Consider the following 57,671-nt stretch of genomic DNA (forward strand, 5'->3'; position numbering starts at 1 on the left):
ATGGCGTTTCCGGATCGCCGATCCCGCCGCAATCCAATACTAGCAGGTTCGCGCTTCTAGCAAGGTCGGCCGCCGCGCTGCAGGACATATCCGCCTTCATTAAGGCACCGATGCTGAAAGAGACGGTACGGCGTTGATGGCACAACGTCTCTTCGGCCACCCGCTCGATCAATTCATGGGTTTGGTTCCATGCCTCCGGGTCGGACGTATGGGGAACGAGAATTTCGATCCGATGCTCCATTCCCTGCCGGTGGCAAGCCAGCGCGGCTCTGAATAATGCTTCCAGCTGGATGTCCCTTAAATCGGAGAGGGCTTCCTTTTCTCTCGGATGTCCCTTCATAATATCGAGCCCGGAAATCAACGCGACGCATAAAACCCTCTCATCCAAGTGATGCAGCACCGTTTCCATATGGCCTTTCCACCGGTACAGCAGACGTTCCCTCCAGGCGATGCTCGGGTGCGGCCGCCCGCTGAGACCGGCATATTGCATGATCCATTCTTCGTAAATCTCCTTCAAATGGCCGCGCGCAAGCCAATCATCCTCCCGCAGCAGCGTCAAACCGGCGGTCCCGGACAACGCTTCGGCCTGTTCCGGCGGATACGTCCAATCTTCGGCAAAAATGCCCATGCCGCGCGCATCGTCGCACCATCCGAGCAAAAGCTCCGGTGCCCCCAGATCGCCCTGATCTCCTGAAAAAGGCTCGGCTTCGCGCAAAAGGCTCCCGATCGAATACGGGTCGGCGGCGCGGATCGCCTCCTCTTTCGTCATGGACTCGATTCGGACCAATTCTACAAGCGACGCAATCTCCGGCAAGGAGCATGCCCGCGCCTGCCCTTCATCCTGCAGGGACATGCCGTCATTTTGCCTGTCAACAGGATAAATCGCTTCCATAAAAGAAGACATCGAGCAGGAGCCGTTTTGGCAGCAGTTATTCTGACACCGACCATTCCTCATGTTTGGCAGTCCACCCTCTTTTCCCGGATAAATGAGCCCGTTTGCAGTGAGCCCTACCTTACACCATATTAGCGGGGAGCGCGAAATATACGGCATTTGGGCAGGCGTTCTGTCGTTTTTTCACTTGACATCAGGAGTCAATGTTAAGTATGCTTTACGTAAAATATACTTTACATTCAGATGGGCGGGAATCGATTGAAAACGCGAATTCGGGAAAATAGGACAACACGGAACATGACACAGGAGGAACTCGCCGCCCGCCTGAACGTATCCAGGCAAACGGTCATTTCGTTAGAGAACAACAAGTATAAGCCTTCTCTGGTGCTGGCTCATAAGCTGGCTCAAATTTTCGGATGCAGGATGGAGGATTTATTCATTTTCGAAGGAGATGAAAATATTGACTGATCAGCTTCAAAACGCGATGATCGGATGCGCCGGACTTCTGGCGGGGGTGGCAGCATCTCTGATTCTGCAGCTGATATATCGGCGGCATGGAATGAGAAAGCGATTGTTTGACGAACGTCAACAATGGATTACGAATCAAGCCAAAGCGGCGGGCTGGAACGTCACCACCTTCTTACTGATTGTCGCCTGGGCGCTGATTATCGTTTTTGACGGCATTTCAACAACCTTTTTTTTGATGACCGGCGTCTTTGTCCTGCATAATGTCGTGTATATTTTTTCCAGCGTGTACCATGCCAACCGCAACGGATGACAGGGTTCCGACACCAACCGGCCGAAAATGGCCCAACAAAAAAACCGCTCGAAAAATCGAGCGGTTGTCTCCTTTTGAACCTCTATATTATGATTGCTGACTGGCGGCGATAGCCTGCTCCAGATCGTATAAAATATCGTCGATCGCTTCGGTGCCGATGGACAGGCGCAGCATTTCCGGATTGACACCGGCCGCAATCTGCTCCTCTTCGGACAACTGCTGATGCGTCGTGCTTGCCGGATGGATGATCAGCGACTTGGAATCGCCCACGTTGGCGAGGTGGGAGAACAGTTTGACGTTTTCGATCACTTTGCGTCCGGCCTCTTTGCCGCCTTTGATGCCAAACGTCAAAATCGCGCCTTGGCCTTTCGGCAGGTATTTTTTCGCGAGTTCGTACGAAGGATGGCTTGGAAGACCAGCGTAGCTTACCCACTCCACCGCGTCGTGGTTTTCCAGGAACTGCGCCACCTTCAGGGCATTTTGGCTGTGGCGCTCCATGCGCAAATGCAGCGTTTCAAGCCCTTGCAGCAGCATCCAGGAGTTGAACGGCGAAATCGTCGCGCCCATGTCGCGAAGCAGCTGCACGCGCGCTTTGATGATGTATGCCAGCGGTCCGACGGCTTGCGTATAAACGACGCCGTGGTAGCTTGGATCCGGTTCGGTCAGGCCCGGGAATTTGCCGCTTTGCGCCCAGTCGAATTTACCGCCGTCGACGATGACGCCGCCGATGGACGTGCCGTGGCCGCCGATGAATTTCGTTGCCGAGTGGACGACCACATCCGCGCCGTGTTCGATCGGACGAAGCAAATACGGGCTTGGGAAGGTATTGTCGATAATGAGCGGAATGCCGTTTTCATGGGCGATTTGGGCCACGGCTTCGATGTCCAGCACATCCCCTTTCGGATTGCCGATCGACTCTGCGTACAGCGCTTTGGTCTTATCCGTGATCGCGGCGCGGAAGTTTTCCGGATTGCTTGCGTCGACGAAATGCACCTTGATGCCGAGCTTCGCCAGCGTGGTCGAAAACAGGTTGTACGTCCCGCCGTACAGCGTGGAGGAAGATACGATTTCGTCTCCCGCTCCTGCGATGTTCAATACGGAAAAGGTAATGGCCGCCTGTCCCGAAGAGGTCGCAAGCGCCCCCACTCCGCCTTCCAGCGCAGCCACCCGCTGCTCGAACACGTCGGTCGTCGGGTTCATCAGACGCGTGTAAATGTTTCCGAATTCCTTGAGCGCGAACAGATTGGCCGCATGCTCGCTGTCGCGGAATCCGTAGGACGTCGTTTGGTACAGGGGCACGGCCCGGGAAAGCGTCGTTGGATCGATCTCTTGCCCTGCATGTACGGCTAAGGTTTCAAAAGATAATGGACGTTCGTTAGACATGGTAAAATCCTCCCTTTTCTCGCATCAATCAATCGCCATTAGCGTCAATTTTTTGTTATATTTTCTCATACTCCCCAGCGTTTGAAAAGGTAAAAAATGATAATTCCTATTAAATTAATGAGAATTATTTCATTTACGGCCCAAAACGGCCAAAAGACCGGGATTTTCGCGATCGGTTTCATGGGCTGCATGCAAATCAGAACCACCCGTCAAACGGGTGGTTTGCTCTTGGGGTATAACCCCTTGTTGCCAAACTGCGCCTAAAGACGCTAGCCTGACAATAAAATTGTTCAGGCTCAGTGTAATTTGTCACTTTCACTTACCAGTTAAACTGGTTTACTTCTTCTTGCTACTGTTTTTGCTGAATGGGTCTTCATACTCTTTCACACTCAGTTTATCAATTGCTTGGTCGTGTGCTTCTTGCTCACGGATATATTTTGCCACGGTTGCTTCATTCAAGCCCACTGTGCTGACGTAGTATCCCTCCGCCCAAAATTTTCGATTGCCATATTTATACTTCAAGCTAGCATGCTTCTCGAATATCATGAGTGAGCTTTTTCCCTTCAGGTATCCCATAAATGATGATACTGAGATTTTTGGGGGAATTGCTACCAACATATGTACATGATCGGGCATCATGTGGCCTTCGATTATCTCCACTCCCTTGTATTTACATAACCGTTTGAATATTTCGATTAAGTCTTTCCTCACTTGATTATAAATCTCTTTCCGTCTATACTTCGGGGTGAACACAATGTGGTACTTGCACATCCACTTCGTGTGAGCTAAACTATAGCTCTTGTTTGCCATCTAAGACCATTCCTTTCATTATTGAGCCTGAACATCTCAATTTTATCGGAATGGTCTTGTTGGTCAAACCCTCGATCCCTCCACCCGCATAGCGGGTGGTTTTATGTTTCGCACGCTTCGCGAGCTCAACTGGCTAAAGCCACTAAAAAAAACAGCCGCTTAGGCGGCTGTTCTAAAAAAGAACCCTGAGAATATTAGAGAGAGTTGCCGATATCGAATCATGCCATATGAAGCTTTATGCATAATTCTATCGTTTGATTAGTAAGGGCTTATTTTAAATAAGCTTACCTTTCAAAAGTGCAAAAAAAATAATAGCGCTTTTGCCCTGCCTTTGTCAAGTCCCGCCCCGCGAATATCGGCAAAAAAGCAATATTTCCCTGCGAGCGCAACAAATCGGACCGATTCCCGTATTACTGATATATTGACGTCCGGTCATGAAAAGGCTACCATGATGACAACTATACAAGCCGGTCCGAAAACATATAAAACCATTATTCCGTTATATGCAGGAGGGTGATGAGCTTGCATTCTTCATCTAAAGAATTGGCAGACCGATATTGTGAACTTATGGACAGGTTACCTCGTCTCATCGATTACACGGGGATTGTCCGGCAGATGAAGTTGAGCACCACCGAAGCGTTTATTCTGCAATATCTGCACAATAACGGCAGCCAGCGCGGTACGGATATCGTGAAAGTGACGGGCCTGACGACCAGCGCAATCACGCAGATTTGCGACAAGCTGGTGCATGAAGGGCTGATCGAACGGAACCGCTCCGAAACTGACCGGCGCTATGTCAACATTACGATAACGGAAAAAGGAATGCAGGTGCTGAAGCAGCTTACGGACTTAAGCGCCGAGCGAATCGTTGAAACGGTGGAACGCTTTACGAACGAAGAGACCCACGAACTGCTTGTCGCGATCCGCCAGCTGGGCGAACTGATCGAATACCAGCGGGGAGACGCCATGAAAGCTGCCAGGGGAAACGAATAAGGCGTTCCAACGGACAGCCGGGTGCACGCAAACAGATGTAAAAAAGAAACACCATTGGATCGATGAGGGCAAGCTGCCCCGGCCAATGGTGTTTTTGGGTTTTACAGGATCCGGCTGCCGAATAAGGAGCCGATCAGTTCCACGGCCAGCTTCGAGGTCTGGTTGTTGCGATCCAGCAGCGGATTCACCTCCACGAAGTCGGCCGAAGTGACCGCCCCCGACTCGCTGAGCAGCTCGAGCAGCAAATGAGCCTCGCGGTAGCTGAGTCCGCCGCGGACGGGCGTCCCCGTTCCCGGCGCTTCGATCGGGTCGACGCTGTCGATGTCGAAGCTGAGATGCACGCCGTCGGTCCCCTGGCCCGCAATCCGGAGCGCTTCCCGAACCACCTGCTCGATGCCGAGCCGGTCGATTTCATGCATCGTGAAACAGGTCAGGCCGCAGGAACGGATAAGCGCCTTCTCGTCCCGGTCCAAATCGCGCGCGCCGATGATGACGCAATGCTCCGCTTTTAAGGAGGCGGCGCCTTCGGCGATTTGATTCAGCTTCAAATGCGTAAGCCCCATTCCTGCCGCAAGCGAGATGCCGTGCATGTTCCCCGACGGGCTCGTCGATTCAGTATTCAGATCGGAATGCGCATCGACCCAAATGACGCCCATGTTGCCGTAATGCCGGGTTAATCCCGCCAAAGAGCCGATGGCAATGCTGTGGTCGCCGCCCAGAACAAGCGGAATGCGGCCGTCTGCCACCGCTTCGGAGACCGCTTCGCCAAGCCGGGTGCATACGGCCAAAACCTCCTGAACATGTTTCATTTTGGTCCCGGCAGGCGAGCGGACGCCCTCCGGCAGGCGGATGGACCGATCCGCCTCGACATCGTAACCGAGACCCGCCAATTTTTTGGCGAGTCCGAATTTCATGATGCTGTCCGGGCCGTGTTCGCTGCCGGGCCGGCCTGCGCCGAGCCCGAACAGCACCCGGATGATGGAAATGGATTGCTCAGGCATATGGGTTCAAGCCCTCCCTTGATTGGCAAATACCTCTCCGATCCGGCTCAACGCGAAGTCGAGTTCTTCCTCGGCAATGACCAGAGGCGGCGCCAGCCGGATGGTCGTCTCATGCGTTTCCTTGCACAGCACGCCGATCCGGGCCAAAGCTTCGCAATACGGTCTGGCAGGCACCGACAGCTGCATGCCGATCAGCAGGCCTCGCCCGCGGACCGAAACGATATCGGGATGCGAGATCGATGTAAGCTTTTTCATAAACATGCGCCCAAGCGCCTCCGATCGCTCCGCCAGCTTTTCCTCCTCCAATACGTCCAGCGCCGCAAGCGCGACCGCGCACGCAAGCGGATTTCCCCCAAAGGTCGAACCGTGCGAGCCGGGCTCGAACACGTTCATGATCTCCCCGTCGGCCGCGACCGCGGAAACCGGCAGGATCCCCCCTCCAAGCGCTTTGCCCAGAATATAGATGTCGGGAACCACGTCCTCCCAATCGCAGGCAAAGGTTTTGCCCGTCCGGCCGAGTCCCGTCTGGATCTCGTCGGCGATAAAAAGGACGTTCCGTTCACGGCAAAGTTCATACGCCTCGGACAAAAAGCCTTCCGGAGGAAGGATGATCCCCCCCTCGCCCTGTATCGGCTCGACCAAAAACGCGGCCGTATCCGGCGTAATCGCGGCCCGGAGCGCTTCCAAATCGCCGTAAGGGATGCTTTTGAACCCCGGCGTGAAGGGGCCGAAATCGCGTTTGTACGCCGCTTCCGTCGAAAAGGAGGTGACGGTGATCGTCCGGCCGTGAAAATTGCCGTCGCAGACGATGATTTCCGCGCGGTTCTCCGGAACGCCCTTCACCCTGTACGCCCAACGCCTCGCCAGCTTGAGGGCGGTTTCCACCGCTTCCGCGCCGGTGTTCATCGCGAGGATTTTTTCTTTTCGGGTGACTTCCGCCAGCCTCCGCACGAATGCCGCCAGCGCGTCGCTATGAAACGCCCTTGAAGTCAGCGTGACTTTATCCGCCTGCTCCTTAAGCGCCTGTATGATTTTAGGGTGGCGGTGTCCATGGTTCAGCGCGGAATACGCGCTCAGCAGATCCAGATAACGGCGGCCGGCCGCGTCCTCTACCCATGCTCCTTCCGCCTTGGTTATCACGATCGGCAGCGGAAGATAGTTGCTTGCGCTGTGACAGTCCATCATTTGCAGTACCTGCTCCGTTGTTGCCATAGCTGCACATCCCATCATGTGATCTTTTCGCCCTGCTTACGTTCCTATCTTATTGGCGGAAAGCCGGTTTCATGATTCGTGAATTTCAGAACGCAAGCGTAAACGGCTTCGCCGTCTTTGGCGGGAGGAGTTTTACATATGGCGATGGAACAGGGTGGAACAAGGTGGAAAGATGATGGGGAACAGCAAAAAAAGCACCGCCTTCCCCCGCTTGCTTGCAGGTAGAAGACCGGTGCTTTTTCGGTCATGCCCGTCCGCCATAGGGCGGAACGTTATTTTTTGGATTCGAGCGTCTCCAAATATTCGGAAATCTCGGCCGGCGTTTTGGCGTATTTGCTGTGCAAATGGGCCAGCTTTTCGCCGTTTTTATATACGAGAAGGCTCGGAATGCCGCGCACTTCGTTTTGGCTCGTAATCTCCTCGAACTGCTCCACGTCCATGGCGTAAAACTCTTTGTCCGCGTGTTTCGCCATGATGTCAGGCAGGAATTTGTCAAGCGTCTTGCAATCCGGACACCAGGTCGCATCGTATTTGATGACGGTCAGTTTGTCGCGGTTGATCAATTCTTCGTATTGCTGCTGCGTTTGAATTCGTTCCATGTTCTGTAATCCCCTTTACCCAGCGTCTTTTGCGGCTTCATCCGAGAAGCTTCCGTTCGGGAGCTGTCCATGAGTTTCGTCACAGCCCGAACCGTTCTCTTATTTTAGCCTTTTATGGCCGGGTTTGCAAAAGGGCTACATCGCATGCATGTCGTGCCCGGGGGACGGCGTCTCCCATCCGGAGGGGCTGTGCCCGAGCCAGGCGGCGACGCATAACACGACGACCGGGATGACGATGTAGATCATCCAGAACGAGTAGCGCACAGGCGTTCCGGGAGCGGGACTTATGGCAGACGTATGGACCGGCTTGACGGCGGCCGCCGCGGGTTGTCCCTCGCGATGCTTGCGGTCCTGAATCAGGTAAATGACCAGAGCCGTGACGGCGATGTACATCGCATCCGTAATGAACAGCATGGCGTCCCACTGGCGCACCGGGATCATTTCCCCCAGCATCGCCCCGTGAACGCCGCCCATGATGCCCCCGCCGATGCCTTCCACGACGGCAAGCAGTCCGAGCGGCCTGCCGATCATGAACCCGATCGCAAAGCAAAAGACGATCGAAATTCCCGTCGACAGCACCAGATTCTGGGCAAACACCATGCCGAGAATGACGCCGATGGTCAAATTCGACATCAGTCCGGTCGTCATCGCGACGACGGTGCCGGTCATATTTCCGAGCAAATGGCGGTTCATCTGGACGTACATGATGCATAACACCGTATAAATGAAGACAATCAGCATACTCATGTTCAACAGCATACGCATGGCTCCTTTCGCCCTGATGCAGCAGCGGATGCCGCAGACAGCGCCCAGCATGGGCGCATGCTCCCATCCGCCGCTCCTTCCGCTCGTAAGAAGCTTATTCAGCCGCCTTTATCTTTATGCTGATAACCCGCGTTAGCGGCCAAAGGAACAGGCCCACTGAAACGGGCCTTCTGCGCAATGCCTTTTTCGTCCCCCCGGACACCTGGATGCCATGGTTTAAGGCTTCCGCCCGTGCATGCGCCAATACTGGCGCTTTCCTTCGTCGCGAACCGTCACGCCCAATTTCGAAAGCTCCCGGCGCAAGTCCTCCGCGTCCTCTTTTTCGTCTTTGCCGATCGCTTTCTCCCGCGCCGCAAAAAGCGCGTTCGCGCTTGGCGAAAGGTCGGGGCAACCGGGCACCCATCTCGCATATTCGCCTTCGAAAGGGTCTTGCTCCCGCCAATTGTAGCCATGCCGGGTAAACGCCTCGGCCAGCTTCTTCCGCTTCGTCTCCGGTTTTTCCCGGTACAGCACTTGGCCGTCCGTCCCCAGCAGAACAAGCTGCTTGTTGTCCACAAATACGGCGGCCACTTCCCCGTGCTTAAAAGACCGCTCCTTGCCGCGAATGCGCAGGTTGACCTCTTGATCGGATAGGCGAATCTGCAGCGTTTCCCTCATGGCCACGAGCGAGAGCCATCCTCCGACCAGGGCTCCGAGCGCAGCCGTGGCAAACGACACCCAGCCCCCTTGAAAGGAAGATACCAATTTGAGCGGGCCCTCGAAAGGAACCCACGGCAATTTTAACGCCCAATGGGCAAGCTTCGGAAGAAACCACCCGACTGCCGCACCCGCCACCGGGAAAAACGTCCAAATAACCGTTTTATCGGTCCGGGTCAGCCCTAATTCCGTAAATTCCATCACGTTATGCAATGACATTTCCCCCTTTTCGGAACACGCTGTTCACCGCTTCCTTCCATATGGTTTCATAGTCCAGTTGGATTCCCATCATCATGTAGCTCGTCATATTATCGATGGCAAGCGCCAGCAAATAGGCTTTGGCTTCCACGTTTTCCTGCGGAATCGCCCCGAGATCGGCCCCATGCTGCAGCAGCCCGCGAAAGCCGTCCAAAAACGCCTGCTGCATCCGGGCGACGCGATCGCCGTAAGGAGTGCCGCGGCCGGCCGTGAGCATGAACTCGTGGAGCAGCCGCATCGCTGCATGCAAATTGCCGTCATCCTCCGGAAACATACGAAGGCCTCCCTGGTAGAGCTTCTCCGCAAAATTCCGTTCGTTGAAATCGGACACGGAAAAATACGCCTCAAAACGGTAGTCGCTGAACATAAATTCGAACACTTTTTCGACCAGTTCTTCTTTCGATGCGAAGTGGTAGTAGATCGACGGTTTCGTCATGCCGACCTCGGCCGCGATCATGGCGAGGCTTGTTTTTTCGATGCCGTGCTTCGCAAACAGCAGGGTCGCCGCCTCGATCAGCTGCTGCGAGGTCACTTCCCTTTTTTTCATGATGAACCTCCTTTTTTTACCTACCGATAGGTAAAATTTTATCCGCGCCTAAAGATGGCGTCAATAGTCTGTTTTAAGAAAACAGCTATTGGCCAAAAGCGGCGAATGATGGCATGAATCCTCCGAGCGGCTCTTGGGCCTCACGAAAAAAGAGGAGCCCCGGACGCGCCGCAGCTCCTCTCCTTCATGAATCAAGGGTAAATCTTCTCCCCGTTTTCCAGCATGCGGATGAATTCCTCTACCTTTCTTGCGCGGGTTTCGGGTTTCTTCGCGTTATGGATGCGAAACGCAATCGCGTACTTGTTTTGGCTGTTTAACGTGTCGTAAAACGCCTTGGCCTGCGGATGTTCGGCAAAGGCGGCCTCCAGCTCCGCCGGCAGCCCGCCGCGGCTTTGCGGCTTGTAGGCCGAATCCCAGCGTCCGCTGGCTTTGGCCGCTTCGATCGCCTGAAGTCCGGCCGGCTTCATCCGGCCCTCCGCGATCAGTCGCTCCGCCTTCTCCCGGTTGATCTCGGACCAGAGGCTGTCCTTTCCTCTCGGCCCGAAGCGCTGAACCCAGCTGCGCTCATCGAGCGCCTCCTTGCGGCTGTCGATCCATCCGTAGCAGAGCGCGCTTTCCAACGCCTCGGCGTAGCTGACGGTGGCTAGCCCCGCGTTTTTTTTGGCGATTTGCAGCCTGACTCCGCGCGACTCAAGATGATTCGCATCAAGCCAAGCTTCCCATTCCTGCTGGTTTGCGCACAGCAGCAGCGGCCATTCCGCTTGTCCTCCGGATTGAGCCATCAGGATGCTCCTTTCTGCGTAGACGCGTTTTCACTTCTGAAATACGATGCTGTAAAAGGCTTCGGTCCATGGCCGCGTGCTTAATACCTGAAAACCGGTCTCCTTCAAGATGCGGGCCATATCGGCCGAGGAAACGCGATGGGCTTGCGGCGGCCCGCTCCCGGTATCGGCGACCTCCCACTCGATGCACAGCGCTTTGCCTCCGGGCTTCAGCACGCGCCGGATCTCGCTCAGCCCTTGCGCAAGCGGCTCCACTTCATGCAGCACCATCGAGCAGATGACGGCGTCGACCTGCTCGTCATCGAGCGGGATTTGTTCGGCTTCGCCCTGGATGATTTCGATGTTGCCGTCGAATTCGCTTTCCTCCAAGCGGCTCAGCAGATAGTCCAGCATCTCGGATTGCGCGTCCAGCGCATACACGGTGCCGCTCGTTTTTTCCGCCGCCGGGAACGTAAAGTAACCTGCGCCGGCGCCGACGTCCAAAATATCCTCGCCGCCTTTCAGTTCAAGCAGGGCAAGAAGCTCTTCGGGCGGCAGCTTTTTGCGCCGTTCGGGATTGTCCAGTCTTGCGATCAGCGTCGGGTCGAATCGTTTGTCATGCATGGGTCGTCCTCCTTGTCATGTTCGGGTGAGTCCATTCTAGCATTTCCCATCAATTGGATTCAATGAACGGAAATGCCATCCGCACGGTCGTTCCCCGCCCAGGCTCGGACTCCACCTGAATCTGCCCCTTGTGCGCAATCACGATCGCATGGGCGATGCTCATGCCCAGTCCGGCGCCGTCGGTCGTCTCATCCGTGCTCGTCCCCCGGTAATAGCGCTCGAACAGGTTGCGCTTCGTTTCCTCATCCATCCCTTTGCCGTTATCCTCCACCGTGATCCATGCCTGCCCGCCGTCCTTTCCGGTCCGGACCGTAATCTCCGTTCCCTCCGGGTTATGCTTGACGGCATTGGTGAGGATATTGTCCAGCATCCGCCGGAACCATTTCGGATTCGCCAGGATCGCCAAGGCGCCGTCCCATTCCTCGAAGGAAAACTTAGCGGTATCCACCGTGGCGTCATTAACGTAACGGAGCACCGAACGGCGGACGAATTCGTTGAGCTCGATCGGCTGCAGCGGAATTTGGATCGCTTTGTTTTTCAGCTGGAACGTCAGGGAAAAGTCCTGAAGCAGCTCCAGCATAAAATCCCCTTTTTCCCGGATCATGCGTCCCATCTCTTTCAGCTCGGCTTCATTCCAGGCGAACTGCCCGCTTTCGAGCAAATGGCCGTACCCTTGGATGGTCGACAGCGGCGTCCGCAGATCATGGGATATGCCGGTCATCCATTCTTCCCGCGTCTGCTCGAGCATTTTCCGTTCCCGCTGGGAAGCGTCGAGTTTGGTGGCCATGTCGTAAAACCCGGCGATCACCTCTTTGTAGAGCCTGTACCGCATGCGGATTTTGCCGTTTTTGCGGAATACCTTTTTGCGCTCCTTTTCGGTCAGCGCTTCGCTGTAGCGCCCTTGGCTCATGCGCTCGAACCAGCCCGCAAACAGCATCAGCGGCTGTCCGTAGCGGTAGCCGTGCCAAATGGAAATGCCGAACGTCAGCACAAGCACCGCCGCCCCGATCGCCACGAGCACAAGGATCACGTCATGGAAAAACGTCTGCTTCACGAATTCCTTCTCGGGCTTGCCTTGATGGAGCAGCCAGGTATAACCGGAGTTTTCGTCGAAATATACCGATAAATCCACCGGATATTTGCCCGGTTCCACCCGCATGGACACAAGCTCCAGCGCGCCGTATTTGCTTTTCTTCGCCTCGGCCTGTCCGACCGATTGCAGAATTTGCCCGGTAGGGCTCACGACCTGCAAATAATCCTTATCCCCCGTCAGCTCCGCCTTGACCTTGCTCTCCGCTTCCGGACGGATGCGCCCGCCGCTGCCGAACTGCCGGAACCACTGCTCCAAACTCTGCGCGCCTGCATCCTTCGAGCCCATCAGATACAGGACGGAATGCATCCCGTCAGCCTCGCTCTCGAGCAACGTCTCCACACGGTAAGGACCGAGACGCCGCGTTTCCTGGATGTGCAGCAGCTCCGCCGCTCCGTAGGAGGTTTTTAAATCCTCCCCAGCATTCACGTCATAAATCACGTTTCCCGATTCATTCACGACCTGCAGCCAGTAGCCGCGTTCCTTCAGCAAACCTTGCCAGCGCTTATTCATGCTGACATGGTCATTTTCAATAAAGGTTTCGGTCGTGATGCCGTCGAGCGCGCTGGTCGAAAACGTCCGCTTCAAATCCTGGTTCACGAGGTAGCTGATCAAGGTCAAAAGCAAAACCGCCAAGGTGAGGAGAATCATCACCCACAGCAGCAAAACCTGGTACGTAAAATGCAGCGTCAAACGGGTCCGGATCCGCTTCATGCGTCCACCTTCATCAGCTTGTAGCCGAGGCCGCGGACCGTGACCAAAAGCTTGGGATCGCCGGGATCTTCCTCGATCCGCTCGCGGATTTTGCGGATATGTACCATGACGGTGTTGTCGTCCCCCAGCCCGTCAATGCCCCATACTTCCTCATACAGCTGCGATTTGGAAAAAACGATGCCGGGATGCTTGCATAAAAACAACAGCAGCTGATACGCCTGAGCCGGGCACGGCATTTCCTTGCCGCCGACGATCAGCGTTCCAGCATATTCGTCCAGAACGAACCGCCCGAAATCGTACCTGCCGCGGGATTCCTCCGGCACGGCTTTCGCGGGGGCGGCGGCCACCGTTCTGCGGAGCCTTGCCTTGACGCGGGCGGCGATTTCCAGCGGATTAAAAGGCTTGGTGACGTAATCGTCCCCGCCGGTGGCAAAACCGGTAAGCACGTCCAAATCCGAGGTCCGGGCCGTCAAATAAATGATATGCGCGTCGGACAGCCGCCGGATTTGCGGACACAGCTCGAACCCGGTCTGATCCGGCAGCATGACGTCCAGCAGGATAATATCGAAGGAATGGCGGGCAGCCAGCTCCAGTGCTTCCTGTCCGTTATAGGCCGCATAAATGTGGCGGAAGCCTTCTTTCCGCAGCACCATCTCGATGAGCTGAACGATCGATTTTTCATCGTCAACGAGCAAAATTTTGGCGTTATACATCGAAAAAACCACCTCAAACAGCATTGTATCAGACCGTTCTTAATTCCAGCTAAACAAAAAAAACGTAGGCTTTAGCCAGCGTTAAGGTTTCCTTTAGCTTCGCTTTAATGGGGGTTGGTATTGTGCTCGTGAGGTGATAACGTTGACGACACGCAAAAGGGTTCGTCTGATCGACGGCTTGCGGGGATTCAGCCTGCTGGGCATCCTGCTTGCCAACATGCTTATTTTTCAATACGGAATGTTCGGAAAAGACATCTTGCATCTATTCCACGTTCCGGCCGCCGACGCGGCCGCGCACAACATTCTCCTGGTGCTGGTCGAAGGCAGCTTTATGCCGATCTTCGCCTTCGTGTTCGGGTTCGGCATGATCAAGATGAAGGAAAGCTTAAACGCCAAAAACCGCAAGGCAGGCTGGCCGTTGGCGCGGCGTTTTGCGATGCTGATCGCCTTGGGCCTTCTCCACAGCACGTTTTTGTGGGACGGGGACATCCTGCTGTTTTACGGCGCGATCGGCCTGCTGCTGCTGGTCTTTATGAACCGAAAACCGAAGACGCTGATGGTGTGGAGCATCATATTCCTGACGGTGACGGGGCTGATCGGACTGGCGCCCGAAGATAAAGCCGACAAAGAAATGCAGGCGATGAACCATCGGATCGAAAATTACGTTCAATCGACGGTTACGCTGTACGCCGAAGGTTCCTATGCGGAAATCAAACATGACCGGAATACGGCCAATCCGCTCGGCAACGACCGCGCGTTTGCCCTGGTTATGGTCCTGTTTTCCCCGCTGATGACAGCGCCGATGTTCCTGATGGGGATGTATTCCGCCAAAAAAGGATGGTTTGCCGACCCTGACGAAAACAAAGGCATGTACCGGAGAGGGATGCTGATTTTTATACCGCTCGGACTCGCGATGAAATCTTTCCATCTATTATTCCCGGAAATGATCGGTTCGGGCACCGGGGAAATGCTAGGCGGGTTCGCGCTCTCGATCGGATATATCATGGGCTTTTCCTTATGGTACGCGAAGTCGGCCCCCTCCCCTTTAATGGAGCGGTTTGAAGCCGTCGGCAGGCTTTCCTTGACCAACTACCTGATGCAAACGGTCATCTGCACGACGCTGTTTTACGGCTACGGGCTCGGCTGGTTCGGCAAGGTCGGCGTCATCGCCGGCTGCGGGCTGGGGCTCATCATTTACGGCGTGCAGCTGTTCGCCAGCGGATGGTACCTGACACGGTTCAAATCCGGGCCGGTGGAGCGGGTGCTGAGAATGTGGACGTATTTTTCGTTGGACGGAAAAGCCAAGCGCAAAAAGGCCAAACCGATGGCCGTGGAAGCCTAAAAGCATGTACAGAGAGAGAAATGGCCGCTGCTTGAGACAAGGTATATCGAAGCGTGCACGGTATGACGGGCAATCGGCGCGGAACGTTCAGTCTTCGGACTCCCGGCGCTGCTCCTGGCATTCAAAGCATTCCAGCGTTTGGTCCTCCTGCACCGTTCCGTTCAAAAAGCCGTTCTCGCAATAAATCGCTTTGCCGCAGCCGCGGCAGTTGCCGATGAATTCCTGCATGGTTCATGCCTCCGCTCATTAGGGATTAGAAAAAGGTTAGAAATGGCGCTGCATGGCTCCATGTTACCATGGAACCCTATGCGGGGGCAGCAAAAAACGGGCGCTCTCCTTCCCAGGAGAACGCCCGTTTTTTCTTCATGCATACTGTTCATGCCAGCCTTGCTTTTCAGGCGTGGGTCAGCTTCTTCTGACGCGTCCGAAAAACAGCGAAACGATAAACAAAATGAGGAAAATGAAGAACAAAACCTTCGCGACGCCAACGGCCGCCGACACGATGCCGAAGAAACCGAAAATCCCGGCGACAATGGCTATGATCAAAAATAGAAATGCCCATCCTAACATATCAATCACCCTTTTCTATCAAAGTTTGGTGCGATACTTACTTGTAACCGCTCTGCGGCCGATTGAACCGGAAAAAGGATCATAATCATGTTCCGAATTTTGTCATATGCTTTTTGTAAACGCATTTACAAGCCCTGTCGTAAAACGGTTTTGACATCCGCCGCCACGGCTGCATCAAAGTCCGTAACGGCGTCGTGGCGAAGGTCAGATAAGCCGCCATCGGATGCGGGATCATGCTTCAAATAGGATTCATGAGGTAAAAAATTATTCACATGAAAAAATAAGCCTACTCCCGGATCATGCCAAGCGGAATAGGCTTATTTAAGGTTTGCAACCGGCAGGCGGCATGTCCGCCTTACATCGATTGCCCCGCATCCACCGTAATGATTTGCCCCGTCAGCGCTTCCTGCTCCAGCGCGGCGCAGATCATATGGGCGATGTCCTCGGGAGATGCGGTATCCCCCAGCAGCAGGCTGCCCGCCAGCTGCTCCATTTGCCGCTCGCGGCCTTCCCACCATCTCGTCAGCACGGCGCCGGGAGCGACGGCGTTCACGCGGATGTGCGGCGCAAGCGCCTTGGCGAGGGAACGGGTCAAACCGTGCACGGCCGCTTTGGAAACAGCATAGGGAAGCGACGACCCCGTCCCCGTAATGCCCGCGATGCTGCCGACGTTGACGATGGCCCCTTTCCCCTGCTTTTTCATGTAAGGAGCGGCTGCCCGCGCGCAGTAAAACATGCCCTTCACGTTGATCCCGAACAGTTCGTCCCACGCCTCATCGCTGACGCTTTCAAGATCGTCCATGGCAATATGGCGGGTCACGCTGGCGTTATTGACGAGCAGGTCGATGGTTCCCCAGCGCTGCGCAACGGTTTCTGCCATCGCCTTCACCTCCGGCTCGCGGGAGACATCCGCCCGAATGGCAAAAGCCTGCCCTCCCCGGCTCTGAATGAGGCGCACCGTCTCCTCCGCTTCTTGTGCCGACCGCGAATAATTGACGGCCACGGACGCCCCGCGTTCAGCCAACAAAAGGGAAACCGCCCTCCCGATGCCCGTGCCGCCGCCGGTAACCAAAGCTTTCTTACCTCGTAAGTCCATTTGCAACCCTCTCCTTTCATTTCATTGGTTTGCGCCTCTGAGCGCTTGGGGCTCCCACGCTTCCGCAATCGCGACCTCTATAACATCATGCTTCCGGAGCAAGCTGGGCCACTCCGTTGCCAAACGACCAGTTTTCCTGCGTGTTTTCCGTCACAATGATCATCACATCCTGCGGGCGAACCCCCGCATTCGTCTCCAGCAGCTCTGTCATGCGGGCATACAGCGCTTGTTTTTTGCGCAGCGGGCGCCCTTCCTTCATCGTGATTTGAACGAACATTTGCTGCTCCGATCTGGAGATGTTCATATATCCCGTATCGTATAACAATTCGCCCGGCGGGTGCGGGGTAATGACCTGAAAATAATCGTCCTCCGGCACGTCGATCGTTTCGACCATGGCCTGGTGGATCGAGCGGCTGATCACGGACAGTTCTTCCTTGGATTTCCCGTGATGCAAATCTATGCGTACAAACGGCATGCTCAAACGCCTCCTTGATGATGTATTGCCTGCAAAATCATTGTATCCGATCCCGTTCTATCTGTATAATTGAATTATATGAACTCATAATTCAAAAATATTGAATAAAAAATGGAGGAACCATGGACCTTAAAGCCGTCAAAACCTTTCATCGGATCGTAGCGCTTGGAGGCTTCAACCGTGCGGCGGAGGAACTCAATTATGCCCAGTCCACCGTGACGATGCAGATCCAAAAGCTTGAAGCCGAGCTCGGCGCGCGGCTGATCGAACGGGGCAAAACGTTTGAGCTGACCGAAGCGGGCCGCCTCTTTCTCGAACAAAGCGCGCCCATCGTTCGGGACATCGACCAGCTCCAGGACACGATAACGGGGCTCGCCCTCGGGGAAACCGGCAACGTACGGCTCGGCGTGGTCGAACCGATCGCCAGCTACCGGCTGCCGGACATTCTGGCCGGGTTTCTGCGGGACTACCCCAAAATTCGCGTGTCCGTGACGATCGCCAATTCTCAGACTTTATGCCGGCAGCTTCACCGCGGCGAATTGGATCTGGCCTTATGCTCCCCGCCGCCGTTCGGGACGGATCTGCATTTTGAGCCGGTGCTCACGGAGCGGTTCGTCGTCCTGCTCCCGGAAGATCATCCGCTGACGAACAAACGCGAGATCGCCATTTCCGATTTGCGGAAACACCGTCTGCTCATCACCTCGGCCGACTGCCCGTACCGCCGCAAGCTCGAAACGCTCATGCAGGAGTCGGGCGGGCATCCCCCGGATACGGTCGAGATCGGCAGCATGTCGGCCTTGAAATATTACGTCAAAAGCGGCATCGGATGCGCCCTCGTCCCCTGGTCCGTATTATGTCCCCAGCCTGACGGAACGGCGGTCCGGCCGCTGCAGGAAGACCGGATCGATCTGACCTGCGGCATCGTATGCAAGGCGGCCGAGTACCCGCCGCGCCTCGCTGCGGGCAAGCTGTACGGCTGGCTGAAAGAGGGGCTGGCACGGAGCGCGGCCTCCTCCGCCGTCGGCACGCAGCCGTAAATAACGTCGACCGATGCACTTGCACGGAAAAACCCGGGGCGCAAGCCCCGGGTTTTCGACATGTTCGTATAATTTGGCCCGATCTCTTCTTCCCCTAATTCAACCGCACTTCGACCGGATCGGAATTGATTCGGCTGCCGACCGCGCGGATCACGAACTCGTAGGTTTCCGATGCCTTGATGTTTCCGACCGAAAAGCTGTAGTCGGTTTTGCCCGCTTCGGCTTTCACGTACGCGTTCCAATACGGTTTGATTTTGCCGTTTTTCTCGTAAATGCGGAAACCTCGAACGGGCTCGCTGCTCGAAGACGGCGCTTTCCATGATAGGACGGCTTTGCCGCCGCTGTATTGCACCGCCGCGTTTTGTACCTTGGCCGGCTTCGTATCCGTCCGCTTGATGCCGTATTGATCGTACAGCTTCACGCCGTTGTCGCCCGGCTTTTCGTCTTTTTTGGCCGCGGTGTAAGCTTTCATTTTCAGCACGTCGCCGGAAACGGACACGTCCGTGAACATCTTTTTGTTCGGCTGGGCGTCGATCGCCGCGAAATAATCGTTATACCCCGGATATTTCGTATAGAACTTATCCCCGAGCGCGTTGGACATCAGGTACACCGTCCCTTTCGGGTTGACGGCATTGCCCTCTGCATCGTACGTGATTTGGCTGGTCGGGACCACCTTGTCATCAAGCATTTGGTACGATCTCATGTACATATGGTCATGCGCTTCGAACACCATGTCGATGCCCATTTCGTCAAAGGCGGGAACGAGCACCTTTTTATAAAACTGGACCCGGTCGTCCTCCCACTCCCCGGCATTGTCGCCCGCAGAATACGGCCCTTTGTGGAAGGCGACGAATTTCCATTTGGCGTTGCTTTTGGCGACGACGTATTTCATCCATTCGACCTGATCGGCAAACTGCGGATCCTGCTCCTTGATGTCTTTGCCGTTGCTTGCAAGCTCCCCGGCATATTGGGAGTTGAACACCAGGAACAGCGCGTCGCCGTACTCAAAGGAGTATACCGAACCGTCATGCGTATTTGCGACCACCTGCTTCGGCAGATTGAAGTGATGATAGAAGTTCGAGTTCGGCGTCGTCTCGTCGCCGTCGTAATCCTGCACCTCGTGGCCGCCAAGCACCGGAACGATCGGCACGTTCAGCAGCTGGTCCTGCGCAACCCCCAGCATCCACTGCCACTGCTCCTCGAGGTCGCCGTTATCGACCAAATCTCCCGCATTGATGAGGAATTTCGGGTTGCCGATCGTTTGCACGGCTTTCTTGAACGTATCCGCCCACGGCTCGAAATCCGTTTTGCTGGAAGCCTGCGAATCGGAACCGACGATGAAGTGGAACGGCTGGGCTCCCGCCGCGTCCGTCGTAAAGCTGCCCACCGCGCTCCAGCTGTCCGCCGCGCCGCTGCCGACGCGGTATTTGTACGCCGTTCCCGGCACCAGCCCGGCCGCCGTCGCTTTATGGCTGTAAAATTTCTTTTTCTTGTTCGCGGTCCGGTCCGCTTTGGTGAGATAGGTTTGAACTTCCTCGGTCGTCCCTTGGAACGTCAACGCCTCCTGTTCCGGGAAGCCGCCTCCCGCAGCCTTTGAAGCCTCGACGACCTGCACGACGGACGGCGTCGTCACATCGGTATACCAGGTAAAGGAACGGCTGGTTTTGGCGTCCCCGTTCAAAGTCATGTTGATCAGCTTCGGCACGACCGCCGTGCCTTGCGTATTTTGGATCGCAAAGCTCCACGACAGATCCTGGGACAACGGAACCTGGTCATCCCTGCCCCTTACCAATTCCTTCGGCACTTTGACCGTGTAGGTTTGACCGTAAGCAAAGGCCGGGTGTTTAATGTTCAACGTATTGCCGTTGACGACCTCAGCGGTTACGGACCCGAGCGGGTTATTGTTTTTGTCCGTGATGCTGACGCCAGAACCCGCGTTCAAGGAAATCGCCTTGTTGAACGTGACCGTTACCGGAGCGGATGGAAGCACGCTGCTTTCGCCCGGTTTCGGCGATTGGCTCAGGACGGTCGTCGGCGTTTCTCCCGGTCCGTTTCCTTGCGTTTTTCCCGTCACGCGAATGTCCTTGATCAGGCTGGAGCCCGTGCTGCCGATACCTTGGCTGCCTTTGGTGTTCGTATTCGAACTGACGACCCAGCGGATATACAGCAGGTCCCGGTCATTGGCGGCTGCCGGCAGGGCGGCCTCCTTCAGCTTGCAAGAATCATTGGCGCAGTTGAAGCTGGACAGCGACATTTTCAGCGCCGTACCGGGCACATCCGTCCAGTTCTGGTTGTCGCTGCTGATCTGCACCTTAAAATCGCGCGGGCCCGTCCCCGACGATGTTTGCTGCGAGGACACCGCGATTTGCTCGTAGCCTTTGGTGGAAAGGGTGGCGAGCCAGTATTTTTTGCCGCTGCCGTTATCCCACCCCTGATAACTGATCGAATGCTGGCCGGCGTCGTAATCCTCGAAATAACCGCCGACGTTGCGGAAGCTCGAAGAGCCCTGATTTACGCCGCCCGTTGCCTGGAACACGCCTCCGGTCCCGGAATTCGCAAACGTCCACTCGGCCAGCACGGCCTGCTCCTGCGGCGGAGTTGCACCCAACGTTTTCACGTTTACCGCAGCGCTCGGGCCCGATTCGTTCCCTGCCGCATCGAAGGCCGTCACGGTGTACTTGTATGCCGTGTTTGCCGCAAGCCCGGAATCGGTATAGGATACGCTGTTCGTGCTGCCTGCTTTGGTGCCGTCCCGATAAACGTTGTAGCCCGTGACGGCGACGTTGTCCGTCGACGCGGACCAGGTCAGTTTCACGCTGCCGGACGTCACTTCGCCGGCCGCCAAGCTTCCCGGAACGCTGGGAGCTTCCTGGTCGGAACCGGGAGCCGTTTCTTTCGGTTCTCCTGTCACCGAAATCGAGATCAACTGGCTCGAACCCCGGTCCCCGATGGTCGAGCCGCTCGTGCTGGTATCCGTGACGACGACCCAGCGGATATACAGCTGCGCCTGGTCATAGGCCGCCGGCGGCAGCGGGATCTCGTTCAATACGGAAGGCGTATCCGGACTCAGGACCAGATCGGGCACATTCGTTCCGCTTCCCGTTATATTCGTCCAGTTTTCCCGGTCCGTGCTGAACTGCACCCTGAAATCGCGCGGGCCGGTCGTCCCTCTCCCTTGCTGCACGGAAGAAATCGCAATATTGTGATAACCCTTGGTCGACAGGGAAGCAAGCCAATATTTCTCCTTCCCTGCTTCCGGATGCCAGCCTTGATAACGGATGGCTTTGAGATCATTGTCCCAATCGTAAAAAAGCCTTGGCGGGACAGGCTGAAGATTCGAGGCTTGCTGGTGCACCCCGCCCGTTGCCGGGAACACGCCCAAATCCGTCGGATTGGAGGCGAATTTCCATTCCGCCAGCGGAACCGGAGCCGCTTTGCCGTCGGCATGCGATGTTCCCTGTACCGGCAATGCCAGCACGAACACGGCTAACAGCAGTGATAAAACCTTTTGACACCTTTTCCACGAAAACGTACCCATGTGCATCCCCTTTCCCTATCTACCTCAAAAATTAAATCGCTTTAACTTTTGAACGTCATCCTAGCAGGAGACAGCCGGCCGGCCATTCCCTGATAAATATACGGTTAGGGCAATGCAATCAGAACTCCAAAATGGAATGCGGAGAAAGCGGCCGGTTATCCGCGCCATGTTTTTGCCTTCCGCCGCCGATCTGTACCGGTACAGATCCGAATTAATGGTATTGTAGCAGAGGGGCCGAGCGCTTAGAATAAAAAACGTCGATAATTCAGCACGTCCGGAGGAATAAGACGCCCGCTTTCCTGGCAGAGATTCTCCCGCCGCGCGTTATTACTCAGGGGGTTGCTTACATGAACATGACTCAACAACAAAAAGCCGTTTTGGCGGTGATCATCAACGCCGTCATCGTTGGTTTTTCGCCCATATTCGTCAAACATTCGCTTAATTTTGCCGATCCGCTCGACGGGCTGGCCCATCGCTTCACGATTTCGTTCGTTGCCGCCTCCTTGTTGGCTTTTCCTGGTTGGGCCCGATTGAAGGCGATGAAAAAAACGTTCCTTACCGTCGTTCCGCTGGCGCTGCTTAATCCGTCGCTGTTTTTCGCCCTGCAGGCTTTCGGCCTGCAGCATGCTTCGTCGGCGGTAGCCGGCATCGTGCAGGCGACGGTTCCGATATTCACGATGATCCTGGCCGCGATTTTCCTCAAGGAACGCACCGGATCGGCTGAGCGGCTCTGCACGCTGCTGTCGGTAGCCGGCGTCATTCTCGTTTTTGCGGTGCCCGGCGTCGGCTCTTCTTCCGCCAGCCTGCTCGGCGTCACGCTCATCCTGCTGTCGGCGTTGTCCCAGGCCGGATATACGACGCTGGGGCGCAAACTGACGCGGACGGTGCGCCCGAAAGACCTGACCTACATGATGATCCTTTTCGGTTTTGTCGTGTTTAACGCGATCGCCCTGATCAAACATGGCGCCGAAGGAACGGTCTCGTCCTATTTCGTGCCGCTAAAGGAAACCGGGTTTATCGTCGACATGGTTTATTTGGGCGTGTTGTCCTTCCTTGTCACGTCCTTTCTGTCCAACTACGCGCTGTCGGTTCTCGAAGCCTCCACCGTCAGCGTGTTTGCGGGCTTGTCGACCGTCGTCACCATCGCCGGCGGGGTGCTGCTGCTGAACGAGCAGCTCGGCTGGTACCACTGGGTAGGAGCGGCCATGATCGTCGCCGGGGTGACGGGCGTCAATCTGGCGAAAAAAAGAAAGCGCACGAATGGCAAAATGAAAGAGCATGCGGAGGCATGCTGAAAAAAAACACAGCAGGACTCAGGCGTTAATTCAAAATCTGGGTCCTGCTGTTTTATTGTCATACAATCCATCAACCGCTCCAATCGCTCCGCAGCGTAAACAGCTCCTTAAGCGCTTCGGTCGACAGTTCGGTGATCCAGCTTTCCGTGCTGGAGATGACGTTGTCGCTAAGCTGCTGCTTGCTTTCGAGCATTTCGTCGATGCGTTCCTCGAGCGTCCCGATGGAGATAAACTTGTGCACCTGCACGTCTTTCGTTTGCCCCATCCGGTAGGCGCGGTCGGTGGCCTGATTCTCCACGGCGGGATTCCACCAGCGGTCGAAGTGAAACACATGGTTGGCCGCGGTCAGGTTCAGACCGACGCCCCCTGCCTTGATGGACAATATGAACACGTTCGGCTGCGCTTCGGACGGCAGCGTGCGGGACTGGAATTGCTCGATCATCCGGTCGCGGGCGGTTTTCGAGGTGCCGCCGTGCAAATACAGCACCGGCTCCTGCAACTCTTGGCCCAGAACGCGCTGCAGCATCTCGCCCATGCCGATATATTGGGTGAAGATCAGGCAGCGTTCCCCGTCTTCGCGCAGTTCCTTCACCATTTCCAGCAGCCGTTCGAGTTTCGCCGAACGGCCGATCAGCGTTGGCGTATCGATTTCGTCGCCGTCCTCGTCGGCATTTTCCCAGGATTCCCCCGTCAGCAGCACCGGATGATCGCATATCTGTTTCAGTTGGGTAAGCGCCGAAAGAATCGCTCCTTTCCGGGCCATGCCTTCAAGCTTCTGCACCCGGTTCATCAGGTCGTTGACGGTCTGGTCGTACAGGGCCCCCTGCTCGGCGGTCAGATGAATATAGGTTTTCATCTCGTTTTTGTCCGGCAGGGCAAGCTGGATGGCCGGGTCCTTCTTTTTGCGCCGCAGCATAAACGGCTTGACCAGCTTCTGCAATTGGGCCGTCCGCTGCTCATCCCGCTCCTTTTCGATCGGCTGGATGAACCGGACGTTAAAAGCCTTCAGGCTGCCCAAATATCCCGGATTCATGAAATCGTAAAGCGACCAAAGCTCGGATAGGCGGTTTTCGATCGGCGTGCCCGTAAGCGCGATCCGATGCCGGGCAGGAAAACTGCGGACGGCGGCGGATTGTTTGGTCTGGGCGTTTTTGATGTTCTGGGCTTCGTCGAGGCAAAGCGACTCCCACGTCATTTCCTGAAGCAGCTCCTGATCGAGCGTCGCCGTCGCATAAGAGGTCAGAACGACGTCCGCCTGCCGGACGGCCTCGCGAAAGCCCCGCTCGTCGGCACGCCGGCTTCCATAATGCAGCATCACCTTCAAGGAAGGGGCAAACCGGCCGATTTCCTTTTGCCAATTCCCCAAAACCGACGTCGGACAGATCAGCAGCGACGGATTTCTGCCGCCCGGATCCGCGGCGGTCTCCTGCAAATGGAGCAAATACGTAATGAACTGCACCGTTTTTCCGAGACCCATGTCATCCGCAAGGCAAGCGCCCAGACCGAATTTCCGCAAAAACGCGAGCCAGGAATACCCGTCGTACTGATAGGAACGCAGCTCGGCTTTCAGCCCCTCGGGAATAGGGGGCTTCGGCCATCCGGACTGCTGCCCGAGCTGGCCGAACAGCCGCTCGAGATGGTCGTTCAGCTCGACCTCCAGCTCCACGCGGGACAAAGCTTCCTCTTCCGGTTCGCCTGTTTCCCCGTCGGTTTTCCGATTCTCGTCCCTTCTTTGCAGATGCAGCTGAAGCACGTCCTGCAAAGACATGCCTTGCCTGCGATCGATCCCCTGCATCATTTGGCCGATCTGCTTGACCAAGACAGGATCCAGCATGATCCATTCTCCCCGGAACCGGACGAGCCGTTCGTTGCGTTCGACCAGCTCCTGGAACTCGCCTTCCGTCAGCTGGGTTTCGCCGATCGCGATCCGCCAGTCGAATTGAATGATCGAACCCAGGCCAAACAACGAGCTGCCTCCTTGGGCAGCCTCTTCTCCTTCGCCCGAACGGACTTTGGCGCGGAGCTTCGGTTTGCGGCGGCTGGCGGCCTCCCACCAGGCGGGCAGCAGCACCTGCCATCCGGCTTCGAGGAGGCGGCGGCTGTCAACCGTCAAAAACCGCCAGGCCGCCGCATCGTTGAGCGGGCTCGCGAACAGATCGCCCTGCGCGCCTTGCGCCAATCCGGGCAGAACGGCCCGCAAGTTCTGCGCCCAACCTGCGGCACGGTCCCGGACATGGCCCGCCCATGCCGCCGGCCATTCGCCGGTTATGCCGCCGTCGGTACGAAGGCGAACCGGAACAAGCATGGACAGGTCCTGCTTGTCCTGCAGCACCAGCCGAAGGCGCCATGCGGGATGCTGCTCATCGGGCTCCAGCAATTGCAACAGCGGCCGAAACGGCGACGTATCGGCCTTCCACCCGATGGAGACGAGCCACGTTTCCTCGTCGAGCCCCTCCATCGCGCCGCTCCGCGCAAACAGCATCGGGTACTCCCGCCGCAAATCGGCGGCGGCGGTCTCCGTCCCGAAATGCTGCTGAAACGCCGCGGCCGAAAACGCAGCCCGCAGTCCCTCGGCAAATTCCCCGCTGCTGCGGCCGATGTCCTGGCGGGCCGAGGCGCTCAAATAAGCCTCGTCCCACGTCCACCCGAGCCTTCCCGCCAAAGCCGCGGCCAGGCTCGGGTGGAAGCGCCGCTCCCGCAGAAGCTTATAGAGCGGCGGTGCAAGCCGGAGCAAAAGCTCCGCTTGCTCATCCCATTCCCATGCGACATGCTCCAGCAGCTTCAATTCCCCGAAAAAAGGGATGACCTGCTCGGCGGGCAAAACCACTAGCTCCGCGTCCTTCACGTTGCGGAGTTCTAAATCCGTGCCATAGAAAGACGCTTCATGCCAGGCAAACAAACGCTGTTTCAATTGAAGCCCGGGCACGTACCGGCGGGCTGGGGTCGTCCCGAAAATCAGCGCATCCCCGTGCGCGCTCAAGCGAAGGTGTACCGTGATGGTTTCCGCGTACGTCAAATAAGAACTCATGATATCAGGTTTCCTTTCCGAAGCTCCTCCTGCAAGGCCCGCAGCCGCCCATGGCGGTCGACGAAGGCATCCAGGAACTGTTCCCACCGCTCTTCCCGCTTCATTTTTTTGTACAGCTTGCCGAGACGCTTGAGCAGCTTGACCGCGTCTTTGTAGCCCGACCGGTTTTTCAGCAAAATATAACGTTCGACCGCCTGATGGTAAAAAGGAAGCAGCAGTTCGGGCGCCTCCTTCTCCAGCGGTTGCAGGACGCTGACGCGGAGCTCCAGCGGTTCGGTTCCCGCGCTCAGCTGCATGTCCATCCACGGCTGCCACTTGCCGTAATCCAGCAGCGCTTCCTCGTACATCTCTTTGGATTGGGGAAGCATTCCGGCCAGCGTCTGCCACATTCGTTCCTCCGACTCCGGAGCATGCCGAACGGCCATGCCCCAATAACGCATATAATCGGAAGCCTGCTCTTTCCGGTGGCCGCTAAGCAGCGGTCCGATCACCACAAGCCAATCCGACAGCCGCGTCCATTCCCCTGCTTCGGCGATTTCTCCCAAAAACGAAAATAAAAATCCGTGCGGGACGATAAAAGCTTTGCTTGCGCCATGCAGCCACGTCCATGCTTGCCGGTCTTCTCCCATAAGAAAATACACCCGGCTGTGCGCCAGCATCCAGGAAAGACGGGACAAACCGTCTCCCAAATCCTCTTCGGCGATTTTCAGCTTTTCGAGCTCTTCCCGGTACATCCGGTCGTCCCCGAGATGCGGCCGAAGCCACTTCAGCCACAGCCGGTCGTAGGCCTCGAATAAATATTGATGGCTTCTGGCTTCCGTCAGCATCTGTCTGCGCAAATACGTCAGCGTTTTCGTCACCCGCGGCCAGAGCTCTGGTTCCGTCGCAAGCGGGATGCCCCATTCAAAAATCTCCCGCATCGCCTTCAGCAAATCATCCGCAGCCACCTGCACGTGGTATCCCAAGTGGCCGGCGGCCGGCAGCAATGAATGTGCGGGCTTCACCAGTTTGATGAGCATAAACAAATGCGCATGAAGATCGTACAGCTGCTCCATCCCGGGCGAAAGCGGCGGTTTCATCGACTCGATGGCGGCTATCGCGCTTCGGGCGTACCCGGCATTCGGGCTCCCGAATTCCAGCGGTGTAATGCATTGTTTGAACAAAACATGCCACTCGGCGATGCTGATTTCGGGAATTCGCAGCGCCCTTTCCTTGAGCGACGCGCTGCCTCGGCGCGTTCCCGTCCGCGCCGGAGCTTCGCCCTCTTCCGGCAGCGCCACGTAAGGCTTCTGCAGCCTCAGCGTAGCATGGGCATTGACGATCGCATGGACGGAACGCCCTTGCCGGCTTGCGTAATCCAGAAGCACGGCGATGATATGCTTGCACCCGCTCCCCTCCGGACAAGAACAGCGGCTGGCGGATAAAGCCTCCGTTTGGACAACAACCTCCAAAGGTTCGCCGCCCCCGACAACGGCTGCGATTCCCCCGGCCCCTTCGGGACGGGTCTCGCGGACAAAACCCTGCTTATAATATTGAAAGCCCCGTTTGATCGTAACCTCGCTGAACTGCTCGCCGACGTCCGCAATGAGCTTCTGCCATTCCATATCGTTGATCATATGATTCGTATCCATTTGGACTATCGTCTCCTAGCGGAGTTTTAATAGATGTGCATCTACTCTATCATATCCGATTCCGCCTTAAAACCGTAAGCCTTCGCATGCCGCTCCCATAAAAAAGAGAACCCTTTGCACGCCTTGTGGACGGCAGGGTTCTCATACGGAAATGCAAATTCAAAAGTGCCGCGGCCTTTCTTGCTTCGAAATTCCAAGCGCATCACGGATGGCTTGCGAATCTTCGAACGAGCCCAAACGTGCCGAGAGGCATGAATCAGGGCCCGGTCCTTATATTACCGCGAATGCTTCAAAAACCATTCATAAAGTTCGGGATTGTCGTAGGTTTTTGTCCATGAATCATGGTTGGCTTCCGGATACACGGTCAGTATCGGGCTGCCGCCGGCATTTTGAACCGCCTGGACCATGTTCTCCGATTCCGATAACAGCACCACGTCGTCTTTCGCCCCGTGGAAAGCCCAAATCGGCATGTCCGTCAGCCGGAACGCATCCATCCAGCTTCCGCCGCCGCAAATCGGAGCGGCCGCCGCAAAACGGTCTGGAAGATCCGCCGCCAGCAGCCAAGTGCCGTAACCGCCCATGCTTAACCCCGTTAAATATACGCGGGAGGCATCCGTGTTGTAAGCAGCCATCACTTCGTCCAGCGCGGCGATGACGGCATCCTTTTCCCGCGCCCAATCGGAATTTTCCGGGCATTGGGGGGAGATGGCGATAAACGGAAAGGACGGATCCTGTTCCGCAATGTGAGGAATGCCGTGGACTTTGACCTTCTCGATGTCGCTGCCGCGTTCTCCGGCGCCATGAAGAAACAGGATGACGGGCCACTTTCGGTCCGCGTTCGGATCATACTCTTGCGGTACATGCAGCAAATAGTTCAAGGTGACCTTCTTTGTGATTTCTTTTTCGATGTTGCAGGCTTGTTGGCTCACTTTGGTTCCCCGCTTTCAATGCCAAGATTCGGACCCCTTGTCGGGTCCGGGCAAACTCAAATCGGTCTCTTCCAAGATAATGATACGCCAATCACCGGCCGATCTCCTGCTTTTACCGTCTTATGGCGGAAACGTCAAATGTTACGCTCCGGCCGCAGCCGCCGCTGCACTCGAACAGCAAAAAGGAACCTCCCGAAAGAGGACCCTTTTCCCATCGTTATTTCAATTTAAATACGCGAACCTCTTTTTCCAGATCATCCGCCATGCCCTGCAGCATCGCGGCCGAACCTGCGATTTCCTGCATCGAGGCCATCTGCTCCTCTGACGAAGCGGCCACGCTTTGCGAATGACCCGAGGCGTTTTTCCCGATCCGGGCCAGCTCTTCAAGCGATGCGGCCACCTGCTCGCTGCCCGCGGACATTTCCTGGGCGGAAGCGGACACCTCGTGCACCTGCTCGGTGACGTTCTGCAGGGAAACGACGATCCCGCCAAACGCCTCTCCTGCTTTTTGCACCGACTGCGAGCCCTGCTCGACCTGACCGATGCTGGCATTCATGGCCGCGGAAGCCCGGCTGATATACGCGCTAATCTCGCTCAACATGCCGGAAATCTGCTCGGAAGACGATCCCGACAGCTCGGCGAGCTTCCGGACTTCCTGGGCGACGACCGCAAAGCCCTTGCCGTGTTCGCCGACTCTGGCTGCCTCGATCGAGGCGTTCAGCGCAAGCAGATTCGTCTGGCCGGCAATGTTCGAAATGATGGAGACGATCTCTTCGATTTCAAGGGAGCGCTGTTCCAATTCCTTCAGAATGGTCATCGTGTCCGCCACGGACGTTTTAATGCTTTGCATCTCGTCAACCGACTGCCGCACGACATGGTTGCCTGCCTCGGCATTTTGCGCGACCTCCTGGGCATGCTCGGACAGGCGCGAGGAGTATTCCGCAATGCGCTGAATGCCGACCGCCATCTCTTCCATCGCAATCTGGCTTTCGAGCGCGGACTGCATTTGCGTTTCGGAGCCTTGGGCAACCTCTTGAATCGCGCGGGTGATTTCCTCCGTCGCTTTGGAGGTCTGTTCGGCGCTTGCGGACAGCGCTTTGGACGACTGCGTGACCTTTTCGGACGTCTGCTGCACGTTTTCGATCAAATGGCGGATATTTCCGATCATCGTATTGAAATTGGCCGCCAGCACGCCGACCTCATCTTTGCTCTTAACGTTGGCCACGACGGTTAAGTCGCCTTCCGCCGCCTGAATGCTGAGCTTGGACAGCTGGGAGATCGGGCGCAGTATTGCCCTAACCATAAAGATCACGATTACGATGAACACAGCGGCAAGCGCCGTACCGATTACCGTCGTTTGGATCGTCCGGTCGCGCTCCATTTTCGCAATCACGTCATAATCGAAGTCGACGCCGAAGACGGCGACTCTCTTCCCGCTGGCATCTTTGATTTCGCTGATGATGCTGACCCATTCGCCCAACTCGTCGGTATAAACATCCGAAATCGCAAAGCCTTTTTTGTTCATTTCATCCAGGGTCTCTTTGAATTCCCCTTTGGCTTCATAGACGCTACCGGGCCGGACTCCCTTTTGATACATTTCGCTGTTGCCCAGAATAAGCGTCATTTTGCCGGTGTCTCCCGCTGCTTCCACGTCCGGCATATAAATGTAGCTGTTCGACACTTTTTCGTTGTTTTTCATGCTGTCCAGCTGCTTCTGCATCAGCAGGATGTGCTCGTCCTTCATCAACTCGTCGGAACCGAGAAGCGTTTTGGCTTTTTCAATGTACGGAATTTCCTCGGCGATCACGTTTTTCAACGTCCACTGAATATTGTTCAGGCCGGTCATTTGCTCGTCGCGGAGTCGAAAATTGTTTAATGTCGAAAGAATGCTTTCCATAAGAAAAAATAGTACCGACAGGACAATGATCGATTTGAACACGAGACTGCTTCTTCTTTTCATGTACACAACCCCACCTAATGTTTGAAGTTTCATTGCCGTCTTTCAGGGCGCGCCATTCTGTTCTCGATCGTCTCTACACAAAATTGCGTCGTCTGAGCAACCAGCACTGTGATGATTGTTATATCGTCATTTTGGTGGGCATATATGAAGGGCAATTTTTCCCAAATGGGCAAAAAGATCTAATTTTTTTTATTTATTTTCCTCTGCTGCGAAAACGGAAGGTCTTAACGCTGCCGTAATGCGGCAAAATCTCGTCCGTTTCGACAAAATTGCCAGAAGTGTACTTTCCCAGCGCCTTTCTCCAAAAATGCTGGGTATGAAGATTGCGTTCCCCCTCCGTCGTAAACAGCATCCATTGACCGGCAAAACGGTCGAACATGGCTGCCGCCGCCCGTTCTCCCACTCCCTGATTGCGAAACGGCCTCAGGATAAAAAATTCATTGAGCATGAATTCGCTGTCGTCCACCAGATAGGGAGGCGTGGCGACGAGCCCGAACCCGGCCGGCAAGCCGTCAACACGGATCAAAAACGGAAACAGGACGTGCTCCTTTTGCCACCAAATATCAAAAAGCGGCTGCTGCGACTGCAGCGTTCGATATTCATCGGTATCTTCAAAAACGCCGAACGCATTCGGCAGCTCCTGCCGGATTTCGGCCAAATCATGCATGTATAGCGGATATAGATTATAAATGATTCCTTTGTTTTCCGGAGCGCATAACTCCACGGTCACGTTCATCGCGGCCCCTCCTTTATGAAGCCCATTTTACGGGCGAAGGACGAAAAAAAATAGACCGAGAACACTGCAATTCGTTTTCGGCACAAAAAGACCCGCAGACAAGTCGGCGGGCCGTGACGTTACATTTTGGAATATACGATTTTTTTCACCGTGTCGTAGGCCAATCCGTATTCGGATGACAGCCGTTCAATGGATTCCCCTCCGGAGAACCGGGACTTCATTTCGGCGTTTCTCCTCCGCAAGGCTTCCCTGCTTCCGCTCCGTTCTCCCCACGCGGTGCGCGAATGTTTCAAGGTCGGGACGTACACCCAGCCGCCTTGGACATATTGCTGCAGTTCTTCCAGCAACCGTCGGGGAAAAACCGATTCGGCATTGATATATTTCACGTTGCCTCTGCTCCTTTTATATCCAAATTCGATATAAACAGCAAAGTCCCTATGACCTACGGCTTCTAGGCCTAATGCAAAAAAATGGGCGGTTTTGAACCGATGCCGCTCCGCTGCAAATCACCGCCGCCGTATCCTGCCATACGAACTTTGCGCGGAGCCTTCCCTGAAACTGTTCGCAAATGCCATGCTGTTTCCCTCCGGTTTCCCGATTTGATTTCAATATACTACATGATTCGAAAGGGAGCCAGTTTTTCAAACCGCCAAGCAGATGCCGCAGAACAGAAAAAACCGCCTCCATCGCTGGAAGCGGCCGTGAATACGGTGCATTCTTAACTCTTGTTCATCCGGGAGAAATCCGCTCAGAACCAAGGCTCTACCGGAATGAATCCGTCCGCGCTTCCGCTGCAGCGCGTGCATGTGCAGGGATTCATGTTCGGCCTCCCGCGGCCCTGTTCTTACTTCGTTTTTGTTGTATCCCCTTAGAAAGAAGCCGTTGGTCCGTTGTGCGCCGGAGGCGTGTTATTCAGATAATAAACGGTGCTGCTGGAGTAGCCCCAAACCATCCACAGGATCAAGTATACCGGCGCCAGGAAAATGGCGAACAGCACATAAGCCCCGTTTTTGCCGAAGGCGTTAAGCAGCTTGACCTGCCAGATGATCGCAAACACGACGTTCGCAATCGGCACCAGCAGGATCAAAACCCACCAAGCGCTTTGCTTGATCAGCTTCAATTGCAAGATGCTGTTTAAAATCGGAATGAACGCAAACCAGGCGATGTCGTCCCTTCCGGCCTTTTTCGCGAGCTGAAAGAATGCACCGCAAACGGCAAAATAAATTACCAAATAAATCAAGATCATAAAAGCTGCCATGTACTAAAAATACCCCCTAAATAAATATATAAAATTTCCAAGTTCAGGATTCTCCAAAATCCTTAGTTAAAAATGCACCTCTCCTAATTCGCGATTCTTTTTGAAAATCCTTCTAAAAAATCCTCAATTTCGACATAAAAATACTTCCCGGGACTGATGACTTTTTCTGCCTAACCTTTAATACCATATTTGAAAGCTCCGCTTTTATGCCCCAAAATTTGCGGAAACGTCAAAAAGACCCCCTGCGGTTTTGCCGCAGAGGGTCTTTTTCCTTATTTTTTTGAATCGCAAAACGATTATTTCGAAGCTGCGGCCGCAGCCTGCCGGTCGAACCACTTCACGAAATTGTTGATGACGGATTCGATGAAAATAACGGTCGCTTCGTCTTTGAGGTTTCCGTTATCGTCCATTTTCTCGTGCACGACGCCCACATACACTTCGTTGCCGGGGAGCAAAGGCGAGTTGACGCCCGGCGAAAACAAAATATCACGCAAATGCTGCTGCGCGCGAACCGTGCCGAGCAGCCCCATCGAAGCGCCCATGATGAAGGATGGTTTGCCGTTCAGAGCGCGGTCGCCGCGGGAAAGCCAGTCGATGACGTTTTTCAGCACGCCCGGGATGGAGTAGTTATATTCCGGAGTTACCCACAGAACCGCGTCGGCAGCGGCCACTTTTTGTCTCAGTTCTTGAACGGGAGCAGGCGGATCGTTTTCGATATCCTGGTCATAAAAAGGAATGTCGCGGAGGTTCAAAATTTCAACGTCCATTTGTTCCTTGAATGTGTTTTTTACATACTCTGCAAGCTTCCGGTTGTACGAGTCCTTGCGGATGCTGCCTACGAGCGCGATCACTTTCATGCTTCATTCCTCCAATTTGTGTGTGTTTAGTATGCTTCACAAGCCCGGGCCGCTATACCCGCCGCACGTTGTTGCGCACAATTCCGAGCAGCCGCCTGAGCTCCGAGGTTTCCTCTTCCGTCAACCCTTTGCTTAATATCTCCCGCGCCGCGATATGGATGGATTCGAGCGTTTGGCCAAGCTCCCTGCCTTGGTCCGTCAGGTAGACTTCAACCGATCTCCGGTCCTGGGAACCGCCGCTCCTGCGAATAAATCCTTTGTTTTCAAGACTGGCAATCATCCGGGCGATCCCGGATTTGTCCTTCCCAAGCTGTTCGGCGATTTGGTTCTGGGACAGCCCTTCCTCCTCCCGAAGAAGCGCAAGGACCAGATACTGTTCCGGCGCCAGCCGGTAAGGAGCCAGCTGTTTTTTTAAATATTGGGAGATTTCCAAATCCACGGTATGAATCAAAACCCCGATGTTGTCGAACACGTGGGAACCCACCGAATCACCTCATTAGTTGATATAGCAACAGTTGACTAATCAATTATCCTATGATTGGCCGGTCTTGTCAAATTCATCACGCAAAAATCCCCCTGCTACATTGTTCGCTCGCAAGGGGATTTTCATTCCGTTCTATTTGATCTGCCCGATCGGCAGGCTCACCTTGTAATTGCCGTATTCCAACTCCACCCGGACCATCAGGATGCCGTTGCCATCATGGCACCGGCGAAATCGGCAAACGGATGGGCCAGGTATCCGGATACGTGATTGGTTCTAATGATTTCTCCGAGAACGTTCGTCTAAGGTAAGGCCGTCTGCTAATGGTCCCGTTAACCGGACGTATGGTGAGCGATCGCCTGAATTATTGCGTCCCAATCGTCGGGGTGAAGCTCATGCCCGGCACCGGTAAGCGTCAGCAGCTTCGCATTCGGGATCGTTTCGGATAAATGTACCCCGTGGGCATACGGAATGATTGGATCGTCCGTGCCATGGATAATGAGCGCGGGCGCATCGATTTCCTGCGTTCTCTGCAGATACGTTTCCCCGCCGGTCACAAAAGCATGGTTCGACTTGCTTGCCGGGTTGACGGCACGTTTCACTTCCAATTCCGATAAAAACACTATTTTTTGTTCGTCGAGCACTCGGCCGGGACCGCTGAGCACCCTCCATCTTGCCAGGGAAAAAGCGGCGACCGCTTGCGCGTCGGACCAATCGACGTTTCCTTGCTCGGCGAAAAACCGCTCCACCTTCTCTTCCATCGGAGGCAGCCCCGGCGCGAAATTGGATGTCGCCAGCAGCGTCACGCTAAGCACCCGCTCCCGATGCCGCAGCGCAAGGATTTGCGTCAGCAGGCCGCCCATCGACATGCCGACGATGTGGGCTTTTTCGATGCCGTACGCATCCAGGACTCCCATCGCATCGTCTGCCAGATCCTCGAACGAATACCCGGGATTTCCCGGCTCATAGGTCACCGAGCGGCCCGTGTCCCGATTGTCGTAGCGGATGACGAACCTCCCTTGATCCGCCATGTTTCGGCAAAACGCATCCTCCCACCCAATCATCGATACGGTAGCTCCCATAATCAACAGCACGGCAGGGTCTTTCGGGTTTCCGAAGCTTTCCGTGCAAATATCGACGCCGCGCGTCTGTATCAACCGTTCCGTCATTTCATATTCCTCCGTTTCCGTATTTGAACGAAATAAAAAACACAGGCTTTCGCCTGTGTCGGTTCGCAGTCATCGGAAAACGGAATGAAACACGGGATCCGGGCACTTCCAAGGGCAAAAACAACATTGCCTGTTCATGCGCTAGAAGCACGCTCGGTATAAAGGACGTTAAACGCTCGGTTCCTCATTCCTTATACCCATAATAAACAGGATATTCGTTATAACCCATCCTTGCCCGTCGAAATAGAGCCGGTCGTCCAAGACCCGGCCTTTCGCATGTTGATCCTTTTCCGATGACTGCGCCAAAAAGCACAGACTTCAAGCATACACTTATTCGCTTAAAGTGAAACCGGAAAAAAAATCAACACACGTATCCCTCCGTCCGTTTGAATTGTCTCAAGCCTAACATAATCGCGGATGAAATACAATCATTTCCTGAAAATCCGTTTCCCTAGCTGCCGGTGCCGCTGATCAACACTTCGATATCGAGCTTGTTCAGCGCATCGATCCATTCCCGGGAGCAGCCGGGGTCCGTAACGATCATCGAAAATTGCTCGATCGGGGCAATTTGCGCAAAGGTCGTCACCCCGAATTTGGAGTGATCCGCCACCAAAATGGCTTCTTCGGTCCGCTGCATCATTTTGCGCGACAACAACGCTTCTTCCAAGTTATATTCGGTGATGCCGTCCGCCAGCGAAATGCCGCCGGCCGATATGAAAGCTTTATTCACTTTAAATTGATCCAGCAGCTGGTGGGCAATGGCCCCCGTCGACGCTTGGCAGCCCATGTTCACCTCGCCGCCGGCAAAAATGACTTTCCCTTGAAACCCGTCCAGCGCACAGGTCAATATCGTGACCGAGCTCGTAATGACGGTGACGTCGGCCCGGTCCTTCAGCTCCCGCATGATTTCGATCGTCGTCGTTCCGTTGTCGAGCAGGACGGTCTCCCCTTCTCCCACCAAAGAAGCCGCAAGCTTTCCGATCGCGCGTTTTTCGCTGCTGTGCATCTGGGATCTTTTAAGATACGTCGGCTCGATCCGTTCCGAACGGGTTTGAACCGCTCCCCCGTACACTTTCCGCAGCCGTCCTTCCTTTTCCAGCCGGTCCAGGTCGCGCCGGATCGTTTCGGTGGAAACGTTGAATATGCCGGCAAGCGCATGCACCTGAACTTTGCCTTTTGCGCCAAGCTCGGCAAGAATGGTTTCGCGCCGCTCCTCATAGGTTAGGGACATATCTGTTCCTCCTTACCTAAGCAATCCCAATTGCTTTTATGTGTTTTGTTGTTGTTTTCCTCAGTTTATTCGGTCCGCACGACCATTGTCAAACGACAAAGGCTCCTTGGTCCGGAAGGGCGAGGAAAAGTTCCTCGGTTCTTTCGGGCCACGCTTCTCCCTATTTTTATGGAAAATGCCGTACAATGAAAAAAAGAATTGACAACATTTTACGCCGGGCATACAATCAACACGAAAACAACAAATTTAAGCATGAAACAACAACAATACAATATGTATTTTTTACAAGGAGGAAACAAATCTATGAGCCGCCAATTATCCTTCCGGCCGGACGGAACCTTTACGATCGTTCAATTCACGGATCTTCATTGGAAAAACGGGGAACCCGAGGATCACCGGACCCGTGCCCTCATGGAGCTGACGTTGGACGCGGAAAAGCCGGATCTCGTCGTCTTTACCGGCGATGTCATCTATACCGGCCCCGTTTCTCCCGGATATACCGAATGCGAAAATCCGGAGCAGGCTTTCCGGGAAGCCGTCAGCGCCGTGGAAGAGCGGGGCATCCCGTGGGCCGTCGTTTTCGGCAATCATGACACTGAACAACGCATTACCCGGGAAGAGCTGATTCGGCTTGCCATGCAGCACAAGCATTCGGTCGCGGAGGCCGGTCCGAAAGAGATTGCCGGCGAAGGCAACTATACCGTCGAACTGCTGGATGCGCACGGAAAACCGGCGGCTAACCTTTATTTCCTCGATTCCGGCGATGTCTCCCCCCTGCCGCACGTTCCTTACTACAACTGGGTGAGACGGGACCAGATCAACTGGCTGGTACAGGAATCCCGGCGGCTGAATCCTGACGCAAAGGCAGGCAAAGTGCCCGCGCTCGCCTTCTTCCACATCCCGGTTCCGGAATACCAGGAAGTGTGGGACACGCAGACGTGTTACGGGCATAAATTCGAGCCGGTCTGCTGCGCTCCCGTCAATTCGGGATTGTTTACGGCTTTTCTTGAAATGGGCGACGTCATCGGAACGTTTTGCGGCCATGACCACGTCAACGATTATTACGGCACACTGCATGGCATTCGCCTTTGTTACGGACGGGCGAGCGGATACAACACCTACGGCAGGGAAGGTTTCCCGCGCGGCGCGCGCGTGATCCGCCTGACGGCCGGAGAATCGGATTTTGCCACGTGGCTCCGCCTGGACGACGGATCCGTCGTCGCCGAGCAGCCGGTTCATCATCCGGATCCGGAACAAATTAAAGCATAAGGGGTCTTATCATCCATGGTATTTTCGATTTTGCTCGTTCTCGCTTCCGGCATGGCCCATGCCGTGTGGAGCATGTTTACGAAACGGAGCCTGAACAAAGGCGTTTTCCTTTGGTCGATCATGATGATCCCCTCCGTCATTTTGCTCCCGGTTTTGGTCGCCGAGCTGTGGCGGAATCCGCTGACTTGGGGCGGTTACGGCCTGCTGCTGCTATCCGTTGCGCTGCAAGCCCTGTATTCCTGGCTGTTATCCAAAACCTACGAGCTCGGCGATTTGTCGCAAATCTATCCGATTATGCGGGGCACAAGCACGCTGCTGATTCCGATCATCGGCGTCCTTTTTCTCCATGAATCGCTTTCCGTGTACGGTTGGATCGGCATCGTCTGCATGCTCGGCGGCTTTTTCCTGCTCAGCGGACTCGGCGGCAAACGCGCCGAAGCCCAGCCGCACGGCTTAAAACCTTTTGCCCTCGCGCTTTGCGTCGGCTTGTGTACGACCAGCTACGTGTTCGTGGATAAATTAAACCTGGAGAACCTGTCCCCGCTGGCTTTATCCGAAGCGACCAATATCGGTTTCGTGCTCGGGCTGACGCCGCTTGTCCTGGCCTCCCGGCAGCTCCGGCAGGAATGGCGCAAGAACCGTTCCACGATTTTGCTCGGCGCTATTTTGAACCCCGGCTCGTACCTGCTTTTCCTGTTTGCGATGCAGCAGGCGCCGATGGCGCATATCAGTCCGCTGCGGGAAATCGGCACCGTCTTCGCGACCTTCCTCGGCATCCTCATTTTGAAGGAGCAGCAGGGACTAAAACGGATCGCCACGTCGATCGTCGTTTTTTGCGGCATTTTGCTGGTGGGCATGCTTGGGTGAACAAGAACAACCGCTTCCCTTGACGGGAGGCGGTTTATTCGTTTCATGGCCGAACATCGTTTACGCTATGGGCACATGGTACTATGGAACCGCCTTAAGGATACATAGTATGATAAGCTTATTGCTTGTCGCCTGATGTCATCTAACACGGTATTGGATATACCGGATGCAATTGGAAGGGCTGATCCGGGAACACCGATTCAAGCATGCCTTATGCTGAAGTTTAACGCAGGAATGGAGGAGAGAACACTGGACACTAAAGAAATGCTTCAACAAGAGCAAGACTTCGGGTTTGCGCGGGTGTATTCGGTTGAACTCATGTATAAGGAGCAGCCGAAGCTCGATCGGGATCTGCTTTATGCCAACATGGAACGGCATACCGGGAAATTGGACCGCCCGGAATCGGAAAAACAGGCGGGGCTGGCCGTATGGGAGGCCAATGAAACAGCCGAGAAGGAACACCTTCACTTTTTCCATTTGAACTACATGGTTCCCTATGCGGAAGGAGAAATGCCCGCCCAAACGAGCCTGATGGAGATCGAAAGCCGTCCGGCTGCCGATTACGCCGCGGCGATCCAGCAGGCCTGGCATTGGCATGAAGCGGAACCAACGGTGCAGGAATGCAAGCACTCGCTGCTGCTCGTCGACATGATGGCATCCGGCTTGGAGCCGAAATCCCGGCTTGAGCTGTTTACCGGAGCGCTGCGGGCGGTGCTCGAAACCGCTCCATGCGACGCGGTCTATTTCCGGGCAAGCGATAAGCTGGTCGAACCCCGCGCGTATCTGGCCTCCATTGAAGAGGGGGAAAGCTTGTACGGTGCGATGAACGTCCGTTTTTACAACGTGGAAGGTTCGGGAAGCGGGCGGCATGAAGCTTTGATGGATACCGTCGGGCTGGCGGCGCTCGGCATACCGGACGTGCAGTGCCATTTTTACGACCTGAACCCCGATGAAGTCGCCGGGATTTTGATGAACATCGGCTATTACCTGTTTAACCAGGGAGACGTCATCAGCGACGGGGAAACAATCGGGTTCACCGAGGACATGCGCTGGCGCTGCGAGCACCAATACGCGCTGGCCGCCCCGCACCGCGTCGTCATTGACCTGAATCCGGGCGAGCCGCATTACGCGGGAAGGCAAGGCGCGGCACCAACCGAATAAGGAAAAGCGCAGCAAACGATACACGAAAAACCAGTCCCCCATCCGTTCGGAATGGAGACTGGTTTTTGCTGTTCCTCTCGGCGAAGCATCCTGCTGCCGCCCTTTGCGTTTTTTGATGCGCAGCATTTTTTCGCACCTTGATTCGGGCATCGATCGGATTAATACTTCGTCGTCGGTTCCTTGACTTTATCGAAGACGATAATGCCGTCGTATTGCTCCTTCGGCACAAACCTCATCGCCATCGGTTCGATGATCTCGGACGTCATGCCGTCCTCCGCGGCATAGATGGGCTTGAACATCCAGGCATTGTTTTTGTTCGGCGTTTGGTGCTTGGATAAATCGGCGAAGGCGATCTTATACCCGCTTCCCATCATCAGCTGCTCCAAGCTTCCCTTCGGCATCGGCTTGATCTGGAAAATCTTCTGCGTCGTAATCGTGCTGGCCCTGCCGCTGTTCATGTACAGGCCGATGACGTATTCCTTGTCCTTCAGCTTTTTGTGAAGCAGCTCTCCCATGCTCGTAAAGCTGTTGATCCATTCCCCCTGCTCTTTGACGCTCATTTTCGACGTGTTTTTCGCAAGATGGTCGTTATGCGCCCACAAAATCACTTTTTTCCCGGGGTACATCACTTTCGTTAACCACTCGACGTTGTCCGCCATGATCCGGTCCCTGAATTCGTAGCTTTCTTTCGTGTCGTACAATCCCATTTCGATGAACTTGATGCGGTCTTCCAGCGTTTTGACGGCGACGTCGACGATTCGCGGATTTTTCGGATAGGCGGCCGCAAGCTGTGTTTTGTTCTCTTTGATGAACTGGATCAATGCCTTGTATTGGGGTTCGTACTGATCCTTTACCTTTTGGATTTCCTGCTTGGCTTTCGGGTTGTTGCCGTTATCGAGGTTATATTCGTTTATGACTTTATAATAATCGGTCATCGCCTGCAGCTCGAATTGGAAATAATCCCGGCCCCGCTGCGGGTCCACCTCGGCAATCCACTCCGCGATCCACTGCGTCAAATAGGCGGACGTGAACTGCATGTCGTAACCGGCAAGGTACAGCGGTTTTCCCTTGCTGCGCTGCTGTTTGATGTAATCGAACAACGCCACCGTTTCTTTGGAATGCCAGACCGGAAAAATCGAGCGCTCCATCATTTCTTTGGACGAAAGCGTCCCTGCGTTTTCATAGGTCATAAAAGAATCGCCAAGCCCCGACTCAAAGGCAATGACGTCAAAACCGAGCTCTTCGTGCAAATATTTGATCAGCCTCGTTTTCATGCTGCTGTATTCGGCGACCCGGTGAAAGTTCTCGCCCAGGCTGACGACGGTTTTATCCTTTAATATCGGCTTTAGAAAAGCCAAATCTTTATAGTCCTCCGAGGTCAGGGATTTGATCTCCCGAATGTTCGCCTTCGTTCCCGCACCATGGCCAGCTGCCGCGGACGCGCCAACCGGCGAAAGCGCCACGGCAACGGCCAGCCCCGCTGCGACCATGCCCGTCAATCGCTTGAATGTTTTCATTGTTTTCCTCCCTTACAATATTTTCGTTCGTTCACTCCATCATCGTAACGGGCGCTTCTAAAGAATTTATAAAGTCGGGTGGTGCGGGCGCTGTATTTTCAAACAAAAGTTACGGGAACGATCACATTGGCAAAACCTTATCGCGTCATCAATGGTATCGCAAATCAAAAAATTGCATGGCCTGCTTCCGATCAGCCTTTTATTCTTCATGGATGCTTCCGAATAATCGATTCATCCTCTTCCATAAACGGCCAAGTCAAATATTCGGCAGGCAGCTTGCTGACCTCGTCGAGGCGGGCCAATTCGTCCGGCGTCAACTCGATGTCGCTGGCCGCAAGATTGTCTTGAAGCTGATCCGGCCGCTTCGCGCCGACGATGACGCTGGTCACCGCAGGCTGATGGAGCACCCAGGCCAAAGCGATCCGGGCAACGGTGGATTCCCGCTCTTTCGCCATTTCCTCCAGCACGTCGATGATGCGATAGGATTTGTCCAGGTCAACCGGCGGAAACATCATTTTGGTATGCCGATCGTCTCCGCTCCCCTGGCGGCTGCGGGAGTATTTGCCCGACAGGAATCCGCCCGCGAGCGGACTCCAGACCAATAGCCCCATGTTCTGATCCTTCAGGACGGGAATGATTTCCCTTTCGATTTCCCGGCCGGCCAGCGAGTAGTACAATTGGCTGCTCTTGAATTCATGAAGGCCAAGCTGCCGGGAAATGCCGCGCGTTTTCATCGTTTCCCACCCCGTCATATTGGAAGCGCCGATGTAGCGCACTTTGCCGCTGCGCACCAAATCGTCCAAGGCCCGCAGCGTATCCTCCCAATCGGTCAACTGGTCCGGATTGTGGATTTGATACAGGTCGATATAATCGGTCCCGAGGCGTTTCAGGCTCTCCTCCACTTGGCGCATGATATGAAGGCGGGATAGGCCGATATCGTTCGGGCCGCTTCCCGTACGTCCCCTCACCTTGGTGGCGATAATCACGTCCTGGCGTTTTTTGCCGAGCGCTTTGCCGAGGATCTCTTCGGATCGCCCGCCGGCATAAATATTCGACGTATCAAAAAAATTGACGCCCGCTTCCAGCGCCTGCCCGACGAGCACGGAAGCCTCCTTTTCATCGAGCGAGCCGAAGACGCCCCATTGCTCCCCGCCGCCGAATGTCATGGCCCCCAGCCCGATCTCCGAAACCAAAACGCCCGTATTGCCAAGCAAGTTGTATTTCATCTTTATTCCCTCCAAAATTTGTTTTATATTGATGGAGACGGAGGCCAAAATCAAAAGACGCAAAAAATAAGCGATTCATACAAAAAAAATTTCCCGATGGATAAAGGGGTGAACATATGACCCATCGCATAGAAACCAAAAGCCCGGCCGGCACGGCAGAATCAATCACGCCGGAACTGCTGTGGGAACAATATCACGGCCCGATTTCCGGCTACGTCAAGCAAAAAACGAATCGACATCCGGATGCTGAAGATATTGTGCAAACGGTGTTTATGAAAGCCTATCGCCATTTGCCGCAGCTTCAGGACGAAACCAAACTCCGGGCTTGGCTGTTCCAAATTGCGCGCAACGCGATCGCGGACCATTTCCGCAAGGAAAAGCCGACCGACGAATTGCCTGACCATATGCCCGGTCCAGAGTTGGCAGCGCCCGAGGATTATTCGGAAGAAGCCATTGCCGGCATGAAGGGCGTATTATGTTATTTGCCCGATAAATACCGGGAAGCCGTGGAGTTATCCGAACTGAAGGGAATGTCCCAAAAGGAGCTCAGCGAGCGCCTCGGCCTTTCTTATTCGGGCGCCAAATCCAGAGTCCAACGCGGCAGGGACATGGTCCGGGAATTGATGAACAGCTGCTGCGAGATCCAAACCGACCGTTACGGCAATATCATCGACTATCGCGTCATCCTCCCCCAGCCCGTCGTTTCGGGACGGGTTCGAAAACAGCCGGGCCGTTGCTGCCGGCCGTCATGAACAAACCAGACTCGAGGTTATGCCGAAACACGCCGTAAAACGGCGTATTTTTTTACGTCTCCTTTGGAGGATAATTTTCCCATGGTGTCGAATGGAATAAGGATTTGTAAAACAAAATCGAACGCAAAAGAGGGGTTATGAACTTGAACTGGAAAAAGTCATTACTGGTCATGGCTTTAGGCGCCTTCGCGCTCGGCTTAAGCCCGGCCTTCGGGGCCCATGAAGCCTCTGCCGCCGGCGAAGAACAGCTTCAAATCAAAGACATCGCGGGCAAAAACACGTATTTGATGAGCGACGGGTCCATGTGGACGACCGTTATGCAGATTGAAGGAACGCGTGTCCTCCATACCAAAGGAAACATTGAAACCATTTCCGGGGATCTATACGACGGACTGGGAATCACGAAGGACGGGCGCCTGGTGGAATGGGACACGGGGCTGGCCCCCCATCCGGTGGAAGGCGCGGCGGGAGTCAAGCAGGTATCCGGCTCCTACTGGCTGAAGTCGGACGGAACGGTTTGGATCGGCAAAACGAAGCTGAAAAACCTCAGCGGCATCGTGCAAATCGCTTATGGGGAAAAAGATTTCGCGGCGCTGGCCCAAAACGGGGACCTATTATTCGAAGATTCGCGCAAGCAGGATACTTACAAAAAATTCGGTACCGTCGCCGATCCTTCCTCGGTCAAGTCCATGGCGGTGCACGACGACCGCGTCGCTCTGCTGTTCAACAGCGGCGAAGTCGTCCTGTACGAAGGCTCGAATTTTGACGACAACGGAAAAATCATTCCGGTCACCGTCGCGCAGGATGCGGTCCACATCACGTATGTATCTGCCGATCCCACCGACGTGCTTATCGTCACCCGGAAAGACGGATCCGTTTGGTTAACCGGGGAATATTCCAACCGCTGGAAACTTACGCATCAAGTTCAAGGCTTGAGCAATGTCGTAAAAACCGCGGTGGACGCCTATGCGGACAAGCTTTCCGAGGGCATTTACGCCCAACGCAGCGACGGAACATGGGTGTTCAGCAAGGATGATGAAATCAAACCGATCGATGTACCGACGGTCAAGGCGGTCTCCGTCTCGCTTTCCGACCGGGAGCCTTTCGTCGGCGATGCCGTCGAAGTCCATATCCAGGAAACGTATACGAACGGGGCCAAAATCAAAGTCCCGGTGAGCGAAGCCAAGCTCGAGATGGACAAGCCGTACCTGCTCAAGCAGCAGGCCGACGGCAAGCTCAAAACGGCGGGCGTGGGCCAAACGAAACTGACGGTGACATCGGGCGGCGTGTCCGCGAGCGTGACCGTATCCGCCAGTCTCCGCGATTCGTTGAAATTCGCCAAGCAGGTGAACGGCACCGTCTTCCTTCCGGTAAAGACCGTATCCAAAGCCTTGGGCGGAACCGCAACTCCTTCGGGCGACGGATGGAACGTGGCGTTCGGGGATGCTTCCCTGTCGTTCAAAGTCGGCAGTTTAGCAGCGCAATTCGGAGGCAAGGACGTCCAGCTTAAAGCCGCTCCGTTTACCGAAAAAGGAGAAACGTACATCCCCGCTTCCTTGTTGGCCGATACGCTGGGAGCGAAGGTAGGCTGGGACTCGAAGTGGAAACAGGCGGACATCAGCTTCGGCAGCGCCAAGATGACCGTCGTTTCAACGGAAACCGCGGGCCTGATCAAAAAAGCGATGCAGGGCAGCTTGGCCAAATTCATCGGAAAATCCTACTGGGTGAACGACTTCGAAGGCTGGGAGCGATTCTCGAAGGTGACCGTCGCCGACGTTCTTCCTACCGATACCGGAAGCTTCGTCATCGTCTTCAAAACGCCTGCGGGAAAAACGCTCAAAAGCGATTCCATGAGTTCTTCCGAAGTCATCAAGACGATGACCGATTCCAGTTACTTTTTGAATTACGATCCATACAAAAAATACAAATGGTCCGCCTCCGTCTGGAAGCAGATCAAAGCAGGAAACGTGGCGCTGGGCATGACCAAGGAGCAAGTTCTCCTTTCGTGGGGAGCGCCGATCGCCAAAGATATCCAAAAGGTACAAGGCAGCACCATTGAAACATGGGGTTATGCAAGCTACGATTTCGTTTCCTTCCTGAACGGAAAGGTAACCCTGATCATTATGTAATCCCAGACTTGGCTGCACAACCTGAATGCTTATGCACGAATAACCTCCAGGCTTTTTGCCTGGAGGTTTTTTTAGATTTGGAGGCCATGCCGGCCTCTTGTTCTCGTCTGGAGATAAGTATGCCAAAGAAAAGACCGAACAGAGCGGAGGCCATGCCAATATACCCTGAGGATTGCAGAAATTGCCCTGCCTGCATCAAATCGCTTAGAAAGTGATAATATCCGATAGGCAAATAAACCGTTAATAAAGCTATTGCAATCCATATCAATAACCCTCTTCGGTATTGTTTAAATTCCATGTTCATCATCGCAAATAAAGTCCGCATTATGAATCACCACTTGGTATGTCGTTATGTAATCAAATCGATCTGACCGAAAATTTTAGTGAAGAGGCTGCCAATGGGATGTTGACAGCCTCTTCACTATAAAAGTTAATAATTTTGTATATATCCCCAACCCGTTGGTGCATTTAATTCCGGGCTCAGTTCGACATAGTATAAATCGGTGTCGGAGTCATACCAATACTGGCGCTTTGGAGTGATGTTGTATTCGTTGTAAAATAAGATATGGAAGGGTCCGGCCAATAGGCTACAACTCTTTTTGCCGCAATTTTCATTCTTCCTCTCTGTACAGTAAGGTAGCCTCCATATTCCCCTTGGTCATTCCCATTAATATAACTACTTGAAGCTGTGGACGCACCGGTTTGTAACGTTGCATCTGCAAACTGATTAGAAGCGGCATGCGCTACTCCTCCCAAGAGGAGAGCACAAAAAGAAGTGGCTGCATATGACAGGTGATAGAATTCAAGTATAAAGAAACACCTTTTCGATATACACTGAAAAGAGCCTTTGCCGCGGCAACGGCAAAGACTCCAAGGACAAAAAGGCAGTAGAAACCCACGACGGGCAAAGTTAATCTACTAAGCAAAACACACCGAAGGTGAACTGCCCCTATACCATCTAACATATTGGGGGGGCAGTTCAAATGGGTGGATGTCAACCATAAAGCCTTACATATTCCGGGTACGCCCGAAGATGGATGTCCTTGGCTCGTCGCCGGGTTTCTTCCTTCACCTCCGGCATGCCTTCCGCTTCGACGTAATCGGCAAGGACGTCAATGACATCATCAAAAAGCTTTGCCCTAAAATAAAGCTCCATCCGCTCAAACGTATCCGCCCCCGCTTCGCGAATGATGCGCTCCTTCCAGATCGGCTTCTCTTTTTCCTGTCGATACAACGGCCATAAAAATACCGAATAGTCCATAGCTGCATCCCCTGTTACCGTCAGGTCGTCCCAGTCAATCATCCAGAAGCGATGCTGATCGTTTGACAAAATATTTTGCCAATTCAGGTCATTATGCACGACATCCGCCGCCTGGCGTTGGAAACAAGGCATCTGAAGCGCCATTTCCCTTAATGTCTCAATCTCAGCGCGAAACCAATCCAACGTGCGATCTTCGACAAAATCCAGCAGATGCCTCTCCGCGAGAATCCCTTCCAAGTCTTCCTCGAACCTTGTAATGTATTCCTCTGCAAATGCTTCGGCATAAGTAGGGGCGGCCTGCCCATCCGCGAGCATCGTTTGGAGCTGCTCATCCTGATGCAATTCCTTTAATGCCCGCAGCACCTTTCCGACGACCGGCAAAGGATCGGAAGCGGAGCTCAGCGGTTTTCCAGCAATGTATTCGAATGCCAAACCATAGCTGAATCCGGGCAAAACCGGTTCCGTCACCTCTTGGACAAGCCGGGGCGCATTGTAGTGTTCCGTCAGGTGTTCGCTGATTTTTGCCCATTGTTGAAGATGCGAGGTGCGATCCTCCCGGGCGAATTTGACATGCCTCCATGTTTCCCCATCGGATAACCGGTAGGACTGGTTGACGAATCCTCCGGGGTTCCAAATATATTTCGCCTCGATGGTCGACCCTTTCAGCCCAAGCCGATGCGAATGTTCCCTTGCCCATTCCCTAACCCGTTGTTCGGCTAATTGCAGATCCATTGGTTTTTTCCTCCCCATTTCGGACAACGAAAACGCGAATTTATAAAATCATATCCGATAGAAAGGGGCTGTGGCAAATTTTGGACAGAGGGGATAAAAACACTCCGTTTTAGCATGCTTCACAAGAAAAATCGTGCAATTAACTTGGCTCATGTTCGGTTCGAGTTAAGGGAGCCGGAATTCTGTCATCCTGTTTTTGGAGGGGGGCTCCGCTTGGGCGTATATGCTTAAGCCGGGCCACGACGAAAATCGCTACCATGACCAATAAGATGGCGCTGATCATCGCGACGGTGTTTAGCCCGTTGTTAAAAGCATTGCGAGCCGATGCAAGAAGTGTTGCATGAAGCGGATCTACGAGCTTTTGGGCCGCTTCAATCGCACCGACAAGCGAGTCACGCGCAGCCGCTTCGGTCTCGGGAGGCAGCGCAGCCGGCATCGTGTCCGCAATCCGATTGCGGTAAACAACCGTGCCGACGCTTCCCAGAACCGCGATGCCCAATGCAAAACCGATTTCAGCGCTCGTTTGCGATAAGGCCCCAGCAGCGCCCGCTTTCTCGGGCGGAGCGGCTCCGATGATCATATCGGGCGTTAAAGTCATGAGCGGGCCTGACCCGAAGTTCGTAAGCGCGTAACCGAGCACCAAACCCGCAAGGCCGGCCGATGCTTCGACTCGGGTAATGAGCAATAGTCCGGCCACCGAAAAAACCAATCCAATTCCAATCAGGTAAGCAGGACGGATTCGACGCGCTATAAGCGGGGATAACAGAAAACTCGCCATTTGCGCAGCTACCGCAGGCAGCAGCCATATCGCGGCTTGTAACGGGGTTAACCCGCCAACGAGCTGAAGATATTGCGTAACGAGCAGCATAATCACGCCCATGAGGAAGGGGCCGAAAAACTGGCCACCCATCGCCGTGCTGAGCGCACGGTTCGCAAACAAGCGCAGATCCAGCAATGGATTTGGCAGCCTCCGTTGGCGCCGCACAAATGCGATGCCGAACGCGCCCCCGGCCGCGATCGCCGCCATATTTAACGGCTGCAGCCCATTCTGGGCTAATCCCTTCATGCCGTAAACAATCGGTAAAATTGCGGCGAGCGACAGGCTGACGCTTATAAGATCAAGGCGGCTTGCATTTTCATCCCGGTATTCGGGCAGCAGTACCGGGCCAAGCACGAGCAGCAGCAGCATAACAGGTACGCCAATCATAAACACGGACCCCCACCAAAAGTGTGCAAGCATCACGCCCCCAATCACGGGACCGATAGCCGCGCCGCCCATGCACCCGGCCATCCATATACTGATGGCAAAACCTCGCTGCTTGGGATCATGGAACATACGGCTGATCAGCGCCAACGTTGAGGGTATCAGCGTGGCCCCGGCTATTCCGAGTATGGCGCGGGCAGCAATCAACATCCCCGGACTCACCGCAAACGCCGCCCCGATGGAAGCGATGCCAAATACAGTCGCTCCTATCATGAGCACCTTGCGGCGACCGACGCGGTCTCCCGAGGTACCCATCGTCATCAAAAATCCCGTAAGCATAAACCCGTATATATCCATGATCCACAATTGTTGGGTACTGCTGGCCCCCAAATCCGCGCTTAAGAACGGCAGCGCCAGTACCAGCACAAAAATATCGATGGAGACGAGCAGGCTTGTCAGGACCAATACGCCCAGTCCGGTCCATTCCCGCGCGCCCGCCTGCGCCTGGGGTTTCCTCATTGGTTTTTCTCGGGGTCGAACATGTTCTGCAGTTCTTCCCCCAGTTTGTCCAGCATGATTTTCGTTCCGTGTTCGCGCTGGACAGCCGTATCATGGCCGTCAAGGAAAACGCCCTGCTCCGTGTAAATCAGCTTCGTTCCTTGTTCCGTTTCTTTGAATTCCACCGTGGTTACCGATACCGATATCCTAACGTCTCCTTGGTCCATCGTATACGAATAAACGATCCGTTCGTTCGGCACGATTTCTTGATAGCAGGCATCAAAGGTATACACCGGGCCTCCGGGAGGGCCCCCACGATTGAATTCCCGCCCGCCTACACGGAACTCAAATGTTTCGGACTTTTGGAACCATTGACTCTTGATTGCAGGGTCCGACCAAGCCGCAAAGGCTCGTGCAGGCGGAGCCTCATAGTTTCTTTCAATCACAAAAGTATCATGCGTTGCAAAATGTTTGCTCACAATCATTCCTCCCTTTCGTTTCCTTCCATCGAATTTCCCCCGAGAAAGTCGCCCAATTTATCGAAATGGTTCTCCATGCTCGTCCGGCGTTCGGCAAAAAACTTTTCATGGCTTTTTTTCATTATGCTCAGCATTTTCGTAAAATCTTCGACCGTTAACGGCTCATCCTTCGCCATCAGGCTCGATGCGTTTTGCAATTCCTTTAAAAGCTTTTGCTGGATCCGATGTTTTCCTTCAACCGATCGATTTGAAGCATAACGACTTCATGCGGGTTGTAGCCGTCATCGGCCAGGATCGATTTGATCTCGTCGAGCGATAAACCCAAATCCTTTAAAGCCAGGATTTGCTGCAATCGGGATAAGTCCGATTCGTTATACAGCCTGTACCCCGCATCGGAATATCCGGACGGCGAATACAAACCGATCTGATCATAATACCGCAAGGTTCGAATGGTTAACCCCGTCAGTTTGGCCAATTCGCCGACCTTCCAACTTTTTTGGCTTGTAATGATCATCCCCTCATTTCGCGCGATCCAATTACCGGTAACTTCAATATACACCATTACGCCGCGTAAGGCTCAAGCATGTGATGAAAGGCTTGCTTCCCGCCTAATCAGCATGGAATCAAGCAAACTTTTACATTCGGTTTACGCAGGCTTGACGAAGGAAAAACACGCATCCCTCATGATAGAAAGGACATCTTGGAGTTCATTTAAATAAAGGGAGACATGATGGCAATGATGAAAAAAACGGCGCTTCTGGGCGCTGCATTCTTTTTGACCGTATCGCCGCTGGGCGCTGCCATGGCCGAGGCCGGTGCGGTTCCCCATAAAAATACGGCGGCTGTCCAGCATCCAGCGAAGCAGGGTGCTTTTACGGGAGCGACCGTCGAGAGAGCAAAAAACGGAGCCCTTACGATTCATTGGAAAACGTCGGCCGACCTTGGCCCGGTCAAAGTGTATTGGAGCACCAAACCCGACGGAGGCTGGAAAGAACTCGCGCGCACCTATGCTTCTTATGGCGGTTTGCATACAGCCGATCCGAATCCGGGAAGCCGGGTATATTTTAAAATCAAGGGCGGCAACGGCTCCGAAATCAAAACCGCTGAACGTTTGCTCCCCCTTCAAGGCGCGACCAACTTCCGCGATCTTGGCGGTTACCGAACGACGGACGGCAAAACCGTCAAATGGGGCAAGCTGTTCCGTTCGGACGAGCTGGCCGGCTTGACCAAGGCCGACATTTCTTTTCTTCAGAAAAGCGGGCTGAAAACGATCATCGATTACCGCACCGACGATGAAGTGAAGCAAAAACCCGATCCCGCCATCCAAGGCGCTGCCTACGTCCGGAACCCGGTTTTTGGGCAATCCGGCAGCGGAACCGATATTTTCGCATATATGGCTGCAGGCGAATTTGACAAAATGGGCAAACCCGGCGACGTGCTGATCGCGGCAAACCGGGACATGGTGGACCACCCTGAAGCTTACGCGAAGCTTTTTGACATGATGCTGGACCCTGCCACGACCGCTTTCGTTCAGCATTGCACCGCCGGCAAAGACCGCACCGGACTCGGCTCGGCGCTTATGCTCCTCGCGCTTGGCGTTCCGAAGGAAACGGTCATGCAGGATTTTCTCCTCAGCAACCAATACCGCGCAGCGTACAACAAAGCAGCCGTCGATGCCATGGTGAAACAGTTCCAACTGAAGGACGACAACGCCATCGGGATCATCCAGGCGCTGATGGACGTTCGCCCGGAATACATGAACGCCGCTTTCGACGAAATGGCCAAAAAATACGGCTCCATCCAAGGCTTCTTGGAAAAGGGAATCGGTCTGAGCGCAGCCGAGCAGGCCAAGCTGAAAAAAATGTATCTCGAATAGGTTGGATTCGTGCCTGAAAGCTAAATCGGCATGAGCGGTTAAAGGACGGTTCTTGCAGCGTTTCGCCGCAGAGGAACCGTCCTATTTCTGCGTTTTTTTAATATTTAAGAATCGTGTAGGCAAGATGAACGCTATATTGGAAATGTAGCTTGGAACAGGATGCTCCCCTTTCTCCTCCATTTGTTTTTGGATCGTATGTTATACTTTTCTTAAAACAACCCTCGAGGAGCGTATTTCTATGGCCGAAGAAATTCATCTCGTCATCGCCAAGAACTTAAAGGACATCCGTGATCGCAAAAAACTAAGCCTGGATAAAGTATCCGAATTAACGGGAGTCAGCAAAACGATGATCGGACAAATCGAAAGAGGGGAATCGAGCCCGACCATCACGACCATTTGGAAAATAGCGACGGGTTTGAAGGTATCTTTTACTTCATTGATCCATGAGCCTCAGCCTGAAACCAAAATCGTGCTCCGGGATGAAATCAACGTATTGTCGGAAGACGACGGAAAATATAGAGTGTACCCCTGCTTTCCTTATCATGAGGATCAGCGGTTTGAGCTTTATTTTATCGAAATCGAACCAGATGGTTACCATCACGCCGATCCGCATATTGAAGGCACGGAAGAATACGTCACCGTTTTTGACGGCGAAATGACCATCGAAGTCAACCAATCGAAGTTTACGATCAAACGCGGCGATTCGATCAGATTCAAAGCGGACCGATCCCATTCTTACCGTAATACCGGGGATTCCTTGGTGCGGGCAAGCATGACGATATATTATCCTGAAACGCAGTAACCGGGTCGCCGATGATACGCTCTCGCTCAGTCTGGGTAACTGGAGGCAAAGACGGGTGCTGTTACAGCTATCGATCATGCGTAAAGAGCAGGAGAAAAGTCTTGGCCTGAAGCCAAGGCTTTTTTTGTGCAACGGACGAAAAAAACGAACCCTCCTGCCCTCCCCTTAGACTTTCGCTCTCCGTTCACTATGGTTAAAGCAAGGAAAGAAAAATCCATTTATGTTGACTAACCTTCCTGCCATTTGTCCAAGCTAAGAATCGATGAAGCGGAATTTTTCAGAAAATGTGGAGGTATATGAATGGCATTTCAGAGCGAAACGATACAAATGGATATCTACCAATGCGGCGACGAGGCTGCGAAGCTTTTACCGGTATCGTTCGACGAATGGGAAAACCGAGCAAAACAAGTTCTTGCCGCTGCCCCGTTTGGCTACGTTTATGGAGCGGCAGGAGCCGGAGATACGCATCGCGGCAATGTGGATGCCTTCCAAAAATACCGGCTCCGGCCTCGGGTTTGCAGCGATATTTCCAAGCGTGATCTTTCGGTATCGATTTTCGGCGACCGATTCCCGGTTCCCTTTCTATTGGCGCCGATCGGGGTCAATACGATTCTTCATCCCGATGGCGAACTGGCACCTGCCAAAGCTGCGGCGAAACTGGGCGTTCCTTATATCCTTAGCAACGTTTCCAGCGTCTCCATGGAGGAGGTTGCCGAAGCAATGGGAGACGCCGTTAAATGGTTCCAACTTTATCCTCCCAAAGATCATGAGCTGACAAAAAGCTTTCTGAAACGTGCGGAGGCGGCCGGATTCAAGGCCATCGTCGTCACGGTGGATTCGACCCTTCTTGGATGGCGCGAAACCGATCTAAGGAATGCATACTTGCCTTTCCTTACGGGACAAGGAATGGGCAATTATTTTTCCGATCCCGTCTTTTGTTCGAAACTCAAGGAATCTCCCGACAAAAACGTGAAGGAGGCCGCCTTGAAGGCTCTGGAGGAAGGGAATAACACCTGTTTTACTTGGAAAGAGCTTGAATATATTCGGGAACAAACCCGTCTGCCTTTGCTGATTAAAGGAATTACGCATCCGGACGATGCCCTGCTGGCTTTGGAACATGGCGTCGACGGCATCATCGTTTCAAACCATGGAGGACGACAGCTTGATGGAGCCGTGGCGACGTTGGATGCCTTGCCTTCGATCAGCGAATCGATACAGGGCAAAATCCCGATTATTATGGACAGCGGCATTCGCAGAGGGGCGGATATCTTAAAAGCGATCGCTCTTGGGGCCACGGCCGTTTTGGTCGGACGCCCGTATGCTTACGCTTTAGCCGTTGCGGGACAATCCGGAGTAGAAGAAGTGATCAAACATCTTATGGCGGAAACCGAGCTGCAGCTGGCTATATCCGGGCGAAGCCGGATTGAAGAAGTGGATCAATCCCTGATTATGAAAGTAAAATGACCCAATACAACCATCTGGTATGGGAGGGGCCCAAATGAACCTTAGTTTTATCTGGGAAGCTTTGGCCGTGCTGTTCGTGGGATTTTGTTTGCTGCGCATATTGGGCAAAAAAACGGCAGCGGAAATGACGGGTCTTGAAATCATTACCCTGCTGGCTATGGCCTCTATGATCGGGCACGCGATTTCCGGGCACGGATTATGGAAAACCATCGTAACCTTGTGCATTTTCGTGGCGCTTTTGATTACGGTTCAAGTTCTGGCGATAAAATTCGATTGGGTCGAGAGATGGTTTATGGGCAAAGCAACGCTTGTCATTCAGGATGGAAAGATTATACCGCAAAACTTGAAAAAGCTGCGCTTATCCGCCGATCAATTGGAGGCAAAATTGCGGGTGAAGGGAATCTCCTCTTTTGCCGACGTCAAGACCGCTACCATTGAAATGAGCGGCCAAATCGGTTACGAATTGATGCGGCATGCCAAACCGGTAACGATCGGGGAGTTCGAACAGGCGTTGGCACAGCTGCAATTGAAGCTGCCACAACAGCAGACCCAACCAAAGGGGAATCTCTTCGACGAAGTCTTGCGCCAGGAGCATGAACATCACATTTCCCCGGATCTCGATTAAGAATATCCTTTCAGATGTTTCCTAAGCCGTCTAGGCTGCATCAACGCCCCCGCTTTTCCAATACATTGACCTAACAAGCCACTTTCGCAATGAGGATGTGGCTTTTATATTTTTTGTACCGGTTTGCCCTTGACGTGTTTTGGCTATCCACATATAATTAACATCAATAGAACATATGAGCAACTGTTCATATGATTACAACCATATAGGAAGTAGGTATAGGTATGGCAGGACATGATCACAATCACGCCCATGATCATAGTCACGGACATGGACAAAACAACAAAAAAGTGTTGCTGTTCTCTTTTATCATCATTACCGCTTATATGCTGGTCGAGGCATTTGGGGGATTTTTTACGAATAGTCTTGCCCTGTTATCCGATGCCGGTCATATGCTATCGGACTCTCTTGCGTTAGCGATCGCTTTACTTGCGTTTAAGTTTGGAGAAAAAGCCGTCAATAAGGGAAACACGTTTGGTTACCGGAGATTTGAAATATTGGCTGCGATGCTAAACGGCGTTACCCTGGTTGCGATTGCCTTATACATTTTTTACGAAGCGATCGATCGATTTGTGAACCCGCCGGAAGTCGCTACCGTGGGAATGCTGGTCATCAGTTGCGTCGGCCTGCTCATTAATATCCTGGTTGCTTGGATAATGATGCGTGGCAGCGATACGGAGCACAACCTGAACATGAGAGGCGCTTACCTGCACGTGATCAGTGATATGCTCGGATCGATCGGGGCCATTATTGCCGCACTGCTGATGATGTTTTTCGGCTGGGGATGGGCAGACCCGGTTGCCAGTGTCATCGTCGCAGTACTCGTTCTCCGGAGTGGTTACTATGTCAGCAAATCTTCCCTGCATGTACTTATGGAAGGAACGCCGCGTAACATCGATGTAGAGGAAGTTGTGCAAGCCATTTCGCAGTTTGAAGGCGTGAAGGCCGTGCATGATGTGCATATATGGACCATCACGAGCAACTTAAACGTGCTTACGGCCCATATTGTGGTCGACGGGAACAGAACGGTTTATGAGGTCGACGCCCTTTTGCAAAAAATCGAGCATATGCTGGAGCACAAAAATATTCCTCACTCTACCCTACAAATCGAATCCGAACAACATAGACACGATGAATCTGTTTTATGCAACGTAAAAGCCGGTGCACCGGATGCACATGCCCATCATCACCATTAATACAGGTTTGAATATCGGTTTATTGGAGCAGGTTGAAGTCTACCCGCTCCTTTTTTGATTCTTCAGGTAAGAAAATTGTCGTACGCAAAGGAATCTTGTCATTAGCAAAAAAACAGTTCACCTAAATCCACATGCACCGTTTCACCAATCCTCACAGCCGCAAGGCTTCACGGCTTCACGGCCTCCCGCCTCTCTCCCCGCGGCAGCCGTACTTCAAAAACGGTCCGAAGCAAGCTGCTTTCGGCCGTGATCGTTCCATTATGCTGCCCGATGATGTTCTTTGTGATAAATAAGCCCAGGCCCGTGCTGCCCTCCTGATGATTCCGGGATTTATCTCCGGTATAAAACATATCGAATAGATGCGGCAGCTCGTCCGGATGGATGCGATCGCCGTAGTTAATCACCTGAACTACCGCTTCATCTTCTTCAAGGGTTCCGTGAATATCTACAAACTGACCGTCGCTGCCGTACCGAATCGCATTGGTCAGCAAATTTTCAAACACGCGTGCCAGCAAGTCGCCATCGCCTGAAATGATCATTAGTGGAGTAACGCGCAACCGGGCTTCCAGTTTACTTTTCTCAAAAACAGGAAGCAACTCTTCGCATAGCTGCGTCAGCAGCTCGCTCAAATCGATCGATCGTTTTTCGACAGGCAGCATACCATAATTCATTCTCGTGATTTCAAACAATTCGTCGATCAGCTTCTCAAGGCGCTTTGACTTCGCGAAAGCAATGCTCGTATAATGCCTAACCTGTTCTTTGGTCAACAACTCGTCCCTAAGAATGAAATCCAGATAACCGATAACGGAAGTGAGCGGTGTACGCAAATCATGGGCCAAATTCAATATCAGCTGATCTTTGCTGCTCTCGGCAAAATCTCCCCTGATCACCGCTTGCTTCAGTTTCTCACCGGTCAGGTTGATATCCGCCGCGATATCACCGAACTCGTCCCGGGATGCAACCGAAACCCGCTTGTCGAACTCGCCGCTTGCGAGGCGACGAATCCCCGCAGAAATTTCTTTAAAATAAGCCACATAAGGTTTCGTAAGCAGGAAGAAGAACAAAACCGCCAACGGGACAAAAAATATCAGGAAAAAATTGATATCACCGACCGTTCGAATAAACTGTCGGACATGGTTCAACGGATCCTCGAATTTGACCTGTGTGCGGTAATAATATTGCAATATTTTGTATAATGAATATATGATGATGCCGGATAAAAACATGCTTAAGCCGAACAGCACAATCATTTTGGAGCGGAAGCCTCGTATGAAGTTAGCCATTGAACGTATAGCCTACCCCCCAAACCGTTTTGATCAGCTTGTTTTGGTTCGTATCGTCGCGCAGTTTTTTTCGCAATGTCCGAATATGTACTATAACTGTATTGCTTGTTTCAAAGTAGAAGTCGCCCCATACATGCTGGAAAATATTTTCCGTGCTAAACACCTTCTTGGGATAACTGGCCAGTAGGAGCAAGATGTCAAACTCCTTGGGCGTCAGCTCGATCGTTTCTCCGTACAGGGTCACTGTACGCTGATCGGGATATATGACCAAACCTCCCGCTTCCAGCTTGGATTTGTCGGAAGGCGCTGTTTGCCTCATTTGCATATAACGGCGAAGATGGGCGTTCACGCGCGCGATCAGCTCCATCGGATTGAAAGGTTTGGTGATATAATCGTCCGCCCCTCTCACCAGCCCGGCAATTTTATCAAGATCGGAGGTTTTGGCGCTCACAAAAATGATCGGCATTTGATGGCGCTCCTGAATTTGCCGGATGACTTCATAACCGTCCAGCTTGGGCATCATAATGTCCAATATCGCCAGATCGACGGAATGCGCCTGAACGGCTTGCACCGCCTCCTCCCCGTCCGCTGCTTTAAGGACATCATAGCCTTCCTTTTTCAAGTGCAGTTCGATCAGGTCCGCGATTTCCGCCTCATCGTCCGCAATGAGAATTGTAACCTGTTTCATGATATCCATCCTCTGCGTATAGTTCAGATTGAATCTGGGGACTTAAGAAGAACAAGCGTTAATCAATCCAAGAAATATCACGTCCCACCTGACTACACATCTTACATGGAATATCTTAAAAATTCTTTTAGAATAATTAAAAGGTTATTAAAACTGCAAACTGACAGAAATTC

General features: G+C 53.9%; 53 protein-coding genes and 1 pseudogene (1 of these 54 cut by a window edge). 16 read left to right on the forward strand and 38 right to left on the reverse strand.

The window, feature by feature from the left end; genetic code table 11:
* On the reverse strand, positions 1-955 hold the 5' portion of the coding sequence (locus tag MKY58_RS23925; RefSeq protein ID WP_339322396.1) for a hypothetical protein. 248 nt of this gene lie to the left of the window's left edge; only the first 955 of its 1,203 coding nucleotides appear in the window; its start codon is at positions 953-955; the stop codon falls past the left edge of the window.
* 195 nt (positions 956-1,150) lie between these two features.
* Here MKY58_RS23925 and MKY58_RS23930 point away from each other — a divergent pair, with 195 nt between their 5' ends.
* On the forward strand, positions 1,151-1,360 hold the full coding sequence (locus MKY58_RS23930; protein WP_339322397.1) for a helix-turn-helix transcriptional regulator: 210 nt from the start codon (positions 1,151-1,153) through the stop codon (positions 1,358-1,360).
* Positions 1,353-1,670: a DUF2178 domain-containing protein gene (locus tag MKY58_RS23935; RefSeq protein WP_339322398.1), complete on the forward strand. Its 318-nt coding sequence runs from the start codon at positions 1,353-1,355 to the stop codon at positions 1,668-1,670. Before MKY58_RS23930 ends, MKY58_RS23935 begins: the two co-directional genes overlap by 8 nt.
* 87 nt (positions 1,671-1,757) lie before the next feature.
* On the opposite strand, the gene MKY58_RS23940 is transcribed toward MKY58_RS23935, so the two are convergent.
* Together MKY58_RS23940 and tnpA are read right to left on the reverse strand one after the other, a co-directional pair.
* Positions 1,758-3,053 carry a homocysteine synthase gene (locus MKY58_RS23940; RefSeq protein ID WP_212951884.1) on the reverse strand — a complete coding sequence of 432 codons (1,296 nt, stop codon included), beginning with the start codon at positions 3,051-3,053 and terminating at the stop codon, positions 1,758-1,760.
* A 336-nt stretch (positions 3,054-3,389) separates the two neighbouring features.
* On the reverse strand, positions 3,390-3,863 hold the full coding sequence (gene tnpA / locus MKY58_RS23945; protein WP_007128375.1) for an IS200/IS605 family transposase: 474 nt from the start codon (positions 3,861-3,863) through the stop codon (positions 3,390-3,392).
* A gap of 615 nt (positions 3,864-4,478) precedes the next feature.
* Between tnpA and MKY58_RS23950 the strand changes: the two genes are divergently transcribed.
* Entirely contained in the window at positions 4,479-4,856 is a 378-nt protein-coding gene (locus MKY58_RS23950; protein WP_339322399.1) for a MarR family transcriptional regulator, read from the forward strand.
* A gap of 101 nt (positions 4,857-4,957) precedes the next feature.
* Here MKY58_RS23950 and rocF read toward each other — a convergent pair whose 3' ends face one another.
* From rocF to MKY58_RS24000, 10 genes are all read right to left on the reverse strand, one after another.
* Entirely contained in the window at positions 4,958-5,857 is a 900-nt protein-coding gene (rocF, locus tag MKY58_RS23955) for an arginase (RefSeq protein ID WP_339322400.1), read from the reverse strand.
* A gap of 6 nt (positions 5,858-5,863) precedes the next feature.
* Entirely contained in the window at positions 5,864-7,069 is a 1,206-nt protein-coding gene (locus tag MKY58_RS23960; RefSeq protein WP_339322401.1) for an ornithine--oxo-acid transaminase, read from the reverse strand.
* A 272-nt stretch (positions 7,070-7,341) separates the two neighbouring features.
* On the reverse strand, positions 7,342-7,668 hold the full coding sequence (locus MKY58_RS23965; RefSeq protein WP_339322402.1) for a thioredoxin family protein: 327 nt from the start codon (positions 7,666-7,668) through the stop codon (positions 7,342-7,344).
* A gap of 135 nt (positions 7,669-7,803) precedes the next feature.
* Positions 7,804-8,484, reverse strand: coding sequence for a hypothetical protein (locus tag MKY58_RS23970; RefSeq protein WP_339322403.1), 681 nt, complete (start codon positions 8,482-8,484; stop codon positions 7,804-7,806).
* Positions 8,485-8,649: 165 nt separating this feature from the next.
* A complete protein-coding gene (locus MKY58_RS23975; RefSeq protein ID WP_339325239.1) occupies positions 8,650-9,333 on the reverse strand; it encodes a DUF308 domain-containing protein in 684 nt (227 codons plus the stop codon).
* Between the two features lies 1 nt (position 9,334).
* A complete protein-coding gene (locus MKY58_RS23980) occupies positions 9,335-9,934 on the reverse strand; it encodes a TetR/AcrR family transcriptional regulator (RefSeq protein WP_339322404.1) in 600 nt (199 codons plus the stop codon).
* A 191-nt stretch (positions 9,935-10,125) separates the two neighbouring features.
* A complete protein-coding gene (locus MKY58_RS23985) occupies positions 10,126-10,716 on the reverse strand; it encodes a YdeI/OmpD-associated family protein (protein ID WP_339322405.1) in 591 nt (196 codons plus the stop codon).
* 30 nt (positions 10,717-10,746) lie between these two features.
* Positions 10,747-11,319: a class I SAM-dependent methyltransferase gene (locus MKY58_RS23990; RefSeq protein WP_339322406.1), complete on the reverse strand. Its 573-nt coding sequence runs from the start codon at positions 11,317-11,319 to the stop codon at positions 10,747-10,749.
* A 49-nt stretch (positions 11,320-11,368) separates the two neighbouring features.
* A complete protein-coding gene (locus tag MKY58_RS23995; RefSeq protein ID WP_339322407.1) occupies positions 11,369-13,123 on the reverse strand; it encodes a HAMP domain-containing sensor histidine kinase in 1,755 nt (584 codons plus the stop codon).
* Positions 13,120-13,836: a response regulator transcription factor gene (locus tag MKY58_RS24000; RefSeq protein WP_036715670.1), complete on the reverse strand. Its 717-nt coding sequence runs from the start codon at positions 13,834-13,836 to the stop codon at positions 13,120-13,122. Before MKY58_RS24000 ends, MKY58_RS23995 begins: the two co-directional genes overlap by 4 nt.
* A 142-nt stretch (positions 13,837-13,978) precedes the next feature.
* Here MKY58_RS24000 and MKY58_RS24005 point away from each other — a divergent pair, with 142 nt between their 5' ends.
* On the forward strand, positions 13,979-15,178 hold the full coding sequence (locus MKY58_RS24005) for a DUF418 domain-containing protein (RefSeq protein WP_339322408.1): 1,200 nt from the start codon (positions 13,979-13,981) through the stop codon (positions 15,176-15,178).
* A gap of 87 nt (positions 15,179-15,265) precedes the next feature.
* Here MKY58_RS24005 and MKY58_RS24010 read toward each other — a convergent pair whose 3' ends face one another.
* From MKY58_RS24010 to MKY58_RS24025, 4 genes are all read right to left on the reverse strand, one after another.
* The gene (locus MKY58_RS24010; protein WP_197070095.1) at positions 15,266-15,406 is read right to left on the reverse strand and encodes a hypothetical protein; all 141 of its coding nucleotides are present in this window, start codon (positions 15,404-15,406) and stop codon (positions 15,266-15,268) included.
* A 177-nt stretch (positions 15,407-15,583) separates the two neighbouring features.
* The gene (locus MKY58_RS24015) at positions 15,584-15,748 is read right to left on the reverse strand and encodes a DUF1328 family protein (RefSeq protein ID WP_036715957.1); all 165 of its coding nucleotides are present in this window, start codon (positions 15,746-15,748) and stop codon (positions 15,584-15,586) included.
* Positions 15,749-16,103: 355 nt separating this feature from the next.
* Complete coding sequence (locus MKY58_RS24020) at positions 16,104-16,844, reverse strand: SDR family oxidoreductase (protein WP_339322409.1); 741 nt, start codon at positions 16,842-16,844, stop codon at positions 16,104-16,106.
* 85 nt (positions 16,845-16,929) lie between these two features.
* On the reverse strand, positions 16,930-17,319 hold the full coding sequence (locus tag MKY58_RS24025) for a tautomerase family protein (protein WP_339322410.1): 390 nt from the start codon (positions 17,317-17,319) through the stop codon (positions 16,930-16,932).
* A gap of 122 nt (positions 17,320-17,441) precedes the next feature.
* Between MKY58_RS24025 and MKY58_RS24030 the strand changes: the two genes are divergently transcribed.
* Positions 17,442-18,356, forward strand: coding sequence for a LysR family transcriptional regulator (locus tag MKY58_RS24030; RefSeq protein ID WP_339322411.1), 915 nt, complete (start codon positions 17,442-17,444; stop codon positions 18,354-18,356).
* Between the two features lie 94 nt (positions 18,357-18,450).
* Here MKY58_RS24030 and MKY58_RS24035 read toward each other — a convergent pair whose 3' ends face one another.
* The gene (locus tag MKY58_RS24035) at positions 18,451-21,894 is read right to left on the reverse strand and encodes a fibronectin type III domain-containing protein (RefSeq protein ID WP_339322412.1); all 3,444 of its coding nucleotides are present in this window, start codon (positions 21,892-21,894) and stop codon (positions 18,451-18,453) included.
* Between the two features lie 347 nt (positions 21,895-22,241).
* Between MKY58_RS24035 and MKY58_RS24040 the strand changes: the two genes are divergently transcribed.
* A complete protein-coding gene (locus MKY58_RS24040; protein WP_339322413.1) occupies positions 22,242-23,189 on the forward strand; it encodes a DMT family transporter in 948 nt (315 codons plus the stop codon).
* A gap of 70 nt (positions 23,190-23,259) precedes the next feature.
* Here MKY58_RS24040 and MKY58_RS24045 read toward each other — a convergent pair whose 3' ends face one another.
* The 11 genes from MKY58_RS24045 to MKY58_RS24095 form a co-directional block, all read right to left on the reverse strand.
* Complete coding sequence (locus MKY58_RS24045) at positions 23,260-26,217, reverse strand: DEAD/DEAH box helicase (protein ID WP_339322414.1); 2,958 nt, start codon at positions 26,215-26,217, stop codon at positions 23,260-23,262.
* Positions 26,214-27,848 (reverse strand): SWIM zinc finger family protein, encoded by a 1,635-nt coding sequence (locus MKY58_RS24050; protein WP_339322415.1) that lies wholly within the window; start codon positions 27,846-27,848, stop codon positions 26,214-26,216. The genes MKY58_RS24045 and MKY58_RS24050 overlap by 4 nt, the downstream gene beginning before the upstream one ends.
* A 275-nt stretch (positions 27,849-28,123) precedes the next feature.
* Entirely contained in the window at positions 28,124-28,777 is a 654-nt protein-coding gene (locus tag MKY58_RS24055; protein ID WP_339322416.1) for a prolyl oligopeptidase family serine peptidase, read from the reverse strand.
* 217 nt (positions 28,778-28,994) lie between these two features.
* Positions 28,995-30,737 carry a methyl-accepting chemotaxis protein gene (locus tag MKY58_RS24060; RefSeq protein WP_339322417.1) on the reverse strand — a complete coding sequence of 581 codons (1,743 nt, stop codon included), beginning with the start codon at positions 30,735-30,737 and terminating at the stop codon, positions 28,995-28,997.
* A gap of 193 nt (positions 30,738-30,930) precedes the next feature.
* On the reverse strand, positions 30,931-31,473 hold the full coding sequence (locus MKY58_RS24065; RefSeq protein ID WP_339322418.1) for a GNAT family N-acetyltransferase: 543 nt from the start codon (positions 31,471-31,473) through the stop codon (positions 30,931-30,933).
* A gap of 119 nt (positions 31,474-31,592) precedes the next feature.
* Positions 31,593-31,859, reverse strand: coding sequence for a CD3324 family protein (locus MKY58_RS24070; RefSeq protein ID WP_339322419.1), 267 nt, complete (start codon positions 31,857-31,859; stop codon positions 31,593-31,595).
* A 482-nt stretch (positions 31,860-32,341) separates the two neighbouring features.
* The gene (locus MKY58_RS24075) at positions 32,342-32,731 is read right to left on the reverse strand and encodes a DUF5684 domain-containing protein (RefSeq protein ID WP_339322420.1); all 390 of its coding nucleotides are present in this window, start codon (positions 32,729-32,731) and stop codon (positions 32,342-32,344) included.
* Between the two features lie 296 nt (positions 32,732-33,027).
* On the reverse strand, positions 33,028-33,588 hold the full coding sequence (locus tag MKY58_RS24080; protein ID WP_036715010.1) for an NADPH-dependent FMN reductase: 561 nt from the start codon (positions 33,586-33,588) through the stop codon (positions 33,028-33,030).
* A 52-nt stretch (positions 33,589-33,640) separates the two neighbouring features.
* Positions 33,641-34,072 carry a MarR family transcriptional regulator gene (locus MKY58_RS24085; protein ID WP_036715011.1) on the reverse strand — a complete coding sequence of 144 codons (432 nt, stop codon included), beginning with the start codon at positions 34,070-34,072 and terminating at the stop codon, positions 33,641-33,643.
* 329 nt (positions 34,073-34,401) lie between these two features.
* Positions 34,402-35,238, reverse strand: a complete 837-nt coding sequence (locus MKY58_RS24090; protein ID WP_339322421.1) for an alpha/beta hydrolase — start codon at positions 35,236-35,238, stop codon at positions 34,402-34,404.
* A gap of 451 nt (positions 35,239-35,689) precedes the next feature.
* A complete protein-coding gene (locus MKY58_RS24095; RefSeq protein WP_339322422.1) occupies positions 35,690-36,469 on the reverse strand; it encodes a DeoR/GlpR family DNA-binding transcription regulator in 780 nt (259 codons plus the stop codon).
* Between the two features lie 303 nt (positions 36,470-36,772).
* Here MKY58_RS24095 and MKY58_RS24100 point away from each other — a divergent pair, with 303 nt between their 5' ends.
* From MKY58_RS24100 to MKY58_RS24110, 3 genes are all read left to right on the forward strand, one after another.
* Complete coding sequence (locus MKY58_RS24100; RefSeq protein WP_339322423.1) at positions 36,773-37,738, forward strand: metallophosphoesterase family protein; 966 nt, start codon at positions 36,773-36,775, stop codon at positions 37,736-37,738.
* Between the two features lie 15 nt (positions 37,739-37,753).
* Entirely contained in the window at positions 37,754-38,605 is an 852-nt protein-coding gene (locus MKY58_RS24105) for a GRP family sugar transporter (RefSeq protein WP_339322424.1), read from the forward strand.
* Between the two features lie 234 nt (positions 38,606-38,839).
* The gene (locus MKY58_RS24110; RefSeq protein WP_339322425.1) at positions 38,840-39,766 is read left to right on the forward strand and encodes a DUF4261 domain-containing protein; all 927 of its coding nucleotides are present in this window, start codon (positions 38,840-38,842) and stop codon (positions 39,764-39,766) included.
* 158 nt (positions 39,767-39,924) lie between these two features.
* On the opposite strand, the gene MKY58_RS24115 is transcribed toward MKY58_RS24110, so the two are convergent.
* Complete coding sequence (locus MKY58_RS24115) at positions 39,925-41,283, reverse strand: erythromycin esterase family protein (RefSeq protein WP_339322426.1); 1,359 nt, start codon at positions 41,281-41,283, stop codon at positions 39,925-39,927.
* 206 nt (positions 41,284-41,489) lie between these two features.
* The gene (locus MKY58_RS24120) at positions 41,490-42,509 is read right to left on the reverse strand and encodes an aldo/keto reductase (protein WP_339322427.1); all 1,020 of its coding nucleotides are present in this window, start codon (positions 42,507-42,509) and stop codon (positions 41,490-41,492) included.
* Between the two features lie 116 nt (positions 42,510-42,625).
* Between MKY58_RS24120 and sigZ the strand changes: the two genes are divergently transcribed.
* Together sigZ and MKY58_RS24130 are read left to right on the forward strand one after the other, a co-directional pair.
* A complete protein-coding gene (sigZ, locus tag MKY58_RS24125; RefSeq protein ID WP_339322428.1) occupies positions 42,626-43,261 on the forward strand; it encodes an RNA polymerase sigma factor SigZ in 636 nt (211 codons plus the stop codon).
* A 143-nt stretch (positions 43,262-43,404) separates the two neighbouring features.
* Positions 43,405-45,390 (forward strand): copper amine oxidase N-terminal domain-containing protein, encoded by a 1,986-nt coding sequence (locus MKY58_RS24130; protein ID WP_339322429.1) that lies wholly within the window; start codon positions 43,405-43,407, stop codon positions 45,388-45,390.
* Here the strand turns inward: MKY58_RS24130 and MKY58_RS24135 are convergent.
* The 5 genes and pseudogenes from MKY58_RS24135 to MKY58_RS24155 form a co-directional block, all read right to left on the reverse strand.
* Entirely contained in the window at positions 45,383-45,688 is a 306-nt protein-coding gene (locus MKY58_RS24135) for a hypothetical protein (RefSeq protein WP_339322430.1), read from the reverse strand. The genes MKY58_RS24130 and MKY58_RS24135 overlap by 8 nt on opposite strands.
* Before the next feature lie 696 nt (positions 45,689-46,384).
* Positions 46,385-47,383 (reverse strand): aminoglycoside phosphotransferase family protein, encoded by a 999-nt coding sequence (locus MKY58_RS24140; RefSeq protein WP_339322431.1) that lies wholly within the window; start codon positions 47,381-47,383, stop codon positions 46,385-46,387.
* A gap of 139 nt (positions 47,384-47,522) precedes the next feature.
* Positions 47,523-49,106, reverse strand: coding sequence for an MFS transporter (locus MKY58_RS24145; RefSeq protein WP_339322432.1), 1,584 nt, complete (start codon positions 49,104-49,106; stop codon positions 47,523-47,525).
* Positions 49,103-49,564 (reverse strand): SRPBCC family protein, encoded by a 462-nt coding sequence (locus tag MKY58_RS24150; protein ID WP_339322433.1) that lies wholly within the window; start codon positions 49,562-49,564, stop codon positions 49,103-49,105. Before MKY58_RS24150 ends, MKY58_RS24145 begins: the two co-directional genes overlap by 4 nt.
* 2 nt (positions 49,565-49,566) lie before the next feature.
* A pseudogene (locus MKY58_RS24155) lies at positions 49,567-50,078 on the reverse strand (MerR family transcriptional regulator).
* Between the two features lie 222 nt (positions 50,079-50,300).
* Here MKY58_RS24155 and MKY58_RS24160 point away from each other — a divergent pair.
* From MKY58_RS24160 to MKY58_RS24180, 5 genes are all read left to right on the forward strand, one after another.
* Positions 50,301-51,440, forward strand: coding sequence for a tyrosine-protein phosphatase (locus MKY58_RS24160; protein ID WP_339322434.1), 1,140 nt, complete (start codon positions 50,301-50,303; stop codon positions 51,438-51,440).
* 238 nt (positions 51,441-51,678) lie between these two features.
* The gene (locus tag MKY58_RS24165) at positions 51,679-52,242 is read left to right on the forward strand and encodes an XRE family transcriptional regulator (RefSeq protein WP_339322435.1); all 564 of its coding nucleotides are present in this window, start codon (positions 51,679-51,681) and stop codon (positions 52,240-52,242) included.
* A gap of 300 nt (positions 52,243-52,542) precedes the next feature.
* Positions 52,543-53,706 carry an alpha-hydroxy-acid oxidizing protein gene (locus MKY58_RS24170; protein WP_339322436.1) on the forward strand — a complete coding sequence of 388 codons (1,164 nt, stop codon included), beginning with the start codon at positions 52,543-52,545 and terminating at the stop codon, positions 53,704-53,706.
* A 34-nt stretch (positions 53,707-53,740) separates the two neighbouring features.
* On the forward strand, positions 53,741-54,331 hold the full coding sequence (locus MKY58_RS24175; RefSeq protein WP_339322437.1) for a YetF domain-containing protein: 591 nt from the start codon (positions 53,741-53,743) through the stop codon (positions 54,329-54,331).
* Between the two features lie 224 nt (positions 54,332-54,555).
* On the forward strand, positions 54,556-55,527 hold the full coding sequence (locus MKY58_RS24180; RefSeq protein WP_339322438.1) for a cation diffusion facilitator family transporter: 972 nt from the start codon (positions 54,556-54,558) through the stop codon (positions 55,525-55,527).
* 167 nt (positions 55,528-55,694) lie between these two features.
* Here MKY58_RS24180 and MKY58_RS24185 read toward each other — a convergent pair whose 3' ends face one another.
* Together MKY58_RS24185 and MKY58_RS24190 are read right to left on the reverse strand one after the other, a co-directional pair.
* Entirely contained in the window at positions 55,695-56,810 is a 1,116-nt protein-coding gene (locus tag MKY58_RS24185; RefSeq protein WP_339322439.1) for a HAMP domain-containing sensor histidine kinase, read from the reverse strand.
* A complete protein-coding gene (locus MKY58_RS24190) occupies positions 56,803-57,498 on the reverse strand; it encodes a response regulator transcription factor (RefSeq protein ID WP_339322440.1) in 696 nt (231 codons plus the stop codon). The genes MKY58_RS24185 and MKY58_RS24190 overlap by 8 nt, the downstream gene beginning before the upstream one ends.
* Between the last annotated feature and the right edge of the window lie 173 nt (positions 57,499-57,671).

It is taken from the genome of Paenibacillus sp. FSL W8-0194 (assembly GCF_037969745.1).
In the GTDB taxonomy this organism is placed as follows: Bacteria; Bacillota; Bacilli; order Paenibacillales; family Paenibacillaceae; genus Paenibacillus_AQ; species Paenibacillus_AQ cookii.

Coding starts and splice junctions, on each gene's coding strand:
- MKY58_RS24030 (WP_339322411.1), top strand. CDS start 17,442: ATGGACCTTAAAGCCGTCAAAACCTTTCATCGGATCGTAGCGCTTGGA.
- MKY58_RS24140 (WP_339322431.1), bottom strand. CDS start 47,383: ATGGATCTGCAATTAGCCGAACAACGGGTTAGGGAATGGGCAAGGGAA.
- MKY58_RS24010 (WP_197070095.1), bottom strand. CDS start 15,406: ATGCAGGAATTCATCGGCAACTGCCGCGGCTGCGGCAAAGCGATTTAT.
- MKY58_RS23985 (WP_339322405.1), bottom strand. CDS start 10,716: ATGGCTCAATCCGGAGGACAAGCGGAATGGCCGCTGCTGCTGTGCGCA.
- MKY58_RS24105 (WP_339322424.1), top strand. CDS start 37,754: ATGGTATTTTCGATTTTGCTCGTTCTCGCTTCCGGCATGGCCCATGCC.
- MKY58_RS24045 (WP_339322414.1), bottom strand. CDS start 26,217: ATGAGTTCTTATTTGACGTACGCGGAAACCATCACGGTACACCTTCGC.
- MKY58_RS24185 (WP_339322439.1), bottom strand. CDS start 56,810: ATGGCTAACTTCATACGAGGCTTCCGCTCCAAAATGATTGTGCTGTTC.
- MKY58_RS24020 (WP_339322409.1), bottom strand. CDS start 16,844: ATGGACTTACGAGGTAAGAAAGCTTTGGTTACCGGCGGCGGCACGGGC.
- MKY58_RS24120 (WP_339322427.1), bottom strand. CDS start 42,509: ATGAAATACAACTTGCTTGGCAATACGGGCGTTTTGGTTTCGGAGATC.
- MKY58_RS24160 (WP_339322434.1), top strand. CDS start 50,301: ATGATGAAAAAAACGGCGCTTCTGGGCGCTGCATTCTTTTTGACCGTA.
- MKY58_RS24165 (WP_339322435.1), top strand. CDS start 51,679: ATGGCCGAAGAAATTCATCTCGTCATCGCCAAGAACTTAAAGGACATC.
- MKY58_RS23965 (WP_339322402.1), bottom strand. CDS start 7,668: ATGGAACGAATTCAAACGCAGCAGCAATACGAAGAATTGATCAACCGC.
- MKY58_RS24060 (WP_339322417.1), bottom strand. CDS start 30,737: ATGAAAAGAAGAAGCAGTCTCGTGTTCAAATCGATCATTGTCCTGTCG.
- rocF (WP_339322400.1), bottom strand. CDS start 5,857: ATGCCTGAGCAATCCATTTCCATCATCCGGGTGCTGTTCGGGCTCGGC.
- MKY58_RS24135 (WP_339322430.1), bottom strand. CDS start 45,688: ATGGAATTTAAACAATACCGAAGAGGGTTATTGATATGGATTGCAATA.
- MKY58_RS23995 (WP_339322407.1), bottom strand. CDS start 13,123: ATGAAGCGGATCCGGACCCGTTTGACGCTGCATTTTACGTACCAGGTT.
- MKY58_RS24075 (WP_339322420.1), bottom strand. CDS start 32,731: ATGGCAGCTTTTATGATCTTGATTTATTTGGTAATTTATTTTGCCGTT.
- MKY58_RS23990 (WP_339322406.1), bottom strand. CDS start 11,319: ATGCATGACAAACGATTCGACCCGACGCTGATCGCAAGACTGGACAAT.
- MKY58_RS24175 (WP_339322437.1), top strand. CDS start 53,741: ATGAACCTTAGTTTTATCTGGGAAGCTTTGGCCGTGCTGTTCGTGGGA.
- MKY58_RS24065 (WP_339322418.1), bottom strand. CDS start 31,473: ATGAACGTGACCGTGGAGTTATGCGCTCCGGAAAACAAAGGAATCATT.
- MKY58_RS24050 (WP_339322415.1), bottom strand. CDS start 27,848: ATGGATACGAATCATATGATCAACGATATGGAATGGCAGAAGCTCATT.
- MKY58_RS24190 (WP_339322440.1), bottom strand. CDS start 57,498: ATGAAACAGGTTACAATTCTCATTGCGGACGATGAGGCGGAAATCGCG.
- MKY58_RS23960 (WP_339322401.1), bottom strand. CDS start 7,069: ATGGCAACAACGGAGCAGGTACTGCAAATGATGGACTGTCACAGCGCA.
- MKY58_RS24095 (WP_339322422.1), bottom strand. CDS start 36,469: ATGTCCCTAACCTATGAGGAGCGGCGCGAAACCATTCTTGCCGAGCTT.
- MKY58_RS24000 (WP_036715670.1), bottom strand. CDS start 13,836: ATGTATAACGCCAAAATTTTGCTCGTTGACGATGAAAAATCGATCGTT.
- MKY58_RS24015 (WP_036715957.1), bottom strand. CDS start 15,748: ATGTTAGGATGGGCATTTCTATTTTTGATCATAGCCATTGTCGCCGGG.
- MKY58_RS23940 (WP_212951884.1), bottom strand. CDS start 3,053: ATGTCTAACGAACGTCCATTATCTTTTGAAACCTTAGCCGTACATGCA.
- MKY58_RS24180 (WP_339322438.1), top strand. CDS start 54,556: ATGGCAGGACATGATCACAATCACGCCCATGATCATAGTCACGGACAT.
- MKY58_RS24170 (WP_339322436.1), top strand. CDS start 52,543: ATGGCATTTCAGAGCGAAACGATACAAATGGATATCTACCAATGCGGC.
- MKY58_RS24145 (WP_339322432.1), bottom strand. CDS start 49,106: ATGAGGAAACCCCAGGCGCAGGCGGGCGCGCGGGAATGGACCGGACTG.
- MKY58_RS24040 (WP_339322413.1), top strand. CDS start 22,242: ATGAACATGACTCAACAACAAAAAGCCGTTTTGGCGGTGATCATCAAC.
- MKY58_RS23980 (WP_339322404.1), bottom strand. CDS start 9,934: ATGAAAAAAAGGGAAGTGACCTCGCAGCAGCTGATCGAGGCGGCGACC.
- MKY58_RS24035 (WP_339322412.1), bottom strand. CDS start 21,894: ATGGGTACGTTTTCGTGGAAAAGGTGTCAAAAGGTTTTATCACTGCTG.
- MKY58_RS24115 (WP_339322426.1), bottom strand. CDS start 41,283: ATGAAAACATTCAAGCGATTGACGGGCATGGTCGCAGCGGGGCTGGCC.
- MKY58_RS24080 (WP_036715010.1), bottom strand. CDS start 33,588: ATGAAAGTGATCGCGCTCGTAGGCAGCATCCGCAAGGACTCGTACAAC.
- MKY58_RS23970 (WP_339322403.1), bottom strand. CDS start 8,484: ATGCTGGGCGCTGTCTGCGGCATCCGCTGCTGCATCAGGGCGAAAGGA.
- MKY58_RS24100 (WP_339322423.1), top strand. CDS start 36,773: ATGAGCCGCCAATTATCCTTCCGGCCGGACGGAACCTTTACGATCGTT.
- MKY58_RS23950 (WP_339322399.1), top strand. CDS start 4,479: ATGAAGTTGAGCACCACCGAAGCGTTTATTCTGCAATATCTGCACAAT.
- MKY58_RS24110 (WP_339322425.1), top strand. CDS start 38,840: ATGGAGGAGAGAACACTGGACACTAAAGAAATGCTTCAACAAGAGCAA.
- MKY58_RS24025 (WP_339322410.1), bottom strand. CDS start 17,319: ATGCCGTTTGTACGCATAGATTTGCATCACGGGAAATCCAAGGAAGAA.
- sigZ (WP_339322428.1), top strand. CDS start 42,626: ATGACCCATCGCATAGAAACCAAAAGCCCGGCCGGCACGGCAGAATCA.
- tnpA (WP_007128375.1), bottom strand. CDS start 3,863: ATGGCAAACAAGAGCTATAGTTTAGCTCACACGAAGTGGATGTGCAAG.
- MKY58_RS24090 (WP_339322421.1), bottom strand. CDS start 35,238: ATGACGGAACGGTTGATACAGACGCGCGGCGTCGATATTTGCACGGAA.